Source organism: Deltaproteobacteria bacterium, from assembly GCA_016235345.1.
Lineage (GTDB): Bacteria > Desulfobacterota > Desulfobacteria > Desulfobacterales > Desulfatibacillaceae > JACRLG01.
Window position 1 is genome coordinate 1 of record JACRLG010000022.1, and the last position, 57,671, is coordinate 57,671.

Here is a 57,671-nt window from a genome sequence, read left to right on the forward strand (position 1 = left end):
CCTTTGAGTTTTAGCCTTGCGGCCGTACTTCCCAGGCGGATCACTTAATGCGTTAGCTGCGGCACAGCAGGGGTCAATACCCGCTACACCTAGTGATCAAAGTTTACTGCGTGGACTACCAGGGTATCTAATCCTGTTTGCTCCCCACGCCTTCGCGCCTCAGCGTCAGTATTGGTCCAGGTAGCCGCCTTCGCCACCGGTGTTCCTCCTGATATCTACGAATTTCACCTCTACGCCAGGAATTCCGCTACCCTCTCCCATACTCAAGCCTTACAGTATCCAATGCACTTCCGGAGTTAAGCTCCGGGCTTTCACATCAGACTTATAAAGCCGCCTACGCGCCCTTTACGCCCAATAATTCCGAATAACGCTTGCACCCTCCGTATTACCGCGGCTGCTGGCACGGAGTTAGCCGGTGCTTCCTTCAGTGGTACCGTCAATGCCCTGTGGTATTAACACAAGACAATTTCTTCCCACTTGACAGAGCTTTACGATCCGAAGACCTTCATCACTCACGCGGCGTTGCTGCGTCAGGGTTTCCCCCATTGCGCAAGATTCCTCACTGCTGCCTCCCGTAGGAGTCTGGACCGTGTGTCAGTTCCAGTGTGGCTGATCATCCTCTCAGACCAGCTAACCATCGCAGCCTTGGTGGGCCGTTACCCCACCAACAAGCTAATGGTACGCGAACTCATCCTCAAACAGTAGCTTACATGTAGAGGCCACCTTTGGTCATGAAGCCCGAGGACTCCATGACATTATCCGGTATTAGCATCCCTTTCGAAATGTTATCCCGGATTCGAGGCTAGATTATCCACGCGTTACGCACCCGTGCGCCACTTTACTCTCCCGGCAAGCCGGGATTTCTCGTGCGACTTGCATGTGTTAAGCACGCCGCCAGCGTTCATTCTGAGCCAGGATCAAACTCTCCAATTGAATCGTTCTCGCCCCTCGTGGGGGCGAATGATCTTGGGCCCGACTTTCGTCTTCCGTCGCTATTCAGTTTTCAAAGATCAGGTTCGTCAAGTTATTGATTTTTGACGATTTTTGTACTCGCCGTTTGTTTGACCACCCGGCGAATTTTTTTGTTGTAGCCCAACCCGCTTTTTCTGTCAACCCCTTTTTTTCCACTCGCCTCCACTTGGGATCAGCGAGCCTTTCGGCGTTGACTCTTATTTCAGGAGCGCTGCAACGAAGGCGACTTATAGCCGAAAGTTTTTCCGGCTGTCAAGTCTTTTTAAGCCGCCCCGCTATTTCATTTGGCTGCCGGTTTGTTTCCCAAAGGAAACTTGGTTCGGCTGGCCGTTGTGCAACGAGGGCGATTTGTAGCCGAACCAGGCCAAGCCTGTCAAGCATTTTTAATTCCGCCCCCCTATGTCTTTTCCCGCCCGTCCTGCTTTTCTCTGAAAGCGGTTCCGTTCAGGAAGGCCGACTTCTATGCCAAGGCCCGGAACAAGTCAAGCACCTTTTCGCGTCAAGCACAAAAAAGCCCATAATTAAATATAAGGCCTTTTAATTGGGGCGCAAGGCTCAGCCCGCCTTTACGATCCTGTGGTACTTCTTTTTCCCGGTGCGGACCAGAAGGCCGTTTCCAGAAAGGCTTCCCAGATCCACCCTGGTATCGGGGGAATCCACCCTTTCACCTACTATATAAAGGCCGCCCTGGGCGATCTTGCGCCGGGCCTCGCCCTTGGAAGGAAAGATTCCCGCCGCGACAGCCAAGTCCACCACCGAGACCGAGTCATCCCCAAAGGCTTTGCAGTCCACGAAGGTGGCCGGAACGTCGGAGCCGTCTGAGACTGCCTCACCCCTTGGTATGCCCGAAGAAGGCAGAAGCCCATCGCTTACCACCCTTTTGCCGAACATGCGGCCAGCCGCCTCGAAGGCCGCGTTGGCTTCGGCCTTTCCGTGGGCAAGGGCCGTGGCTTCAAAGGCCAGGACCGCTTTGGCGGAATTCAAGTCCGCCCCGGAGAAATTCTTCACCTCGTTCACCTCCTCCATGGGAAGGAAGGTGAAAAGCGCAAGAAACCTCGCCACATCGTCGTCGTGGGTGTTGATCCAGAACTGGTAGTAGTCGTATGGGCTGGTGCGCGCGGGGTCCAGCCACACCGCGCCCTGGGCGGTCTTGCCCATCTTCGCGCCGCTACTTGTGGTGATGAGCGGAAAGGTAAGCCCGTAGGCCCGCCCCCCGCATTCCCGGCGGACCAGTTCCACGCCCGCCACGATGTTGCCCCACTGGTCGCTTCCCCCCATCTGCAATTTGCACTGATAGTCCGGGTGCTTGTACAGGTGGAGGAAGTCGTAGGCCTGGAGGCACATGTAGTTGAACTCGATGAAGGAAAGACCCTCCTCGGATTCCAGCCTCATGCGGTAGGATTCGGCCTTTATCATTCGGTTCACGGAAAAATGCCTGCCGTAGTCCCGCAGGAACTCTATATAATTCAAGTTGCAGAGCCAGTCGGCGTTGTTGGCCATTATCGCGCCGCCGGAAAAATCAATGAAATGCGCCAACTGGGCCTTGAGCCCCAGGGCGTTTTGCTCCACCGTTTCGCGGGTGAGGATTTTGCGCATCTCGGTCTTGCCGGAAGGGTCCCCCACAAGGCCGGTGCCGCCGCCCACCAGGGCTATGGGCCTGTGCCCCTCGCGCTCCATGTGGGCGAGCGCCATGATGGGAACCAGGCTTCCCACGTGGAAGGAAATGGCCGTGGGATCGAAACCGATGTAGCCGGTGACCTTCTCCTTTTCGAAAAGCTCCCTAAGCTCGTCCTCGTGTGTGGCGGCCTCGATGAAACCGCGCTGTTCAAGCACATCGTAAAGGCTCATCTTGCTTCCTTCATAAAAAAATACTCACCACGGGTAATTTCATAACTTCCCGAAATGGTGAATTCGACGTAGGCTGGAAAAAATATGGAACAAAATCAACCTGTTGGGCTTCGCTCCGGAGCCCTGCCTACGATAGGCTCACCGAGTGCCTTTAAGGAAATCACCCCGCACTTCCGGGCTTTTCAGGATCGTCGAGAGCAAGGAAGGCGAGAAGCGCGCGGGCGTAAGCGTACTCAATGTACGTGCGCACCGCGTGCTGCGTGGCCTGACACAGCTATCGTCGATCCTGGAAAGCCCGACCGGCCTATTTCGTGGCGTAACCTATGGCCCTTGTCTCCCGGATTATGGCCACCTTGATCTGGCCGGGGAAGGTGAGGTTTTCCTCGATCTTCCTGGTGACGTCACGGCAGAGCAACACCGCCTCTTCATCGGAAATCTTGTCGCTTTCCACCATCACCCGAAGCTCGCGCCCGGCCTGGATGGCGAATGATGAGGCCACGCCGGTAAAGGACGTGGCGATTTTTTCCAGGTCGTCCAGACGCCTGATATAGCTTTCGTACATCTCCCGCCGGGCTCCGGGACGCGCCCCCGAAAGGCCGTCGGCGGCCTGGACCAGATGGGCCAGCACCGAGTTGGGCGGAACGTCCTCGTGGTGGGCGGAAATGGCGTGCACGATCTTGGGATTTTCGCCGAATTTCTTGGCGAGCTTCGCGCCGATAAGGGCGTGGGGACCTTCGGTCTCGTGGTCCACGGCCTTGCCCAGATCGTGAAGGAGCCCGGCCCTGCGGGCTAGCTTCACGTTGAGGCCGAGTTCGGCGGCCATCATGCCGCACAGGAACCCGACTTCCAGGGAATGCTCCAGCATGTTCTGGGCGTAGGAGGTGCGGTATTTCAGGCGGCCCACGTTGCGCACGATTTCCGGGTGGATGCCGTGGATGCCCAGATCGAAGGTGGCCTGCTCGCCCGCCTCCTTTATGGTCTGCTCAACCTCGCCCTCCACCTTCTTGACGATCTCCTCGATGCGCGCCGGGTGGATCCGCCCGTCGGCTATGAGGCGAAGGAGGGACAGCCGTGCGACTTCGCGGCGCACCGGGTCGAAGCCGGAGAGGATGACCGCCTCCGGCGTATCATCCACAATAAGGTCGATTCCCGTTGCTGCTTCCAAAGCCCGGATGTTGCGGCCCTCGCGCCCGATGATGCGGCCCTTCATTTCCTCGCTGGGAAGCTGGACCACCGAGACCGTGCGTTCGGCCACGAAATCGCCCGCGTAGCGCTGGATGGCGGTGGAGAGGATTTTTTTCGCCTGCTTGTCCGCCTGCTCCCTGGCCTCGGTTTCGATGCGTTTCACGAGCTTCGCGCCCTCGTGCCGGGCCTCGGACTCCATTTCCCTCACCAGGGTTTCCCTGGCCTCCTCGGCGGAAAGGCTCGCTATGCGCTCCAGGGCCTCCCGGCGCTGAGTCACCAGGGCTTCTGCGTCCTCCTCGTCCTTGGCGATTTTCTGCTCGCGCTTTGTCAGGTTCTTTTCGCGGTTGGAAAGCTCCTGGTCGCGCCTCTCCAGCTGGTCCAGCTTGCGGTCCAGGTTTTCCTCCCGCTGAAGAAGGCGGGTTTCGATCTTCTTCTGTTCCGCGTGCCTTTCCTTACTTTCGGTCTCGAAATCGGCCTTCAACTTGAAGACGATGTCCTTGGCCTCGACCTGTGCGCTTTTTATGATGTTTTCGGAGCTGCGACGGGCCTCTTCCTGGATTTTGAGGATTTTTTCCTCGGCTTCCCGGCTCTTCCGGCCCATGACCATTTCGCGGTAAAAATGGGCGGCAAGGGCTCCAAGGCCCGCGCCCGCCACAAAAAATATTAAATGCCAGAACATTAAGCGACCTCCGCATGAGGGGGCCAACTGCATCCCCTGTATAAATGTCAGACCCGTTCGCGCTAACCCATGAAGGAACACGTAAACATGATACGTAAACCCTTATGAAACCGCGCATTGGTGCTAGTTTTAAGCCGGTTTAAACCGGCTTTGGAACACAAAGCCAGGCCGGTTGAAAAACCGGAAATGCAAAACAAGGGAAACATGAGGCAGGACACAGGGGGGAGCACATTGTCCGGGACCGCCGTTTTTGCGAATGTCCCGGTTGCGGGACATTCGAGACTGGCGAAAAACCGGTGTTTCGCGCAGGCCTTGTCAAACGGGCCGCGTAAACGCCGACTTTCCGAATGTCGACGGGGACGGTGATTGGGGTTTATCGAAGGGCGTTACGTAATTTGTGAAGGAAGGCCCCCGCAAGATGCCGTGTGGACAGGTAGCCTTGAACCTGTTTTACAGGTGGGCATCAGATTGCTTTCATCGGGCCTTTTAAAAGGCTCGCCAGAAAGCATGGGCGATTCCCGCTTTTTGGGTGTTGGATCAGGCTTATCAGGCCCATCACGAACACCGCAGGGGCATTCCATTCGATCCGGAGACTTCCTCCGGGCCGTCCTTCAAAAATTCCGCCCTAAAACCCAGGCTCACAGTTCCGACTTGGAGGATAGGCCATCACCCTCAAACAGGGTTTCGGACTTTTCCACCAGCTTTTCCAGGCGGATTTTCATTTCCTCGCGAAGGGCCTCGTGGGAGCCCAAAAGCTCCAGGTAATCCCCGGCAAGGCTTAAGGCGGCCATGAGGACCACCAGTATTTCCTTGCCGGCCCTGTCCCCCCCCATGCGGGACAGAATTTTGGCGACCTCGCCCTCGACGAGATTTTTGGCCTTGGTGGCCTCAGCCTCTTGGGCCGGAGTTTCGAAAACGAAGGTCCGGCCAAAAAGCTCTATGCCTATGCGCTGTGCCAATGCCTTTGAAATCCGCCCCCACTAGTTTGTCCCTGCCACAGCTTTATAAATGTAACCTTGCTGATGACTCTCCCGAAAAGCCCGGCCAGCGACGCCGGATCGGGACTTTACATATTTTACTGTTATTGGCGGAGATGTCGCGCTTCCGCCGTGCATAGGCCCCTCACCTACCGGAGGGAGTCCGGCGGGCCATCCGAAAACCGGCTGAAAACGAGACGGATCAACCCCCGTGAAGCCGGGTCAGTCACCCAGTCTCGACAACAGAAAGTCGATTTTCTCGCGGACCTTCGTTCTTTCTTCAGTCAGGCGCTGGTTTTCTGCAGTCTTTTCCGCCAGAAGGGCGGACAGTTCCCCGTTACGCGCCGCAAGGGAGGCCTTTTCCGCCTCCACCTGCTTCAAGGAGGCGGAAAGCCTGTCAAGCGCCTGCTCCAACCTGTCAAAACCCTGTAATACGCCTTCTTCCAACAAAGTGCCTCCTTTTTAGCCCTTTACAAATTTTTATACAAATCCATTCAGCACAAAGTCAAGATAATTCCCGCTATCAGCCTCAACCCATACAAACAGCAAGGGGCGAACCCTGTAGAGGTCCGCCCCTTGCTGTTTGTTCGACGGGCATTTAAACTGGCCTTTTGGCCCGAAGCGCCAATCGCCGAAATTCCCGAACCGGCTTTGGCGCAGGCCCTGCGCGCCTTCATTAAATGGAGGCGGACAGGCATTTCGCCATGCCGGAAAAATGACAGTGGAAACCGCAGGGACTTGAAAGGCCCTACTGCATCATCCTGGATCTTCTGGATTCCGCCATGCTCATCCTGGTCTGGGCCCTTAACAGGGCCGACTTGGCCCGCTCGAAATCCAGGTCGGGTTCGCCTGTTTCCAGCCTTTTCAACGCCCTGGCCAGTGCCTCTTTGGCCCGGTCTATATCGATATCGCAACGACGCTCGGCGCTTTCCGCGAGAACGGTCACCTTGGTGGGCGTGGCCTCGGCAAAGCCGCCGCTGATGAAAACGATCCGCTCCCGGTTATTTTCATCCCGGTAGCGCAAGGCTCCTATCTTCAACGCGGCAAGAAACGTGGTATGTCCGGGCAGAACGCCGAACTCGCCCTCTGCGCCGGGTGCGTTGACGATAAGAGCGGGCTCGCTCACAACGATCTTTTCCGGCGTCACCACTTCCAAATGGATGGTGTGTGCCATTTACGTCCTTCCTTGACAAACTTTCGGGACCACTGCAAACCGTTTACCGTTCCGTGCGCCGTAGCTCCGCCCGGCCATTTTGAAACAGGCGGAAGAACGCAGACGAAAAACGAATTTCGCCATGTCCTGCCAAATGCTGAAGAATTCTGCGCCAATTCCCGGTCCTTTTTCCGAACAGCTTTTAAACCGGGCGGTTTCGCCCGGTTTAAAAGGGCCGGGATGGTTTTCCAAAGCCTTTTCAAACCTTGGATCAGGCCTTGCCTTCAGCCATTTCCTTGGCTTTTTCCAGGGCTTCCTCTATGCCGCCCACCATGTAGAAGGCGCGTTCGGGCACGTCGTCATGCTTGCCTTCCACGATTTCCTTGAAACCGCGAATGGTGTCTTCCAGTTTGACGAACTTGCCGGCCTTGCCCGTGAAATTCTCGGCAACGTGGAAGGGCTGGGAAAGAAAACGCTGCATCTTGCGCGCGCGGGACACCGTGAGCTTGTCGTCTTCGGAAAGCTCCTCGATGCCCAGGATGGCGATGATGTCCTGGAGTTCCTTGTACTTCTGAAGGATCTGCTGGACCTTCCTGGCCACCAGGTAATGCTCCTCGCCCAGGTAACCGGGGTCGAGGATTCGGGAGGATGAATCCAGCGGATCGACCGCAGGATAAATGCCCAATTCCACGATGCGGCGGGAGAGAACCACGGTGCCGTCGAGATGCGCGAAGGTGGTCGCCGGGGCCGGGTCGGTCAAGTCGTCGGCGGGCACGTACACGCACTGGACAGCCGTGATGGATCCCTTGTCGGTCGAGGTGATGCGCTCCTGGAGTTCGCCAAGGTCGACGGCCAGTGTGGGCTGATAACCGACTGCGGAGGGCATGCGGCCAAGAAGAGCCGAAACCTCGGAGCCTGCCTGGGTGAAACGGAAAATGTTGTCGACGAAAAGAAGAACGTCCTGGCCTTCAATGTCGCGGAAATATTCTGCGGCGGTGAGGGCCGAGAGCGCCACGCGGGCGCGGGCTCCTGGCGGCTCGGTCATCTGGCCGTAAACCAGGGCGCACTTGTGGAGAACGCCGGAATCCTTCATTTCGTGATAAAGGTCGTTGCCTTCACGGGTGCGCTCGCCGACGCCCGCGAAAACCGAGATGCCGCCGTGCTGCATGGCGATGTTGTGGACCATCTCCATCATGATGACGGTCTTGCCAACGCCTGCGCCGCCGAACATGCCCATCTTGCCGCCGCGCGGGAAGGGAACCAGAAGGTCGATGACCTTGACGCCGGTTTCCAGAACGCGGACGGTGGTGTCCTGCTCGGTGAAAAGCGGAGCGGGACGGTGGATGGGAAGCATCTTTTCCTGGCTCACTGGGCCAAGGCCGTCCACGGGCCTGCCCACAACGTTGAGCACGCGGCCAAGAGCGCCTTCACCCACGGGCATCATGATGGGGCTTCCGGTGTCCCGTACCGACATGCCGCGCACCAGGCCGTCGGTGACGTCCATTGCTATGGTGCGAACCACGTTGTCGCCGAGATGCTGAGCCACTTCCACCACCAGGTTGTCGGCCTCGTCGTTGATGGCCGGGTTGGTGATGGTCAGGGCCGTGTAAATGGTGGGGAGCTTGCCCTGCTCAAACTCAACGTCCACCACCGGCCCGGTGACCTGCTTGATTTTGCCGATATTCTCTCCAGCCTCAGTATGACCGCCCATCAAAATCCTCCTCATTGACGGCTGCGAAGAAGCTTCTTCCGCCTGACCGGGGGTCTGGGCCGAAGAACGGTCCTTTTTAGCCGCTCCCCCATCCTTTTTGGTATCCCGCGTGCCCTGCTTTTTGGTTGCCATCGTTCGCCGTCGTCCCCACTTGGGTTAAAAGTTATCGTAAACCTTTTTGGTTTAAATCCGTTTATCCCCTCAAGGCCTCTGCCCCGCCCACGATGTCCATGAGTTCCTTCGTGATGGCGCCCTGGCGTGCCTTGTTATAGGAAAGAGTGAGCGCGTCCAGCATGTCGTTGCACGCCTTGGTGGCGTTGTCCATCGCCATCATGCGGGCAGCCTGCTCACTTGTGGAGGTTTCCAGAAGGGCCCTGTAAATCTGGATTGAAACGTTCCGGGTAAGAAGCACCGAAAGCAGAGCCTCGGCTGAAGGCTCGCAGATGTGTTCGGGCAGATACCCCTCTTCGCCGATAACCCCCGCTGCCTCGTCGGCCTCAAGGGGCGGAATGGGAAGAATCTGCTGCACAACGGCCTTCTGGCGGGCCATGGTCACGAATTCGGCGAATACCACGTGGACCTCGTCGTAACGGTCGGACAGGAACCCGTGAATGAGGCTCTGTGCGCACTTGGCCGCAACGGTGAACCCGAAACGGCCGCCGATCACACCAAGGTGCTCGGAAACCCGCTCCAGCTTGTTCTTGCGGGCCCAGTCGCGGCCTTTTTTGCCGAAATTGGTGAAACTGACCGTGACTTCATCCCCGGCCCTGGCTGCAACGAATTTCTCGGCTGCGGCGATGAGGTTGGCGTTGAAACCGCCGCAGAGCCCGCGATCCGAGGTGCACAGAACCAGGTGGATGTTCTTTATCTCCTTCTTTGAAACAAGAAGGGGGCTGATGTCTTCCCCTGCGCGGCCCGCGAGGCTTCCCAGAACCTCACCGAACTTTTTCGCATAGGGCCGGAACGCCTCCATCTTTAGCTGCGCCCCGCGCAGCCTGGAAGCGGCCACCATGTTCATGGCCTTGGTGATCTGGCGGGTCTTTTGAACACCGCCGATCTTGGCCTTGACGTCCTTCAAACTTGGCATATATTGACACCCCTCTCAAAAACGGCATAGCCGGAAAGTAAGCACCGGATTACCGGATGGTGTCCGCAAATTCCTCGCCGTATTCGGAAAGGGCCTTCTGGAGTTTGGCGTCAGTCTCGTCGCTGATCTTGCGTTCGGCTGCGATGCTGTCCAGGATGTCCTGGTACTTGGCTTCCAGGAACTTGTAGAGGCCGGCCTCGTACTTGCCGAGAACTTCGATGGGCAGCTTGTCCAGGTATCCGCGCGTTCCCGCGAACAGGATTGCGACCTGCTTTTCCAGGGTGAGCGGCTGGTACTGGGGCTGCTTCAAGATTTCAACCATGCGCTGGCCGCGTGTGAGCTGGGCCTGGGTGGATGCGTCGAGATCGGAGCCGAAGGCCGCGAAGGCTTCCAGTTCGCGGAACTGGGCCAGATCGAGGCGAAGGGTTCCGGCCACCTGCTTCATGGCCTTTTCCTGGGCCGCTCCGCCGACGCGGGAGACCGAAAGGCCGACGTTGATGGCGGGCCGGACGCCTGCGAAGAAGAGGTTGGGCTCAAGATAAATCTGACCGTCGGTGATTGAAATAACGTTGGTGGGAATGTAGGCCGAAACGTCGCCCGCCTGGGTCTCGATGATGGGGAGCGCCGTAAGGGAGCCCGCGCCCAAAGCATCGTTCATCTTGGCGGAGCGTTCGAGAAGCCTTGAGTGGTTGTAGAAAATGTCGCCGGGGAAGGCCTCGCGTCCGGGCGGACGGCGCAGAAGAAGGGAAATCTGCCTGTAGGCCACCGCCTGCTTGGAAAGATCGTCGAAAATGATGAGTGCGTGCTCGCCCTTGTCCCTGTAGTATTCGCCCATGGCGCAACCGGCGAAGGCGGCCACGTACTGAAGCGTTGCGGGGTCGGAGGCGCAGGCCGCGACGACCGTGGTGTAATCCATGGCGCCGTGTTTTTCGAGAATGGCAACAACCTGGGCAACCGAGGACTTCTTCTGTCCGCAGGCCACGTAGATGCACTTGATGCCCGAATATTTCTGGGCCAGGATTGCGTCGATGGCGACTGCGGTTTTGCCGATCTGGCGGTCGCCGATGATGAGTTCGCGCTGTCCGCGTCCCACCGGGGTCATGGCGTCGATGGCCTTCAAGCCCGTGTACATGGGCTCATGCACGGACTTACGGGCGATGACGCCGGGGGCCACCATTTCCACGCGGCGGAACTCCTTGGTCTCGATGGGGCCCTTGCCGTCAATGGGAATGCCAAGGCCGTCCACGACGCGGCCAAGAACGGCCTCGCCAACGGGAACCTGGGCGATGCGCCCGGTGCGCTTGACCAGATCGCCTTCCTTGATGTGGATGTCTTCGCCCATGATGGCGACGCCCACGTTGTCCTCTTCCAGGTTCAGGGCCAAGCCCAGGATGTTTCCCGGAAATTCCACCAGTTCGAGGGCCATGACCTTTTCCAGGCCGTACACGCGGGCAATGCCGTCGCCCACGGAGATGACCGTGCCGGTTTCCGACAGGTCGACCTTCTTGTCGTAGTCCTTGATCTGTTCCTTGATGATCCGGCTTATTTCTTCGGCTCTAATTTCCATCAGACCGCCTCACTCCTTTTATGGGTGTTTTCGTTCGCTTTGAAGCGCTCGCTTAAATTTCCGAAAGAGACGCGCGCATGTTGGAAAGCTGTGTCCTGACCGAACCGTCCAGGACCAGATCGCCTATGCGGGCCACGATGCCGCCGATGAGGTCGGGATCTTTTTCCATTGTCAGAAGGACCGACTTCCCCGTAAGGCGGGAAAGCCCGGCCCGGATGGCGTCCACGGTTTCATCGGAAAGGTCTCCGGCCGTTTGCAGGCTGGCGCGGGCCACGTTGTTGTCCTCGTCCGCAAGAACCTGGAAAACCTCGGCTATGGCCCTTATGAGGCCTATGCGGCCCTTGTCGAAAAGAAGCGTCAGAAAGGCCGAAAGAGCCGTGGCCACTCCCAGGAGGGAGGCGACCTCGAAAAGAACCTTCCTTCTACCCGCCGCATCGTAAACCGGATTGGTAATGGCGGCCTCAAGGCCCGGATTTGCGTCCAGAACCGCGATGAAGGAATCGATCTCGCGCCGGAAAACCTCCGTGGCGCCCTCTTCCCTGCCGATGATCAACAAAGCCTTGGCGTAGCGCCGTGCCACCTTCACGTTCTTCACTGGACCACCACCTTTTCCAGGAATTCGGCAACAAGCCTGTCCTGATCATCGGAATTGATGTTAGTGCGGATGATCTTTTCGGAAGCCTCCATGGCCTTGTCCACGATTTCTGCGGTCAGGGTCGCGCGAGCGTCCTTGATCTCGTGCTCCATGTGGCGGCGGGCCTGATCCTGGAGACGGTCGGCGGCAAGGGCCGCCTCTGAAAGAATCTTGTCCCGGACCCTCTCGCCCTGCTTTATGTAGTCGGCCACTATGCGTTCCGACTCCTGGGCGAGCCCCGAAAGACGGGCCTCGTACTCGGCGAGCTCCTTTTTGGCCGCTTCCTTTTTGGCCGCAAGATCGTCAAGCTCCTTCTGGATGGCTGTGATCCGGCTGGCAAGGGCCGGGCGTCCCATCTTCCAGAACACCCAGAACAAAAACGCGCCGAGTACCGAAAAGTTCATCACCTTGTAGGTGTCGGTCTTGGCCCATCCGCCGTGAGCGCCTTCTCCGTGTCCTCCGCCTTCGCCCTCTTGGACGGCAGCCTCCCCGTGCCCGGTTGCCGCCTCCCCGCCGTGACCCTCTTCAGCCGTGGCTGTTGCCCAAGCCCCGGAAGCGGCCACAAGCGCCATCAGAAGGACGAAGAGAACCCACAAAAGGGCCTTTTTCCTGTTACCAAACATCAAACGCCTCCTTATTGCAGGGTTCTTCCCAATATCTTTTCGCCGATAGCCGACGCAAAAATGTTGATTTCAGCTTCCAGGCCCTTTTTGGCCTCCCTGGCCTCGTTTTCGATTTTCGCTTTTAAAACGGCAAGTTCGGATGCAGCCTTGGCGGAAATCTGAGCCAGAAGCTCCTTTTCCTTCTCGGCTGCTTCGGCTGCCAGGACCTCCTTGGCCGCTGCGCCCTTCGAGCGGGCCGCCGCGATTCCGGCTTCCAGGGCCTTTCCCCTGTCCGCCGCGCCCGTGAGCGCGCCTTCGATGTCGCCGGAAAGGCCGTCAACCACGCCTTTCCGCTCGTTCATCATCTTGCGGATGGGCTTGTACACGATCATGTTCATCAAAAAAATGAGTACCAGAAAATTGGCGATCTGAAAAACGATGGTGATATCCGGACTGATCTTCATACAAGCACCCTTCACCTGAATTGAAGTCTTTATTGAAGCCTGAAAGGCCGCGCAGAAAAACGCACTTTTCCCGAAGTCTTCCGGCACTTATCCCAAAGACGCGGATGTATAACACCCGCACAAAAGCCTTGTCAAAAGTTTTTTTGCCGTTTTGCCGTCAAAAGGCTTGCCAAAAGGCTTTGGGCGGTGAAATTGCGACCCGGCCTCGGCGTCGTGTATTTTATGATTTACGGTTCGCATCCGGCAAAACTTCCGGCCAGCAAATTTCCCGCCAAGAGATCGGGGCCGCCCATATAATAATGGTATCGGTTTTTCTCGCCCGCGTTGACTGCGAACATTTTTTCGGGGTATTCTGCGGAAAAATTCCGCATGGCAGTGCCGAACATTGCCCGAACCCGCGCGGCGGACTGAAATTTCACGCATGGCGGCGAGCTTCGCCTCCCCGGTCTTCATGGAGAAAGGCGGCAAAAGTGATCTTCGAATACCAGTCAAACCTCGATGCCCCGGTTTCCGAAGCCTTTCAATGGCATTGCCGCAAGGGGGCCTTCGAGAGGCTCAACCCGCCCTGGGAAAGGGTAAGGGTCGTTGGCGGAAACGGAACCGTGGAGGGCGGGGGGACGGTCTGTTTCAAGATCAAGACCGGCCCGGCCTGGAGCGACTGGAAGGCCAACCACGTGGCCTGCATAAAAAACGAGTTCTTCGCCGACGTTCAGGTGGAGGGTCCCTTCGCATCCTGGCGGCACGAGCACCGCTTTATCCCGGACGAGGCGGGCCGGTGCGTGCTGACCGACCACATCGAATACGGGCTTCCCCTGGAGCCCCTGGGCCGCTGGGTTGCGGGCGGCATGGTGCGCAGGAAAATGACGCGTATGTTCGGCTACAGGCACAGGGTGACGAAAAACGACCTGGCCCTGCACGCCCGCTACGGGATGGCGCCCCAATCAATAGTCATTTCGGGAGCTTCCGGGGTGTTAGGCTCGGTCCTGGCCCCCTTTTTCACCACCGGCGGGCACAGGGTCTCAAAACTGGTAAGGCGGGAGCCCAGGCCGGGCTTTGACGAAATCTTCTGGGACCCGGTCTCCGGGCGAATGGACGGCAAGGCCCTGGAGGGCGTGGACGCGCTCATCCATCTTGCGGGCGAAAACATCGGAGAGGGAAGGTTCACCGAGGAGAAGAAGCGCCGGGCGGTTGAATCCAGGGTAAAGGGAACCGGGCTTCTGGCGAAAACCCTGGCGGGCCTCAAAAATCCGCCCAAGGTCTTCATCTGCGCCTCTGCGGTTGGCTTTTACGGCAACCGGGGGGATGATTTTCTGGACGAGGACTCAGGAGCAGGCAAGGGCTATGTGGCGGACCTTTGCAGAAAATGGGAGGAGGCCGCAGCCCCTGCTGTGAGCGCCGGAATCCGCACGGTTTTCATGCGCATAGGGGTTGTTCTGACCCCGGCGGGCGGGGCGCTGAAAAAACTGATGGTCCCGTCCATGCTGGGCCTTGGCGGGCACATGGGAAACGGGCGGCAGTATATTTCGTGGATAAGCCCGGACGACGTGGCGGGCGCGGTCCTGCACGCAATGGCCACGCCCGGCCTTCGCGGGCCGGTGAACCTCGTGGCCCCTAAGGCCGCCACCAGCCATGAGCTTGCGGTGGCCGTGGCCGGGGCCTTCAAAAAGCCCGCCCTGTTCAACGCGCCGGAATTCGCCCTAAGGGCGGTTTTCGGGGAGCTGGCCGACGAGGTGATCCTGGCTTCGGCCAGGGTGGTTCCTGCAAGGCTCGCGTCAAGCGGCTTTCGCCACTCCTATCCCGATCTCAACCAGGCCCTGGCTCATGTTTTGGGAGTAGAAGCCTAAGTTTTCGCAAGCTGCACGATGAAAAAACCTCCATTGAAGCCCGGAATCAGGCTGGCTGAGGGCGATGATATGCAAGGCGCGCGAGCGAGTGGCGATGGAGCGTACGCCTTTGTACGTGACCGAGCCGCGAGGCGATGCGCGAACACTGCCAGATCGCGCCCTCATCCAGCCTGATCAAACACGAAAAGCGCCGGAAGCATAGCTTCCCGGCGCTTTTTGCGTCCAAAGAATTCGATGCGGCAGCCGACCGCTACTTGCTCTTCCTGCGCTGATGGCGAGTTTTGGCCAAGAGCTTGCGGTGCTTGTGCTTGCGCATTTTCTTTCTGCGTTTCTTGATGACGCTTCCCAAAGGATCACCTCCTTAACCAGATGTGCGGCGGCTGTGTAAGCCCCTTTCAAGGATTGAAAACTGTACAAGGAATCGTCCTTAATCCTTTTCCAGGCCCATGTCAACAAACTTGGACGATCTTTTCGGTCCGCCCTTTTTTTATCGGGGGCCGCAGGGGCGGAAAAACCCTTCAAACGCCGCCGAAAACGAGGACAGGGAAAGCGCCGCGCCCGGAATCAGGCTTGGGCCTTTTCCGCCTCCTCCCGAATCCGCCTTTTAAGGAAGGTCCAGCCGGGCAGGATGTCCTCGTGAAGATGTCCCACCAGGGGGCTTTTCACCGGGTAGCCAAGGTTGAACTCTTCGCCCGACCGAAAAAGATTGGCCGCCGCGCTCAGAAGGGCCCCCGGCGTCATGCCCACGGCCACCTCGTCCGCTCCTGTCCCCGAAAAGGCCCGGTCCCCGGCCCCCGGAATCACCACGTGGCTTTTGCCGGACAGATACGGCAGAAGCGCGCCCTTGATGCAGGACTCGCAATAGCCGTTGAAGGGCGACCTTAGGAGGTTCTTCCCGTCGTAGGAAAGGGCCTGTATGATGTGGGTGATCTGGGCCGGGTTGCCGTAAACCAGAACGGAATCCGGTTCAAAGGGCATGGTGGCGACGGGGGCCGTTATGAAGCCGATGTGCTCCGCAAGCCTTGCCTGGTTTTCCGGGCTCATGACCTCGACGTACAGGGACTGCGCGGCAAGCTCGGCCTCCATGTCACGGCGCCACTTGTTGAGGCGCTGGCTTTCCAGGAGGTCCTCCACCGGCAGAGGCATCCAGCCGTGGGCCACCGTGCTTGCAAGGCAGAAGTTGTCCTTTGCGGTCATGGCCGCGTGGCCCCTGTGCACCCTTGCGAAGGTGAAGGCCTGGCAGAGGCTCCACTTCTGGCCAAGGGCCGAGGGCGATATAAACCCTTCGGGAACGGCCTCCCCGGTCTTCTGATACTTCACCCCTATGGGCAGGCTCCCCAGGCGGAGCCCGTCGTACAAAACTTGCGCGGCCTTTCTGTATGCCTCCATTTTCGCCCTCCCCTGTTTTGAAAAATTAAATATGAAAACAGTATGTTTCATGAAGCGGTTAGTCCTGTTTCCTTATCCCTGGCGCTCCGTTTCTCACGGCCTTTTTCAAACGGCGGGAGTAGAGCAGGCCCCTTATCCCGCTTTTCGGCTCAAGGCCGAAAAAGCGACGGTGGAAGATCAGGCCGGTGGCGGCACCGTCTGCAGCCCCCTTCAGCAGGGAAACCTTCGGCAGGTGTTTTTCCCTGAGTGCCACAGCCTCTTCGTAAGTCCTCACCACCACCGGCTCACCGGAAGGTCCTGGCGCCACTATGCCGCTTTGGGTGAGCAGCCTGAACCTTCGCGCGGTCTCTATCTTGTCTGGCCCGCAGACAAGGGCGCAATTGCCGCAGGTGAGAACTAGATCGGTGCGGAAGTCATCCGGCCGGGCCGCACCCAGATTCCTGGCGAAGTCCCTCAGAAGGGCCACGCGCTCCGAATGCGGCCTCTTTGCCGGCTCCAGGGCGAGGTAGGAATCGATGACCTCCCTGGGATGGGCCTCGCGGCCTATACTGCGTATGAGGTCGAACCGGGCCGTGGAGTCCCCCGCCCTGGCTCCCGCCAGCATCATGTACTTCCGGGCCTGAAAGGCCGAAAGCTCTCCTGGCGGAGAGTTGAGCCAGTCCTCGATCCAGTTCAATCCCCACGTGCTCCACAACCTGTCCTGGGAAAGGGAATGCAGGCCGAAACAGGCGATTTCGCACAAATCGATGCTCGCGCGTTTTCCCCGGGGATGGAGGGCGCCGTTTACCAGCACGTATTCCTCGCCCCTGGGCGAAAACATCTGGGCCACGCAGGTTTTGGCGCACTTGCGGCAGGAATTGCAGTAGGTATCGATGAAATGGCGGGGCGAAAAACGCAGAGGGTCGCTTTTGAGCACGGCGTCAGTAACCACGGTTCCCAGGTAAACGGACGCGCCGTATTCCTCCGTCTTCACGTTGCCCGACCAGCCCATGCCCGCCACCCCCGATGCGATGGCCCCCAGGCGGTGGGAAAAGGCCGGGTGCATGGCCCAGGGGTCGGGACTCCTCCTGTAGTCGGAGTTGGACGGCAGGGCACTTGCCCGGTGGCCCTTTTTCCTTATGAGGGCGGCTATGCTCTCCCCTATCCTTCTGAGTTCCTGGTTCCAGCGGGTCTGGTCCAGGTTGTGGGCCGAAGACGACCGCTTGGACAGGAAATCCCGCACCGCCTCCGCGTCCATGGGCGCAACCAGCGAGACTATGCTCCTTGCGCCGGGCATGGAGTAGGACGGGTCAAGGGACGGCGGGCCGTCAAGACGGCCTGGCCCCGCGATCCCCGTCACAGTGATTCCCATCTCCCTTGCATGGTCCTTGATGAGGCTTTCCAGTTCTCCCATGAAAATCCCCCCGGCCCAAAAGGCCTTTTGAGTCAAGTTGCGGAAGGCGGATTGACTTTCACACAATCGTGTAATTATAATGACTCAGTTGTTTTCCACTGTCAAGCACTAATTTACACGATCGTATAACTACCCGGCCAGGAACAAAAATGCCAAAAACAAAGCCGACTGAAAGAGCGCCCGGAGAAAAGGCCGCGCCCACGCGGGACATAATTCTTGAGGCGGCCACAAAGGTCTTTTCCGGCCACCCCTACCACGCAGCCAGCATCCGGATGATAGCCGCCGAGGGGGGCTTTTACCACGGGCTCATCCGCTACCACTTTCCCAGCAAGGCGGGCATCTTCGGGACGGTGGTGGAAAGCGCCTGCCGGAAGCTGAAGGAAGCCAACAGGCTTTGGCTTTCCGAGGTCGCCGCGCTTGGCCCACGCGATGGGCTCGCGCTCTACCTGGACCGGTTTTTGGAGCATTACCGGGCGCATCCCGAAATATTCCGCATCGTTATACAGAATCTTTCCCAGAAGGACCAGGAAGGCGTGCCGGGCTACCATCATCTTCTGGACCTGCTTTCCGGAAGCCAGGCGGATTTCCGGGAAATTTTCACGGGCCTCTTTGACGGGGATTCCGCCGCAAGGGTCCTGGAAAGCTTCAACGCCCTCATCATCCACTATCTGGGTGCGGCGGATGCGGAGGCATGGCTTCTGGGGATGGAGCCGGAAAGCCCCGGTTACCTGGAATGGGTGAAGGAGACCATGCTTTTCGTGTTTCTTCCGGTATTGGAAAAGACCCTGGCCTTGAAATAGAACGCCCAAGGCTTGACTTCATGGCCGCCAGGATGAATAATTGACCATGTTGATAAAATACTGGCCGCGTAAATCCGGCCCGGCGTCCACCCGACGGTTGCGGCACCATCAGGAGGTCAGGAGAAAACCGAATGAAATCGATCAGATCAATCACCCTTGCAATTATCGGCATAGCCCTTCTGCTGTCGGGCTGCGGTGGCGCGGTGGCCCTTAAGGACGTCATGCCCGTTCCGGGCGACCGGCCACTGTATGGCTACACCGAAAGCGGGGTCTTTTTCATCCACGAGTCGGTTATCGCCAACGCCGGAGCCAGGTCCGTAATCTTCGTTTCCGAGGTCACCAGGGCCGAAGGCAGGAAGATGATCCTGGCCAACGGTTATTACACCTATGACGTGAATCGGGTGGGGGCGGACAGGGTCGATTTCGACCGCCAGATCGGGCGGGGGGTCTCGGTGCGCTACTTTTTCATCATCGGCACCAACGTACAGATACCGCGCGATATAATGGACAAGACCGGCTGGATCGCCAAGGCCGATGTCACGACGGACAAGGGAATCCCGGTCCTTTCCACCAAGCCGGTCAAAAACCCCCATATTCAGGGCGCACCTGCCAAATGAAGCCCCAATGAAAACAGACCCCGTTAGGAGTCGTTACATGAAAAAATCCCTGCCGCTTCTTTTGGCGCTTGTTCTGGCCTTTTTCGCCGGGGCCTGCAAAAAAGAGGAACTCAAAATCATCGTTCCCCAAAACGTGCCTCACTACGGCTACACAAAGGAGGGCGTCTTCTTCGTCCACGACACCCTTATCCAGAATGCCGGTTTCGGCCCGGTGTCCCTAAGGAGCCTGGTCTCCGAGTACAAGCCTAGGCCAATGGAGAAAAAGGGCGACTACTGGTTTTACGATGCCCGCGCGGACGCCACCGACATGGAGCGATTCAGGATTTACAAGGATTTCCCCATTTCCTACTATTTCGAGCTTCCGGACAAGGCTCAGGTCCCAGGCTCCCTGGTGAAATATCCGGGCCTTTTCGACCGGGAATTCATTCGGGCCATAGCCGGTATCGGCTTTGTCTTCTACACCGAACCCGTCCCCTCTCCGGCGGACTGACCGCATCGCCTTGCAGACGCCTTATTCAAAACGCATCGCCCATCTGCGCGGACGCCTTTTAACGGTGATGATCCGGGACGCCCTGGCCCTGGAAAAGGACCTGTCGCGCCTTTCCACTTTGGGCCTCGACCCCGAAGAGACCGCCCGCCGCCTGGACCGCATGGAAGCCAGAATCCAGGCGTCCGCGAGGCTCCGCCGCAAGAGGGACGCCACGGCCCCAAGCCCGGGCTATCCCGAAAACCTTCCCATCTCATCCAAAAAAGACGTAATTGTCGCGGCCATAAGGGAACACCCCGTTGTGGTCATCACCGGCGAGACCGGTTCCGGCAAGACCACCCAGCTTCCCAAGATGTGCCTGGAGGCGGGTCGCGGACGGGCCGGGATCATCGGCTGCACCCAGCCCAGGCGCATCGCGGCGGTCACGGTGGCCCAGCGCATAGCCTTCGAGATGGACGAGGAGCCCGGAAAAAGCGTGGGCTACCGGGTGCGCTTCGCAAAAAAGGAGGCCGCCCTTCCTTATATAAGGGTGATGACCGACGGCATCCTTCTGGCCGAGGTCCAGGCCGACCCGGCGCTTTCCGCCTACGACACCATAATAGTGGACGAGGCCCACGAGCGGAGCCTGAACATCGATTTCGTGCTGGGAATTTTAAAAAGGCTCCTTGAAAAGCGGCCCGATCTGAGGGTCATCATCACCTCGGCAACGCTGGACACGGAAAAATTTTCAGCGGCCTTCGGAAACGCGCCAATAATAGAGGTCTCCGGCAGGGCCTTTCCCGTGGAGGTAGTCTGGAAGCCGCTGGAAGAAACCGAGGACGCCGGGGAAGGCGATTACACGGCGGGCGCGGCGGCGGCCATTGACGAGCTTTTCGCCAAAAAGCGCCTGGACGGAGACGTTCTGGTTTTCATGCCCACCGAAAGCGACGTCCTGGAAACCTGCGAGCTTCTTTCGGCGCGAAGCTTTCCCGGCTGCGCCGTGATCCCGCTTTTCGCGCGCCTTTCCGCAGGCGAGCAGGCAAGGGCCTTTGCCCCCAACACCGGCCCCAAGATCGTGGTGGCCACCAACGTGGCGGAAACCTCGGTCACCATTCCCAACATAAAATACGTGGTGGACACCGGCCTTGCCCGGATTCCCTGGTACTCGCCCAAGACCCGAACCCTAAGCCTTCCGGTGCGCCGAATAAGCCGGGCTTCCGCCGACCAGCGAAAGGGCCGGTGCGGGCGAGTGAGAAACGGCGTGTGCATAAGGCTTTTTTCCCAGGAGGACTACGAGGCCCGCCCCAGGTTCACCCCGCCGGAAATCCAGCGGGCCAACCTTGCCGACGTGATCCTTCGCATGGTGAGCGCCCGGCTTGGCGACCCGCTTTCCTTCCCCTTCGTTGACCCGCCCCCCGAAAAGGCCGTGAAGGACGGTTTCGCGGTTCTGACCGAGCTGTGCGCCATAGGGGTGAACCCGGAAAAGGGCGGGGACGGGGTCACTTACTCAGGACCGGTTCTGACGGAAACGGGCCGGGTCATGGCGAGGCTCCCACTCGATCCCCGCATAAGCCGGATACTCGTCGAGGCAAGGCGCGAGGGCTGTCTTTTTCAGGCAACGGTGATCGCGGCGGCCCTTTCGGTCCCCGACCCCAGGCGAAGGCCCCTGGACCGCGAGGCCGAGGCCGCCGCCCTCCACGCCTCCTTCGCCGACCCCACATCCGATTTTTCCACCATCATAAACCTCTGGAACCGCATCTCCGCCCAGGAGGGCCAGGGCCGATCCAACAGCAGGACCCGGAAATACTGCAAGGACAACTTCCTCTCCTTCCGCCACGTAAAGGAATGGCGGGAGGTCTGGGAGCAGATATGGGGAATCCTCCACGAGGAGGGCCTAAGCCCTTCCGAGCGCCCGGAAAAGGGCTCGGTGGAGCCCCTGGCCGGACCGGCCTTCGCGGCCCTTCACCGCTCGGTGCTTTCCGGGTATCTTTCCCACATCGCCCTGTTGCGCGAAAAAAACCGCTACCTTGCGGCCAGGGGAAAGGAGGTCATGCTCTTTCCGGGCTCGGCCCTCTTCAACCGGGGCGGAAAGTGGATAATGGCCGCCGAGATGGTGGAAACCTCGCGCCTCTACGCAAGAACCACAGCCAACATAGAACCGGGCTGGATAGAGCCTCTGGCCTCGCATCTCATCAAGTACCGCTACTCCGCGCCCCGTTTCGAAGCGTCCCGTGGCCAGGTGGTGGCCGACGAGGAGGCCTCCCTTTACGGGCTTCCCGTGGTCCCAAAGCGCATGAAGCCCTACGCCAGAATAAATCCCGCCGAGGCCAGCGAAATTTTCATCAGAAGCGCGCTTGTTGAAGGGGAGATGAGGGAGCTTCCACACTTTCTGGACCACAACAAAAAGGTGGTGAAAAAAGTCCTGGACATGGAGGAGCGCCTGCGCCGCCGGGACATCTACGCGGGCGACGAGGCGGTGTTCCGCTTCTATGCCGATCGCCTTCCCCTGGTGTGCGACACGGCCACCCTGAAGCGCCGGATAAGGGAAAGGGGCGGCGACGCCTTCCTGCGCCTGTCATTGGAGGACGTTACGGCCAAGGCCCCGGACTCACGCGAACTCGCGCTTTTTCCGGGTAAAATGAGCCTTTCCGGGGCAGAATTTCCGGTGCGATACCGCTTCGAGCCCGGAAAGCCCGAAGACGGCGTAACGGTGAAGGTTCCGGCCCAGCTGGTGGACGCGGTGGACCCCAAAAGCCTGGAATGGCTGGTTCCGGGCCTTCTCACCGAAAAGATCACCGCCCTCATCAAGGCCCTTCCCAAGCAGTACCGCAAGCGCCTGGTTCCGGCCAGGGACACCGCCGCGAAGCTCTCAACCGATCTCACGGCGGAAGACAGAAAGGGCTCCCTCACCTCCGCCCTGTGCCGGGCCGCCAAGGCCCGTTACGGCGTGGATATTCCGCTCGCCGCCTTCAAGGACGCGGAAATCGCCGATCATCTGAAAACCCGCGTGGCCGCCACGGATTCAGCCGGGCGTCTCATAAAGGCGGGCCGGGACGTGAACGCGCTTTCGGCGGAGCTTTCCAGCCGCACGGAAAAGACCGGGGCGCTCCTTCTGGCCGAGGCCCGGAAAAAGTGGGAAAAGGAAAACATTACAACCTGGGATTTCGGCGATCTTCCCGAAATGACTGAGCTTTCGGCCAGCGGTTCCGAGCGCTTCTTCGCCTTTCCCGCCCTTGCGGCAGAGCCGACAGGCGTGGCCTTGAGGCTTTTTGCCGACATGAGGGAGGCCCGGAGCCGCCACGCCGATGGCCTTTCCGCGCTATATTCCATAGCCCTCAAAAAGGAGCTGGACCTTGCCCGGAAAAGCCTCGCCATCCCGCCCGCCTTAAAGCCTGCCACCGTCTTTTTCGGCGGGGCGGCAAACCTTTCCCAGGCCCTTTACCAGAGCCTTCTGGCCGACCTCTTCAACCGGCCCGTGCGCACCAGGGAGGAATTTTTCGCGCACCTCAAAAAGGCCGAACGGGAGATTTTCCCGGCGGCCAAAAGGAAGATGGAAACCGTCGGCGCGGTCCTCACGGCCCTGTCCGGGTTTTCGTCCCAGCTTTCCGCCCTTCGCAAAAAAAACGCCAAAAACAGGGGCGCTGCCAGTTTTCTTGACCAGATGGAAAAATCGGCCCAAAAACTGGTCCCTGCCGATTTCGCCACACGCCACGCCCCGGAACGGCTCGATCAGATACCCAGACACGTAAAGGCCCTTGCCATACGCACCGAACGCGGCCTTCTGGACCTTTTGAAGGACGAGGCCAAGACCATTCAGGTGACGCCTTTCATAAAAAACCTCGAAGAGGTCGAATCAAAGCTTTCCGGCCATGAATCCGCCGAAAAAATGAAGGCCCTGGAGGAATTTTTCTGGATGGTGAAGGAGTTTGAAATCTCCCTTTTCGCCCCGGAGATAAAGACCCTCTTTCCGGTGTCCCCAAAGCGCCTGGCCGCCGCCTGGGAGGCGCTGACCACCCTGGAATGAGCGCAATGGACCGAAAAATCGCCTTCACCTTTTGCTTGACTGCCAAATTCAAGTCATGTAAGAAGGCTCGTTGTGCCACAGGGCGATGTAGCTCAGTCGGTCAGAGCATGCGGCTCATATCCGCAGTGTCCGGGGTTCAAATCCCTGCATCGCCACCATAAATGCTCACCGGCCCTCCGGCTTATGGCCGGAGGGTTTTTTTATAGAAGGCTGTATAAAAACGCGAATTGCTTCGTTGTGCTTCGCCTCGTGGCTCAGTCACGTACAACAGCGTACGCTTCCTCGCCACTCGCTCGCACGCCTTGCACTTCATCGTTTTTATCCAGCCTTCCTGGCCGGGCTTCATGTATTGGCTCTACGGGTCTTTGAACGGGGAGGACGCATTCCCGTGTTCGAGTATCTTTCATTGGTGGAACAGCGAATTAGGGACGCACAGTCGAAGGGCGCTTTCGACGGGCTTTCGGGAGCCGGGAAGCCTCTGGTCTTCGATGACGCCAACGTGCCCGAAGACTTGAGGATGGCCTACAAAATCCTCAAGAACGCCGACTTTCTTCCCCCGGAACTGGAACTTCGCAAGCAAATCCAATCGACACGGGAACTTTTGAGCGGCATGGGGGAAACCGAGGAAAAGTACAAGGCCATGAAAAAGCTGAACCTCCTTATTTCCAGGCTCAACATGTGCCGACAGTCCAACATGGCTTTTGAAATGCCCGAACACTACGAGGAAAAGCTCGTGGCCCGCTTCGGGAAAAAATGACCGGCGGCTTTCGCCCGCCATTGCGTTGGCTGCTTTTTTCAGTGGGGTTTCAAGGGAAGACATCATGTTTTCCAGCAAGAACAGGGACCAGGACGCCAGGGAAGAAAAGAACAAGGACACCATGATGAAGGGCCTTTTCGCGGCCCAGCTCATCCTCTTGGGCCACGTGGTCCTTGTGTGCGCCATCTTCTTCGTGATGGTGTTCTTCCAGGGCGTGGTGCGCTACATGCCCTGGATATTCCTCACGGTCGGATCCATCATAGCCCTTGTCATCTGGCGGATTTACGCCAAGATGAAAAGGGAGCACAAGAACCTTGGCGATATTCTGCGTGACCCCATGTTCGAGGGCCGCTCCATAGAGATCAGCTTCATGGGAGGGGCCATGCAGTTGAAGCTCGGCCAGCCCGCAGCCCCCCTTCTCATAGAGGACGCCAACCCCGGAGTGCGCCAGAACGAGACCAGGCCCGCGCTCCAGATACGCGAACTCACGGCCCTGGCCGTCCTTTTCGAGCGCAAGCTCATAACCGAGGACGAGTACAACAAGGCCAAGGGCGACCTCCTGTCATCCGAGCAGAACCCGTCTCAAAGATAGTTACCAGACTGTCTAAAAACGCGAATTGCTGTGTCGTGCTTCAAAGCCAATTCCGTCACGTACGAACATCTTGATTTAGCCCAAGAACTCTGCGCTTTCTTGGGCGGGTACGCTTGACTCATTGGCTTTTCCCGCGCCTTGCACTTCATCGCCAATATTCAGACTGGTATTCAGGCTTCGTGTCGAGACTTCTTAAAGGGGCTGTTTCAAAACGGCCAAAGCCGGTTGCTTTTCCATCCTGCTTAAATATCGGGCGGAATTCATGAAAAAACTGCGCATCGCCCTTCTTTCGGGCGGCATTTCAACCGAGCGCGAGGTGTCCCTTAAAAGCGGCGACGCCGTGCTTGAGGCCCTCGACCACCAAAAATACGACGTCACCCGCTACGACCCCAAGTTCGACATCCCGCGCCTTGTGACGGACGCGGACAAAATCGACGCGGCCCTGATAATCCTGCACGGCCCATACGGTGAGGACGGGCGCATCCAGGGGCTTTTAGACATCCTGGGCATCCCCTACCAGGGCTCAGGGGTCCTGGGAAGCTCGGTGGCCATGGACAAGGAGGCGGCCAAGCTCCTCTACCAGGCCCACGGCATCCCCACCCCGGCCTTTGCCTGCCTCGGCCCCGAAGATGCCGACAAGCTCTCCGAAGCCGGAAGCCGCCTGGGCTTTCCCCTGGTGGTGAAGCCGGTGGCCGGGGGCTCCAGCGTGGGAACCGCCCTTGTCGACAACCAGGACGATCTCAAGAGGGCTGCGGACGCCGCCTTTGAAAGCGACAGCAGGATTCTTCTGGAGGAATACATTAAGGGAGTTGAGATAACCTGCCCGGTGGTGGGCAACCAAAGCCTGGAAACCCTTCCCCTGGTGGAGATCGTGCCCGCCGATGACTGCCGCTTCTTCGACTACAAAGCGAAATACGAGGACAAGCGCACCCAGGAAATCTGCCCGGCGAGGCTTTCGGACGAAATCGCCCAAAGGGCCTGCGAGCTGGGAGTCATGGCCCACAGGGCGCTTTACTGCAAGGGCTACAGCAGGACCGACATGATAATTAACGAACGGGGAATCTTCGTGCTGGAAACCAACACCATTCCCGGAATGACCCCCCAGAGCCTTCTTCCCAAGGCAGCAAAGGCGGCGGGCCTGAGTTTTTCCGCCCTCCTTGACCGCCTCATCGCCCTTTCCCTGGAAGACGCCGAAAACGGCCAGAGGCAGGCAGTAAACAGGTGAGACCCGAATTCATTCGGTAAAATTTTATCACGAAAAAATGCGAAGCGCCGGGAGGACATCATCCCCCGGCGCTTCGCATTTTTATGAAGGTGAAGAAAAGGATTGAATCAACTCCGCCTCTTGCATCCCTGGCTATAGCCGTGAAATGCGGGGCCGGATTTCACTTCTTTTTTCCCGCCCGGTACTGGGCCAGATGGCCCTTCAACTCATCCAGAAGGTCTTTCGGATAGAGCTTCCCGGCCAGTTCGTCCCAAAGCGGCATGGACTTTTCCTTTATGGCCTTTATTTCCTCGGGGCTGGAGCGCACCTTTCTCACCCCGTAGGCCACCATGGCGTTCAGGCTCTTTTCTGCGTCCACCCTGGTCTTTACGCAAAAATCCTTCGCCCATTTTTCGCGCCCGTCGAAAACGCCTTTCTGATACTGCTGGGGAAGGGCGTCCCAGGCCCTTGACGTGCATACGCAAAAGGCGGGAACGTAGCGAAGCCTTGTGGTGTTCACGAACCGGAAGGTGGAGTAAAGCTGGGTTCCCACAACCCATATGGAAGGCGCTATCAGGCTCTCGGCCACCCCTGCCCGAAGCGATGACGGTATCTCGGTTATGCCCATTGGCACCGGGCTTGTGCCCATGCGCTCGAAAAATTTGCCTTCCAGGGGCCCGAACCAGGTTATGAAGCGGGTCTTCGGGAAATCCGACACCTTGGTCACGGGCAGTTTCGACGAATATATCTGGTCGAAATCCTGGTCCAGCCAGACCAAAAGCCGCAAGCCCTCCTTGGCCACTATGCCGTCGAAGCGGGCCATCATCTGGTGCTTTATGGCGTCCACCTCGTCGTAGTCGTTGAAGAGGAAGGGCAGGCCCAGAATCGCAAGGGATTTGGACATCATGAATGTGCCCTGGCCCGAAAGCCCGGCGGCCTGGAGCTGGTCCACCTTCATTTTTTTCAGGTGCTGCTCGTCGTCGCCCATGACCCCGCCCCAGTAGACCTTGAGCACCACTTCGCCGTTGGTCACCTTTTCCACCGCCGGCATGAGCACCGACTGGACCTGCTTGGCGTAGCCGATGTCCTTGGGAGCCAGGGTTCCGGTCTTCCATGTCCACTTGACTGCGGCCTCAGCCGCAAGCGGCGAGACTGCGGCAAAAACGGCGGCAGCGGCAACGGCCAGAAACGCCTTGCGAAAAAAAGTCATGATCCCCCCCTTGATGAATTTTTCGGAACGTTTGTTTCAAACGAAAAAACTGCGGGAAAACGGGTGGCATCCTGAAAAGCCCGCGAGTACAGGGCGGGTTTTCGCTAAACGGGAAACGGGCCGGGCGGGTCAGTCCCCGCCCGGCCACGCTGGTTTGAGGCGCAACACATACGCTTTGGCGAAAAAAACGCACCGTGAAAAGGCTATCCCTTTTTACGGGCAGCCGCTATATGGGCCAGAAGCTCGTCCAAGAGGCTTTTCGGGTAGAGCTTGCCTACCATTTCCTGGCCCACCGGAGCCAGGACCTTTCTGATTTCCTCAAGTTCCTTGGGCGAGGGCGTGGCCTTTCTCATGCCGTATTTCAGCATGGCGTCAAGGCTTCTGTCGTTGTCCTTCCTCGTATCCGTCACAAAGTCGCGGGTGAGCTTTTCCCGCTCGGATTCAAGGCCCTTGCGCATGAATTCGGGAATCTCGGCCCAGGCCTTGTTGGTCACCACGATAAGGGCCGGGGCATAGCGGATGTTCATGGGATTGACGTACTTGGCGACGCTGTGCATCTGGCTTCCCACCATCCAGATTGCCGGGGCTATGGTTGCGTCTGCTATGCCGCTGCGGAGCGAGGCCGATATTTCGGGCACGGCGATGGGAATGGGGCTTGCGCCAAGCCGGGTGAGGACTTCCTTTTCCAGGGGGCCGTACCAGGTGACGATTCGGCCTCCCCTGAACTCGGCCAGCGAGGCCAGGGGCTTTTTGATGGAGTAGAGCTTGTCGAAATCCTGGTCGATCCACACCAGAAGCTTGAAGCCTTCCTTGGCCATCATTGCTTCAAAGGTTTTGAACATTTTCGGGCGGACGTAATCCACTTCGGCATAGCTGTTGAAAAGGAAGGGGATTTCCACCACGGCCCATTCCTTGCTGATGAGAATGGCGCCCATGGCCGTAAGGCCGCCCGCCTGGAGCTGGCCGATGCGCATTTTTTTGATGTAATCGGAGTCATCGCCCATGACCCCGCCCCAGAACACCTTTATTCCAAGCTGCTTGTTGGTCTTCTGGGCTATGTAGGGCAAAAGTATGTGTTCCACCTGCTTGGCCCATCCAACGCCCTTGGGCGCAAGGGTCCCCACCTTCCACAGGTGTTGCGGCTCGGCGAAACACGGGGCTGCAAAAACAAGGAGCATCAGGATTGAAATAAGTACGACAACCGGTTTTCTGCTGGCAAGCATGGCACAATCCCCCTACCGGCTTCTTCCGAAGCCTTCTTACTTATGATGATTTACATCCATCGGCCCGACGCCGATCCCCTTTTCAGATACCAACCCACCCCGAATGCATATTCCGCCGGGATGGGGTAAAAACACCTTCCCGCTTTTCAGCAGGCGAACTTCGCGTGTACGTTTTCTTCGAACTTGTCCGCAGTACCGTTGAATTCCCGGACGATGAGCGGCTTTACCAGGGCCTTTGCAAGGCTTGGAATGAAGGAAAAGGAAAGGTCGAGCTTAGTGGAAAAATCAACGATGACGCCGCCTGCGGTCTTTACGATGCGGGCCTGTCCCTGGTTTCTGGCGTTGCCCGCGCCCTCCACCGGGGTCCAGGTTATTATGCCCTTTTCCTTGTCGTTGGCGTATGAGCAGGCGTAAACCACCTGGATGGTATACTTGGCCACGCCCACCTTCTGCATTTCCCACTGGTATTTTCCGCCTCCCAGGTCCACGAGCCTGTCAACCTTGGGGAAAATGGCCGCCGTGGCCGGCACGTCGGTGAAAAAGGCGAAGGCGGTGTCGTAGTCTATGGCAAGATCAAGTTTTTTCGTAAATTCTATCGACATTTCAAGCGCCATGGCGTCTCTCCTCTAAGTATTTGATTGAAGGCGGGAAAAACCGCCAGGGAAGGCTGATGCTTTTTTTGCGACCGGAAAAAAACCGCACGGACGCTGATGGAGCCCTGAAAAAAGCCTTCGCAAAAGCTAATCGTAAAACCTGTGCATGTAACTGGATTGTTGCATCAAAGGAAGTGTTGCAGGATAATCGGCCTGCCTTTGAAAAATAATCATGAACCGACCCCGAAGTCAACCGGATTATGAGCCAAAATGCTTAAAGATTTCTCAAACTTCCGATCCATGGGGCTATGAATTCATACCCATACGAAAGAACGACCCGGAAAAAATATGCGCTCGGCCCTGCCTAAATTACATGTTTTCGGATAGTTATAACCAGGCCAGGGGAATTGACTTTTTCACGCGGGCTGATAACGTCATTTCCGGCAGGCCGGAAAGAACGTTCAAACAGGAGTGGGAGGAAAAATGCCGACGGTTTTTTCAAGAACCGCCCCTTTCATCGCCGCCCTTGTCTTGTGCCTCACGGGCTGCGGCCCCAGGGCAGGCATAAGGGGGGTGTTGGAGGACGCATCGGGCAGGCCGGTAAGCGGCGTAACGGTGCTTGCCGTTAAGGCCGGAGAGGAGGGGAGCAAAAAGTTCCTTTCCGCAAAGGTGGGCGGGGACGCCACTTTCAGCTTTGAAAAACTCTTGCCCCAGAGCCGCTACGTTTTGCGGGTCGCCTCAAAAGACTGGGTTTCGGGCGCGGCTTTTCCCGTGGGCACGGGGCAGGCGGGCTCGATAATTCCCCTCCCGAAGCCCCTTGTCCTAAGGTTCACCATGACGCCGGACGGAGTGATAAAGGACTCGGCCACGGGCCTGGAATGGCTGCCCCTTTCCGGCCCCGGCCTGGATGCTTACAAGGCCGCAGGATGGGCGCGGAAGCAGAAGGCTGCGGGCGGCGGCTGGCATCTTCCCGACATAAGCGAATTGAAGCGCCTTGTTTCCGTCAACCAGGAAAGCGCCTGCCAGCTCGATCCCCTCTTCAATCCGGGCAGGCTGTGCTTTGTCTGGAGCAACCCGGCGGGCGACCCGCGAAAAACCCCCGCCTTTGATTTCAGGTGCGGAAGAGCCATGCCCTTGTCCTCGCTCGACCCGAACGTGCGCACCTTTGCGGTGAGGGTGGCCAGATGACGGGAGGGAGCCTCGCTGACGGCGGCGGCCAGGGGCAACCAGCCCGCCTTTCCCTGTGGTGGACGCCCACCGGGAATTACTGCGCAAATTCGGATACCGGCGTTCTGACCATAGAGGAGAAGGCCAAATGCGCCCGCTACAGGCGGGAAAAGGACAGGACTGCCTGCCTTGCAAGCCGCCTTCTCGTAAGAAGGGTTCTTTCCGGGCTCTGCGGCAAGGCCCCCGAAGAGCTTGTTTTCGGCCAGGGCTCGCACGGCAAGCCCATGCTCCTTGCGGACGACGGCAATCCCTGCCCGGTGCGCTTCAACCTCTCCCACAGCGCTGATTTGGTGATGCTTGCGGCTTCCACCGAAACCGGGGTTGGGGTTGACGTGGAAAAAATTGCGGAACGGGCCGACATCGCCATGATAGCCCGGCGCTTCTTTTCCCCGGACGAGGCCCTGGAGCTTTCCGCCCTTTCAGGCGGCGAGCGCCTCGAAAGGTTCCTCGCCCTGTGGACCCTCAAGGAGGCCGCCATGAAGGCCCTGGGGGGCGACATTTTTCTGGGGCTTGCCGGAATCCGCTTTTCCTTTCTTTCGGGCGGCCTGATGGGCTTTTCATTGGCCGGGGGTTTTCCGAAAGAGGCGAAAAACCTCAATTTCGCACTTTTCGAGCCATGCGAGGGCTACGTGGCTGCGGTGGCGGCCTTCGGGGAATTTTCCCTGGAGGTTTTCCGGGCAGGCTCCGAGGGACGGGCGGAAAAATCCCCGCCGGTTTTGATCGCCAGGACGCCCGGCTTTCACCCGGAGCCATAGCGGTTTCATTTCCGATAAGAGAAGCTTTGAACAATTTCCAGATTGCAGGGGCAATCGAGGAAGAATTTTTTTCCTGGGAGCGCGGGCATCTTGCCCGCATTAAACAGCAAAAGCGGGCGGGACGCCCGCGCTCCCAGGAAAGCCACGCCTTGCTGTAAATAGTCCAGAGCCATGTATAAAAAAAAGGGCGGCCTTCCGGATTTCGGAAGACCGCCCTTTTCTTGCATGCGCCGCAAAAAGGCCGTAAAGCCTCAGTCGGCGAGCCCGTTTTTCCGCTTTTCCCAGATGTTGTAGCCAAGCCAGCCGAAGACAGGGATCAGGATAAGGAAAATGAACCAGTAGGTCTCGAAGAAACCGGGTTTTTTCTCCTCCTGGAGACCGGCGTAAACCCCCTCCAGTTTCTGAATCTGCGCGCCTATGGCGTTGGACTGGCCCTGGAGCGCGGCGGCTGTCTTGTCTATGGCCTGTTTCTGGGCCTTTAAGGCGTCAAGCCCCTCCTGGTACTGGGCCATGAGCGCCTGTTTCGCGTCCTTGTCTTCGGCTGAACCGCAACCGGCCGCCACGAGGCACAGAAGGACGGCAAGAAGCAGGATGATGGTCTTTTTCATGGGGTTTTCCACTTCCTTTCATGGTATGTTCGACCCGCTAACAGCCTGTCTAAAAACGCGAATTGACAGTGCCCGTGCATCAAAGCCAATTCCGTCACGTACGAACATCTTGATTTAGCCCAAGAACTCTGCGATTTCTTGGGCGGGTACGCTTGACTCATTGGCTTTTCGCACTCCTTGCACTTCATCGCCAATATTCAGAATGGTATCCCGGCTTCGCGCACAGCCTTTTTAACGACCCGTTAGGAGCGATTGAATTTCTTCGCTTGCGAGACTCTGCGCCCGATTCATAACAAGGCTTTGATGCGATTGCAAGTCCTCTTGACCGGGGTTTAAGCCATGCGTTCGATCGATATAGGAAAATCGGGAGTGGCCGTCTCCGCCGTCATAATGGGAGGCTGGCAGGCGGGCCTCAAGGACTGGGCCGGAATCACCGACTCCATGTCCGAAAGGGCGGTAAAAGCCTCGCTGGACGCCGGAATCACGGCCTTCGACACTGCGGAATCCTATGGCGACGGGCACTCCGAGCGGGTTCTGGGTCGGGCGCTTAGGGGCGTCAGAAGCCGGGCCGCCATACTGGGCAAGGTCTTCGCCAACCATCTCCACGAAGACGCCGTGATAGCCGCCTGCGAGCGGTCCCTGAAAAACCTCGGAACGGATTACATAGACCTTTACCAAATCCACTGGCCCTCCGGCTCCTTCGGCATGAAGCCCGTGCCTCCCGAAGAAACCATGGCGGCCTTTTGCCGCCTGAAAAAAGAGGGAAAAATCCGGGCTGCGGGCCTTTGCAACGCAAGCGTTGAAGCCGGCGAAAAATACGCTCGACACGGCGGGATAGACGCAGTGCAGTCGCCCTATTCCCTCTTTTTCAGGCAGGCGGAAAAAAGCCTCATCCCCTGGGCCGCCGGGCGGGGCGTTGCCTTTCTGGCCTATTCGCCCCTTGCCCAGGGCTTTCTGACGGGAAAATTCAAGGTCGGCCACGAATTTGAACCCGGAGACCACCGTACGCGCAACAGGCTCTTTTCGCCGGACGTCTTTCCCCGCGTCATCGACTGCGTGGAGCGCATCCGGGCTGTCTGCAGGCCGCTTGAAACAAGTCCCGCCGCCGCCGCCCTCGCCTGGGTGCTTTCCGAAAAAGGGGTCGCCGCAATCGCCGGGGCCAGGAACGGGGAGCAGGCGCGCATGAACGCGGAAGCCTCAAAAATCGCGCTTTCCGAAAAGGACCGGGCTGCCCTTTCCGAAGCCGCCCTTCCTGTGGCGTCGATTTTCATGGAGGAAACCCTCATGTGGTATCCGCCCGAACGAAAGGGCCGGTCAAACCCGTGACCGGGCCGCCCGGTTTTTCCTTGCAAAGGCCGGTCAAATCCTTTACTAGCCCGAAAATCGGTGCATCGTTTTCCAAATCCAGTCAATTTGTCCATCCAAAAGGAAATCCCCATGAAAGGCAGGGCCTTCTTCGCAATCATCGTGCTTACGGGGCTTTTTCTGGCCGCAGGGACATTGCTGGCCGGGGAGCCGGTGAAGATCACCGGCAGGGTTCTGGGCCACGTGCTGGCGGGCGACGACGACCGGCTCTACGAAATGGTGCCGTCCCCCAAGTCCGAGGCGCTCATGGACCTTGCGGGCCGCCGGGTCACCATCAGCGGGATTCTCTTGAACGACTGCGACTGGACCTGCATCATCGAGATAACCGATTTTTCTGACCTTTCGGACCAGACCCCGCCGCCTCAGGCGGTCTTTGTCCCGGCCAGGCCCAAAAAGGAGGAACCGGCCCGGATCGAACCGGAAAAGACGCCCGAGCCAGCCCCCGCGCCCGTCGTTGCAGAACCCGCGCCCCCCGCGCAGGTCATTGAGTCTCCGGCCCCCCCCGCGCCGACGGTTGCGGAGCCCCCGCTGCCCGCAGGCGATCCTTCAACGTTCAGGGCCCGCTGAACCGGCCTTTTTCCGAATTTCGTTTAATTTTCCGGACAAAAATGTATTAATTGCAGGGAGCACATGGCGGCATCCCCAAGGAGGCCGACCCATGCCCTCGCAAAACCGACATGCGCGCCCTAATCATTCGAGGAAGACCATGAAGCGCTCAAGAGCCTTGAAATTCGCGGTGTTCGCGATTTTCGTTTCAGCCTTCCTATCTTTCGCGGCCCCTCCCGCCGGAGCCGAAGAGCCGGTCGAAAACATCTCGGTTCTGCGCCAGGGCGGCGGAGCCAAGCTGCGGACCCTGGGAAACATCGTCTCCAACATGAAAGACTTGAAGGCCCAGGAGGAGTCCCTCACAAGGCTTCTAAACAATACAAAGGTTCAGGACGAGAGGGACGCCGTTTCCGAGGAGCTGAAAACCGTTTCCGGCAGGATTTCCCAGTTAGAATCGGATTTCACCAGGATAGCTGCCGGGGTAAATCCTTCCGATCTTTCAACGGACATGAAGGACGCCACGTCCTATGACTGGAAAAGCGAAATCCAGGATTTTCTGACTCCTCTTTTCATGGAAATGAAGGACTTCACGGCGCGTCCCAGGAGCATTGCAAAGCTGCGGCAGGAGATGGCCTTTTACAGCAAGCGCAGGGACATCATGACCGAGGCCGTGAGCAATCTCTCGCTTCTGGCGGAACAGACCGCGGACGCCGACCTGAAGACCCACCTCGAAAAAGCCGTCAGGGACTGGCAAGCCCGCAAGGAGGCCGAAGAAAACCGGGTGTCCTATCTCGAACACCAGATAGAAAGCCTGGAATCGGAAAAGACCTCGATTTTCGATTCCGGCAGGTCGATAATCAAATCCTTCTTCAAAAGCCGGGGCAGGAACCTGGTCCTGGCGGCGCTGGCCTTTTTCGTTTTTTTCATGCTGATGCGGGCCGGGCACCGCAGGATAAGCCGCCACAGCCCGTGGCACAGGCAGCCCGAAAGGGGCCCGTTCGTCAGGATGGGCGACCTGGCCTACCACGCCGTGACCCTGATCGGCTCGGTGGGCGCCATGCTGGTGGTGCTCTACGTTTCAGAGGACTGGGTTCTTCTAAGCCTTGCCGTCATCTTCATTTTGGGCCTCGCGTGGACGGCCAAGCAGGGGCTCAGCCAGTTTTTCGAGCAGTTCAAGATACTTTTGAACCTGGGGCCAGTGCGGGAAAACGAGAAGGTGATATATAACGGCATCCCATGGCTGGTTTCATCCATCAACCTTTATTCCGCCCTCAGAAATCCTACCCTTTCGGGCGCGGACATCAGGCTGCCCATTTCCGCCATGCGGGGCATGGTGTCCAGGCCCTTCAGCCCGGAGGAGCCCTGGTTTCCCAGCAACACCGGCGACTGGCTGATGCTTTCGGACGGCGTTTTCGGGCGAGTGGCGCTGCAGAGCCCGGAAAGCGTGGTCATGGCGCTTTTGGGCGGGGCCTTTAAAACCTACCCCACCCAGGATTTTCTGAGCCTGGCCCCGCTGAACCTTTCAAAGGGCTTCAGGCTCGTGGAGGTTTTCGGCGTCGATTACCGCCACCAGGAAATCGTCACCCGAAAAATTCCGCAAATCATGAAAAGCCGGGTGGAACAGGCGATAAACGACGAAGGCTGGGGGAAATTCATCGTAAATATAGGCGTGGTGTTCAAGACCGCGGGAGCCTACAGCCTGGATTTCGAGGTGATCTGCGACTTTTCGGGCGACGGCGCTCCCTATTACCGGGGCTTTCAAAGGGTGCTCAACACCTGTTTCGTCGAGACCGCAACGGAAATGGGCTGGAACATACCCTTCAACACGCTTACCCTGAAGACCTGAGATATCCGGCTGCTCCCATGCAGATGGCCAGGGCCGCCGCCTCCACCACAAGGCGCGGGTCCTGGCCGGTGCTTTTGAGCCTTCGGTCGGCGTCCAGAAGAAGAAGAAGCGCCTCAGCCAGTTCCTCCTCGGAAAATTTCTGCGCGGTTTCAAAGCTCTTGAACACCACATAGGGATGGGCTCCCTTTTTGGCCACAAAAAGGTCGGTTTCAGCGGCTGATTTTTTAGGGCCCGCCGCCTTTTTCCGCCCCTTGGGAGCCGGGGTTTCGTCCCGCTCCACGCCCGCCTGCTCCTCTTCCCCGCCTGAAAATCTCATGGAGGCGCAAAGCCCGGCCACGTGCTCGTCAAAGGCGGGGATATGGGGCAATACGTCCCTCTCGAAGGCTTTTGAATCCATTCCCCTCCGCCAGGCCCTTCCGTGGGGGCTTTTGATGAAAGCCTTAACCGAAAGAAATTTCCTGGTCTGGTTCGCCAGGGCTCCCACTGCTCCTATCGCCGAAAAATCCCCTTCCAGAATTTTTCCCAGAATCCTCAAGGCCCGGCCAGGATCACGGGCGAAAACAGCGTTGGTGAACTCGTAAATTGGGTCGGTGCGGGTCTGGGAGACCTGATCCCTCACGTCATTCACGGTTATTTTCCGGCGGTCCCCGGCGTGGGCGGCAAGCTTTTCAAGGGCCGAGGTCAGGGCTGCGACATCCAATCCCACGCGTTCCAAAAGCGTGTCAAAGGCGGCCCGGTCCAGGCTCTTTTCAAGAGGCCCCAGAACCCGCAAGGCCCTGTCCCACAGGATTTCCTTCTGGGCGTTCTGGTCCGCCGAGCGGCTGCCCTGGGGGATGGTGCAGTCCACAGCAAGGCCCTTTTCGGCCATGACCTTGTAGAGCCTCTTGCGCTTGTCAACGACAGGGGCCGTCACGCACAGGTGGTGACCGGCGGGGAGCCCCTTTTCCAGGGCGTCGGCCAGAAGGTCGGAATCATCGGTGAAAGGCGAAACCTGAAGCCCCTGGGTGCGGCAATAATCCAGAAGTTCCGAAATCCAGGCTCCGCGCTTTTCGGCGGGAAAGGCCGACAGGGGGTCATCCGAATAGATATCGGATAACGACATGCCGGAAATGGCCATGTATTCAAGTAGATATGACGCTGCCTTTTTGGCCTCGCCGCCCGCGTGGGCCTCCCTGGCCTTGTCCAGAAAGGCCCCTGTCTCCTTTTTGGACGCAAGGATGCGGGTCTCGCGCCAGACCACCAGCTTGGGAGCGGGAAAAAGCGGCAGGGTGAAAAGGCTTTCGATTACCCGGCCCGTGGAATCGGAAACGCCGTCTAAGGTATCCTGGTTGAGGGATTTCTGATGCGCCGGAACCAACAGGTCGGCGGTCATCAGAAGGGCTTCGCGGCAGAGCAGGTCGTCGCCGTAAAAAAGGTAGACAGGGACTTTCGCCCTTTCGGGGTCTTTCAGAAAATCCGGAAGCCGTGAATTGGCTATTTCCATGTCACGGGTTTGCCTTGGCGCGTTTTCTTAAGATGAAAAAAAGAACCACGGCGGCAATGACCGCGCCCGCCGCAACGGTCTGGGAGGGCGAAAGGACGCCCAAAAAATACGAGCCCCGTTCGTCGCCCCGTAAGAACTCTATGAAAAACCGCATGGTGGCGTACAGAAAAAGGTAGGAGGAAAAAAGCATCCCGTCGAACCTTGTCCTCTTGCGCAGGAAAAAATAAAGGAAAGCGAAAAGAATGAGCAGTCCCGCCGCCTCATAAAGCTGGGTGGGATGAAGGGGGTTTCCGTAAGGGGCGAGCCCGCCGTTATTGGGAAAGGTGACGGCCCAGGGAAGGTCGCACACCTTGCCGTAACAGCACCCGGCGGAAAAGCAGCCCAGCCGCCCGAAAAAATGCCCAAGGGGAACCCCCAGCGCGAAGAGGTCCGCAGTCTTCCACACGGGCATCCGGTGACGCCGCACAAACCAGAAGTAAACCAGGGCCGCGCCCAGGAATCCCCCGTAAAAGACCAGGCCGCCGCGCCACACCCGGAAAATTTCAACAAGGTCGCCCGAAAAAAATTCCCAGTTGAAGGCCACGAAAAAAAGCCTGGCCGAGATTATCCCGGCGATCAGGCAGTAAAAGCACAGGTCCAGAACCTTTTCCGGGTCCAGGCCCTTTCTTGCTGCCTCCTTGAACGCCACGGCCATTCCCGCAAGGCAGCCCACTGCCAGGAGAAATCCGTAGGTGTGCAGGGTAAGGGGGCCTATCTTCAAAAGCACCGGGTACACTAGAAGGGCTCCTTCTTGAAAAGGACGTGGATGACCAGGATGGTCACCCCCACGGTGACGCAGGAATCAGCCACGTTGAACGACGGAAACTGCCAGCGTCCATGATAGAACAGCAAAAAGTCGTCCACGTAGCCGAACCGGAAGCGGTCGATGAGGTTTCCCACGGCCCCGGAAAAAATGAGGATGAGGGCCCCCGCAAAAAACCGGCTTTCAAGGGGGGTCTTGTAATACATGTAAAGCACCATGCCCGCAGCAACCAGGGTCAGCACCATAAAGAGGGCTATCCGCACCGTGGGGCCGTGGCTGGCGAAGACCCCGAAGGCCCCGCCCGGATTGTGGGCGTGGGTGAGGCTGAAAAAACCCGGAATCACCGGGATTTCCTCATAAAGGGGTATGGCCTTCTGAACCCACCACTTGGTGAGCTGGTCCAAGGCCGCCATGGGAATGCTGACTGCCAAAAGCCTTGCGAATTTCTTCCTGGTGTCGGATGTCATCAGATGCGCCCGATCACCGCTTTTTGGCACCTTTCGCAAAGGCCGTCGCTGTCAAGGACCGGCTCGCGCACCCAGCACCTTGCGCATTTTTCGCCTGATGCTGCGGCAACCTTGAGGGAAAGGCCCTCCATGCCCGTGGAGACAGCGCCTTCCGGGGCCTGGCCCTCGATCAGTTCGACCTTGGAGATGATGAAGACCCCGCGAAGCTCATCCGTAAATTCCGCAAGCCCCTTGTAAACGTCGCCTTCGGCGTAGAGCACAACCGCCGCGTCCAGGCTGTGGCCCACCTCCTTGGCGTTTCTGGCGTCCTCTATAACCTTGGTTACCTCAGCCCTGACCTTGCGCACGAACTCCCACTTTTTGGCCAGATCCTCGTTCACGAAGCCTTCCTCTATTTCGGGGAAAAGAGCCGCGTGGACGGTGCCCGGAGTGCCCTTGGCCTTGGGCATGGCCTTCCAGACTTCTTCGGTGGTGAAGGCCAGCACCGGGGCCAGAAGACGGGCCGTTGCGGACAAAATCGTGTAAAGGGCCGTCTGGGCGCTGCGGCGCTCCAGCGAATCGGGCGGCGACACGTAGAGCCGGTCCTTTAAGATGTCGAGATAGAACGCGGACATGTCAACGCCGCAGAAGTTGTGCATGGCGTGATAGACCATGTGGAACTCGTATGACTCGTAGGCGGCCCTGGCCTTTCTGATCTGGCCCGAAAGAAGGTGAAGGGCGTAGCGGTCCATGGAGAGCATATTTTCCACCGGCACCGCGTCTTTTTCGGGGTCGAAATCAAAGAGGTTCCCAAGAAGGAAGCGCCAGGTGTTCCTTATCCTCCGGTAGGCGTCCACAAGCTGTTTTAAGATGTTGTCGGATATCCTGATGTCGTCGCGGTAGTCGGTGGCCGAGACCCAGAGCCGAAGGATTTCAGCGCCGTATTTGTCGATCACCTGCTTGGGCGCTATGACGTTCCCCAGGGACTTGCTCATCTTGCGGCCCTTCTCGTCCACCACGAAGCCGTGGGTGAGGACCGCGTCGTAGGGGGCCTTGCCCCTGGTGCCCACCGCCGTCAGAAGGCTTGAGTGGAACCATCCCCGGTGCTGGTCGCTTCCCTCAAGGTACAGGTCGGCGGGCCATTTCAGATAGGGACGCTGCTCCAGCACAGCCGCGTGGCTCACGCCGGAGTCGAACCAGACATCCAGGATGTCCTTTTCCTTGTTGAAGGATTCGCTCCCGCACTTTTGGCACTTGGTTCCGGGGGGTGTGAAGCGCGTGGCGTCGCCTTCAAACCAGACATCCGCCCCTTCTTTTTCCACGATGGCCGCCACAAACTCGGAAAGCTCGCGGCTTGCCAGAAGCTCGCCGCAGTCCGCGCAATAAAGGGCCACTATGGGCACGCCCCAGTAACGCTGGCGGGAAACGCACCAGTCGGGCCGGTTTTCTATCATGCCGTAGATGCGCTCGCGGCCCCAGTGGGGTATCCAGCGAACCCGGTCGATTTCGGAAAGCGCCGTCTTCCGGAGGCCGGTCTTCTCCATGCTGATGAACCACTGGGGCGTGGCCCGGAAGATGACGGGCTTTTTGCAGCGCCAGCAGTGCGGATATGAATGGGCGAAGGAGGAGCCCTTGATGAGCATTCCGGCTTCTTCGAGTTTCGCCACGATCTCCGGGTTGGCCTCGAAAACGCCCTTGCCCGCGAAGAACTCCACCTCGTCCGTGAACCTGCCCCTGCTGTCAACCGGGGAATAGGTGTCTATTCCGTAAACCGAGCCTACCACGTAGTCCTCCTGGCCGTGGCCGGGGGCGGTGTGGACGCAGCCGGTTCCGGCTTCCAGGGTGACGTGGCGGCCAAGGATCAGAAGGGAGTCCCGGTCGTAGAGCGGGTGCCGGGCGCGCTTTTTTTCCAGCACCTTTGCCGAAAAATCAGCAAGAACCGTATAACCCTCGCGGCCCCAGTCCTTCATGCAGGTTTCAACCAGTTCCTTGGCAAGTATCAGCACCTCGCCGTCGGTTTCAACCGCCGAATAGACGAAATCCGGGTGAAAGGAGATGGCGAGGTTGGCGGGGATGGTCCAGGGGGTGGTGGTCCAGATGGCCACGGAAACCTTTTTTCCCGCAAGGGCCGGGATGTCGCCCGAAACGTCGTCAACAAGCGGAAAGCGCACGTAGATGGAGGGGCTTTTTTCGTCCTCGTACTCTATTTCGGCCTCGGCAAGGGCGGTCTGGCAGGAGTTGCACCAGTGGATGGGTTTCTTGCCCCGGAAAAGCCCGCCGTTTTCCGCGAACTTGCCGCATTCCCTTATGATTACGGCCTGATACGGGTAGGCCATTGTGAGGTACGGGTCGTCCCAGTTGCCGCAGACCCCCAGACGCCTGAACTCGGCCTTCTGGATTTCTATGAAGCCTTCCGCGTACTTGCGGCACTGCCGCCTTATGTCCACGATGGACATGTCGCGCTTTTTGGCTCCTAGCTCCTTGTCCACGTTGTGTTCGATTGGGAGCCCGTGGCAGTCCCAGCCCGGCACGTAAACGGCGTCGAAGCCCGCCATCTGGCGGCTGCGCACGATCATGTCCTTTAAAATCTTGTTGAGGGCGGTTCCGATGTGGATGTGGCCGTTGGCGTAGGGAGGGCCGTCGTGCAGCACGAACAGGGGCCGACCCTTTGAACTGCTGCGCAGAGTGCCGTAAAGGTCCGTCTTTTCCCAGTCTTCCAGGAATCCGGGTTCCTTTTTGGCCAGGTCCGCCTTCATGGCAAAGGCCGTATCGGGAAGGTTCAAGGTCTTTTTGAAATCCATCAGCCGCCTCCAGGGTATTTGATGACCGGTCCGCACAGGGGCCGGTAATAATCGGGTGAACGCCATTATAATGGTTCGGAAAGCTCCGCAGGGCCGCTTGAGATGCCTCAAGTCCGCGTAAACTCTCTTTTTATGCCACCTGCCGGACACATGTCAAGCACGACGAAAGAGCCTGCCCGGCGAGGGCGTCGGGAACAAGGCCGCCGCGTTCGGCGGGGGGGGGGCCACCGGCTGATCCTTGTCCTCCATCCCTTCCCGATGAAGTTCTTTCGTTGACAATCGGAATACTTTCATATATTCGATGAAATACCTGTCCATTACAACCGCGTCTTCACCACGGAGGCATGGGGCTTCCGGGCCGGGGACGCTGCGGTAAGTCATTTCCGAGGGTTTTGTATGACGCTGGAACGAAGACGCCATTGCCGGGTGGACGCCATAAATCTTCTCAATTTCTCCTGCTTCGATGCGGCTGACCGCATGGTGGAGCAGGGAATGGGACGGACCTTGAACGTCTCCGAGTCCGGCATCCTTTTGGAGACCGCCGTGCCCATGGACCTTGATGCCGTGGTCTACGTCACCGTGGCCTTTGACGACGAGCTTGTGGACGTGAAGGGCCGGGTGGTCCGGTGCAAGGAGAGCGCCGATAAAGCCTATGAAATGGGCATAACCTTCATAGACATAGATGAAAAGCGCCTGCATTTCATCAAGGAATACATAAAAATGTTCCTGGCGACCTGCGATACTCCCGACTGACGCCAAGCCCTATAGATATGTTTCACAAGGCCGACCCCCGCATGGATGGGGGGTCGGCCTTGTTTTTTATGGTGCAGTGCTTATGATTTCTGACGGGCCTTGTTTAACAGCCTGTCTAAAAACGCGAACTGAGGCGTTGTGCTTCAAAGCCAATTCCGTCACGTACATTAAGTACGCTTACTCATTGGCTTTTCGCACGCCTTGCATTTCATCGTTTTTATCCAGGCTTTAAATCCAGCCTTTTTCAGCAGGCTCATAAAGGTCATCCGAACCGGGCGAAAACCGCCTGTTCGGCCAATTTCAGCAAAGCAAGGAACGACAATGGACCAGCATGAAAACATGCCCCGGCCCGAGGAAGTGGAAAAGGAAATTTCCGAGTACCTTTCCAAAAGGTTCGGGGACAAGGTGAAAATCGTGGCCGCAACCGCCCTGGCCGAGGAAGACGGCGAACGCCGGGACAAGGTCGGCCCCTCCAAAAAAAAGCCCTTCAATTTCAGCATCAAGCCCGAAGAACTCACCGGCTACCTCAACCGCTACATAGTGCGCCAGGACAGGGCCAAGGCCGTACTGTCCACAAAGATCTGCACCCACTACAACCGTGTGGCCCGCGCCTCCGAAGGCTCTTTCGCCAACTCACCCGCCGTGGGCGGCGTCAAGAACAACGTGCTCCTTTTGGGTCCCACCGGTGTCGGCAAGACCTACATGATAAGGCTCATCGCCAAAAAACTGGGGGTTCCCTTCGTGAAGGGCGACGCCACCAAGTTTTCGGAAACCGGCTACGTGGGCGGCGACGTGGAAGATCTGGTGCGCGACCTGGTGCGCGAGTCGGACGACGACCTTGACCGCGCCCAGTACGGCATCATCTACATCGACGAGATTGATAAGATCGCTTCGCCCGGAAACGTGATAGGGCTTGACGTTTCCCGCACCGGGGTCCAGCGGGCGCTTTTGAAGCCGATGGAAGAGACCGAGGTTGAGCTCAAAGTCCCCCACGACCCCATCTCCATGATGCGGGAAATGGAGCGCATGAGGCGCGAGGGCGACAAGGCCCCCCGCACAGTAAGCACCCGGAACATCCTTTTCATCATGAGCGGCGCTTTCACCGAGCTTTCCCAGATCATCAAAAAGCGCGTGGAAACCCAAGGCATAGGCTTTTCAGCCGCCATGCGCAAAAACGGCGACGATTCGGGCTATCTGGCCCAGGTGCGGAGCCAGGACCTTGTGGCCTACGGGTTCGAGAGCGAGTTCATAGGCAGGATTCCCATAGTGGCCACCCTGTCGGCCCTGTCGGCGGATGATCTCTTCGACATCCTCAAAAACCCCAACAACCCCATAATACTAAGCAAAAAGCTCGACTTCGCAGCCTACGGAATAAGCCTCAAGTTCACCGACTGCGCCCTTAAGCGCATCGCCGAAAACGCCGCAACGGAAAACACGGGCGCGCGCGGCCTCGTGAGCGCGGTGGAAAAGGCCCTCCTGGTCTTCGAGCACAGGCTTCCGTCAACTGAAATCAAGTCCTTCGTGGTGACCGGCGAGGTGGTGGACGACCCGGACGGGGCGCTTTCAAGGCTTCTGGCCGACCCGTCCGATCCCTGTTTTCAGGCGGCCTTTGACCGGGCCGCCCAAACCGAGCGCGAGTGGCTGGCCTCCCGGTTCCGCTCGCTTCAGGCGGACCTTGGGGAAAAGTACGCGGTGAAACTCACCCCGGAGCGGGCGCTGATCGCCGCCGACCTCTACGCCAAATCCCCGGGCGACCTGGAAAGCATCGCCGCCGACCTCAAAAGGCGTCTGGACCGGGTCAAAACGCTCGAAATCCGCTTTCTGAAGGATCACGACCTGGATATCGCCTTTGATGACGACGCCGCAAACATCCTGGTTCCGGGCCTCGATACCGAAAACGACCTGGACGCCTGCTACAGGCACTTGACGGCAGGCCTGGAATATGGCCTAAAACTGGTGAAGGAAAAAACCGGGGCCGGAAAGTTCCTCATCACCCCAAAGGCCCTGAACGAACCGGAAGGCTTTATCAAAGACCTTCTGGCCAGTAAGACGCCCGTCTAAAAACGCGAACTGCTGTGTCAGGCTTCACGGCGCGGTCCGCCACGTACGAAAAGTACGCTTGCTCCCGCGCCGTTCGCCTTCCTTGCATTTCATCGTTTTTATCCAGGCTTGATTTTAATAAATAGAACCCATTTCAAACATATTTTTGAGATGGATTCTAATAAACCGGATTGGCGGCTTAATCCAACACGCGGAATCGACGGAAACCAATGATAGGAATATCCAAACTCTACTGCGGCGGCGTGGAGCCCTCGGACGCCCTTCGCTACGGCAGGCATTCGGGCAGGCTTCCCTCGCACCTTCTCCAGTTCTCCGAAGACAAGAAACCCGTGGTGGTGTGGAACATGAGTCGGCGGTGCAATCTTAAATGCGTGCACTGCTACGCCCACGCAACCGCCCAGGCCGGGCCGGAGGAGCTTACCACGGCGGAGGGCAAGGCCCTCATCGACGACCTTGCCGCCTACGGAAGCCCGGTCATGCTCTTTTCCGGCGGTGAGCCGGTGATGCGGGAAGACCTGGTGGAGCTTGCCGACCACGCCGTAAAGCGCGGCATGAGGGCCGTAATCTCCACCAACGGGACCTTGATCGACAAGGCGAAGGCCAAGGCCTTAAAGGACGTGGGCCTTTCCTACGTGGGCGTGAGCCTGGACGGCATGCGCGAGGTCCACGACAGGTTCCGGGGCGTAAAGGGCGCTTTCGACGAGGCTTTAACCGGCATCGACAACTGCCGAGAGGCGGGCATCAAGGTGGGGCTAAGGTTCACCGTCAACAAGCGCAACGCCTCGGAAGTCCCGGCTGTCTTCGATCTATTAGAGGAGCGCGACATACCGCGCATCTGCTTCTATCACCTGGTCTACGCGGGCCGGGGCACCAAACTCATGGAAGAGGACCTCGACCACGCCGAAACCCGCGCGGTTGTGGACCTCATCATGGACCGGGCGCGCGATCTCTCCGACCGGGGCAGGCCCAAGGAGGTCCTAACCGTCGATAATCACGCGGACGGGCCCTACGTCTACCTGCGGCTTCTGAAGGAGGACCCGGACCGGGCGGCCCAGGTGCTGGAGCTGTTAAAAATGAACGAGGGAAACAGCACAGGCCGGGGCATCGGCTGCGTTAGCTGGGACGGAAGCGTCCACGCCGACCAGTTCTTCCGCCATGTCACATTCGGAAACGTGCGCCAGCGCCCATTTTCCGTCATCTGGGAGGACCTCTCCCACCCCATTCTCGCCAAGTTGAAGGACAAGCGCCCCCACGTCAAGGGCCGTTGCGCCGCCTGCCGCTGGTTGGACATCTGCGGCGGCAACTTCCGCGTCCGCGCCGAGGCCGCCACCGGCGACCTCTGGGCCCCCGACCCGGCGTGCTATTTAACGGATGATGAGATCAGACCTGCATAAAAGCACAATGGCCGCGTGAAAACGCGGCCATGATTTAAACTATCCCGAAACATATTAATATTCATATATAATTACTTCCGTCATCATATAATAATTCTAAATTCATCAACGCCTTAAACGGAATCTCATGATGATCAATTTGCCAATCATAAAGATACTTTTCATAAGCTTTATCAAGCCTCTGAATTATTTCCTTTTTTGAAGTTATATTTAATAACTTTTTTAATCTATTAAAATGGTGCCTATTTGTTGCTCTTATAAAAATCTCAAAAGGCTTTCTATCATAAAATTCTTTATACACCAGCGTTTTTGGAAACCAATAATACCCAGTGCTATTATTCAATATCCATCTAAGGCATAAAATGAAATCTGCCTGCATTATGCTTTCAAAAGGCAATGGTTTTATATCAGCCCTATTATGAATTAAATCAGCTGTTAACGAAATTCTATTCAGGTTCAATCGCTTATTTCTATTCTCTAAGCCCTCAATATAATTGTTAAATGAACTAAATGACTGCAATTTTCCACCATTTTTCATCAAGTAGTAATCTTCACTTAAAAATAAATCTAATAGTTCATATTTATTATAACGAATAAGCGTAGCCGCTAAATAGATAAATAGCTCCATATTGAAAAATTTATAATGATCAAACCATCTTTTATTATATCTTTGCATGTCTTGTGCCGGATAATTAAATTCTAACGCTTTTTCTAAAAATGCATGAATAATGTTAAAGGACTCGCCAGCTACCTGAGAGTTAACAACTAACAATAAATACTCAACAAATTGGTCGCGATACGGCTTTAATCTTGCGATGCCATCAACTATTTGCTCATCAATATCTTCACTTTCACCCTGAAATCTGATGTCTTCCATCCCTTCCAAAACCCGATCAAGGAAAATATTTCCAAGTATGCCTGCACTTGGCTTGCCTGCTAACATCGCCTCCTTGAAAGCTGCAAAAGCATGTTGGCTGGTTCCGGCCCTTGGGGATTCCTCCAATAAATAAGCCGGGGGCTTACCGCGTTTGGGCTTTGTTAGCAATGGCCTTTCATATATATTTCTTATAAGTTTTTCATATTCAGCATAGTAATTTTCTGTTTTGGCTAAGTTAATGTACATTCGTGTTCCTAAAAAGGTCGGCAACCATGGATTTCCATCTTCTTTAAACTCTACAACAACAGGTATAAATTTTTCCTGTTTCACCTTGGAATATACTTCTATCGAAATAATTTGTGATTCTGTCCCTACTCCTCCTTCTCTTGCATCAGCTTTTTCCGCATATTTTTGGTCAGAAATGATGATTACTTTTGATATCAGAGGGTCAGTCACCATCTGTTCCATAAATGCATATTTGTCATGCCCTTCCCTCAATTCCCACTTATCAAGCACTACATTGACACCGTCGCTCATAAGGTTTTCCGAGAGCTTAATTATGAAATCTTCATGTTGAGGCGAGCTCCAGCTATATGAAATGAATACTCTAGGGGTTTCTAAAGTCGTGGGCATAGTGCATTATCTCCTTTCCTTCCAGTCTATATTATGATTCATGTATTACATTGTCAAGCGCGGCATATCCCATCTACACTTTTTAGAGAAAACTTGCCCAACAAGAGCATGTTATAATTCTTTTCCAACCCACACCACCCTTCCTATGATGACCACCGAGGCGAGGTCGGTTATGGTGTAGTCGCGGTGGCCTTCGGCAATGTTGTCCGAGCGCACCAGAAGGCTTCCGGGCTCAAGGAAGAGGCGTTTCACCTTCAAAAGCGCCTCCCCTCCCACCACGTCGTCCATGAAGGCGTAAATTTTCCCCGAAAGCACGTCGGTCAACCGGTTCTTGGAGGTGTCCACCAGGACCAGGTCGCGGTTTCCTATGGTGGGGCTCATGGAGTCGCCCTCCACCTCAAGGGCCACCAGCCGGTTCACCGGGGCAATTTTGGAGAGCCAGTCCCGCCGGAAAGCCACCTGGAAATCCACCTCCCCCGCGTCGGAAAAGGCCCAGGAGCCGCCCCCGCCCGAAAGCCTGGCCCTGTGCTTGGGAATCTGCGCAAACTCGCCCTCCCGGTCATCCTCCCTCATCCGGCCCTCGCCGGTTACGAGCCAGTGGAAATTGACCCCCCGGTCCACGGCCAGCCTGTAGAGGCGCTCCCACGGGAGCGAATCCCGGCTTTTCCAGTTGGCGAAGGTCTGGGGCTTGACGTCCAGCGCAAGGGCCGTCTGGCGGTCGGATTTCGTGTTCAGAATCACGGCCACGCGATCCAGGATGCTTTCCGCATTCAAAATGAAGTTCTCGCCCGGCATGGTGTCCTCCTGACAAAAAAGCAAACAGAAGCAGAGGTGTCTTGCTTTCAAAAAATTGGAACTTCCGGCCTGACCCGCTTCAAAAGCCTGATTATTCTCCAATTTTTCGTCCAGATACGATATTTGTGAGATAAAATCAATAAAAATTCACTCAAATTGGGATATTTTTGTCAAAAATATGAATTTTAGGCTTCCTGCCCATTTTTCGTGAAATTTCAGCCAATTGCCCCAAAACGGCCTCCTGCGACGGATTTTCCCCTTTGCCTGCGCCCTCCCGCAGTCCCCTTCTTTTGATGGAAAAGAGGCCCTGCCGCCGTTTTTTTTCCTGAATGTTTATGCTATAAGGCAGGCTCTCATCAAATCCGAAAAACCTAAAACATGGCGAAACCAGCGCCGCAAAAGGAAAAAGGGGCCTTTCACGTGGGAAAACTTCTCTGGCAGCCAGATGAGCTTCGCATAAAAAATTCACGCATGTTCCGCCTGATGGAAAGAATAAACCGGGACTTTGACAAAAATATTACAGATTACCACGGCCTTCACCGGTTCAGCGTGGAGAACACGAAGGATTTCTGGGCGATTGTCTGGGACGAGCTTGGGGTGATCGCGTCAAAGCCCTATGCCAAAGTGGTGGACGACCCGAAAAAAATGCCCGGAGCCCAGTGGTTTTCAGGGGCCGAGCTCAATTTCGCGGAAAACCTCCTTCGATTCAGGGACGACAGGCCCGCCCTGGTTTTTCTGGGCGAGGACGGCCAGCGCTTAAGCCTCACCCACAACGAGCTTTACGACACCGTGGCGAGGCTCGCCAAAAGCCTGAAGGCGCTGGGCGTCGGCCCCGGCGACCGGGTAGCCGGGTTCGTTCCCAACCGGCCCGAAACCGTGTGCGCCATGCTTGCGGCCACGAGCCTTGGTGCGGCCTGGTCGTCTTGCAGCCCGGACTTCGGCCCCAAGGGGGTCCTGGACCGCTTCGGACAGATAAGGCCCAAGGTGCTTTTCGCGGGTGACGGCTACTTTTTCAAGGGCAGGCGCTTCGATTCTCTGGAAAGGGTGCGCGAGGTGGCCCAAAGCCTTCCCACCCTGGAAAAAATCGTGGTTTTCGCCACCTCCGATGCCGCGCCTGATCTCTCCTCGGTGCCCCGCGCCGTTGCCTGGGACGATTTCCTTGCAGGCGGCCCGATCCCCGAAATGACCTTCGCCCAGACGCCCTTCATGCATCCCCTCTACATAATGTATTCCTCCGGCACCACCGGTTTGCCCAAGTGCATGGTCCAGGGCGCGGGCGGAATCCTGCTCCACCACGGCAAGGAGCACGCCTTCCACACGGACATCGGCCCGGACGACGTGGTCTTCTACTTCACCACCTGCGGATGGATGATGTGGAACTGGCTGGTTTCCGTGCTGGCTACGGGGGCCACGGTTGTGCTTTTCGACGGCAACCCCTTTCACCCGGACCCAGGGGTCCTGTGGCGCATGGCGGAAAGCGAGAAGGTCACGGTCTTCGGCACCAGCGCGGGTTACCTCACGGCCCTGGCCGCCACCGGCTATGTCCCGAAAAAGGCCTGCGACCTCTCGTCCATCAAGACCCTGCTCTCCACGGGCTCGCCCCTGTCCGACGAGATGTTCGACTGGGTTTACGAAAACGTTAAGGCCGATCTCCAGCTTGCGTCCATTTCGGGAGGAACGGATTTAAACGGCTGCTTCGCCCTGGGATGCCCCATAAAGCCCGTTTACGCGGGCGAACTGCAATGCCTTGGGCTTGGCATGGACGTGGAAGCCTGGGACGAAAACGGCAAACCCGTTATCGGAACCCAGGGCGAGCTTGTGTGCAAGACAGCCTTTCCCTCCATGCCCCTTTATTTCTGGAACGACCCGGACGGCCAGAAATACAACGCCGCCTATTTCGACGTTTATCCCGGAGTGTGGCGGCACGGGGATTTCGTAACGGTAACAGTTAACGGCGGGGTGGTGATGTACGGAAGGAGCGACGCCACCTTGAATCCGGGCGGGGTGCGCATAGGCACGGCGGAAATCTACCGGGTGGTTGACGGCTTTTCCGAGGTGGCCGACTCGGTGGTGGTGGGCCAGGACCACCAAAACGACGTCCGGGTGATCCTGTTCGTGAAAATGGCCGAGGGCCTTACCCTCACCGACGACCTGAAAAAAAGGTTAGCGGCGGCCATAAGGACCAACGCCTCCCCACGGCACGTGCCCGCGAAGATCATAGAGGTTCCCGACGTGCCCTATACCTTGAACATGAAAAAGGTGGAGCTTGCGGTAAAAAATATCATCGAGAACAAGCCGGTGAAGAACCGCGACGCTCTGGCCAACCCGGACGCTCTCGAGTTTTACAAAAATCTTCCGGAGTTGGCCGACTGACAGGCCGTCCACAAGCAAATAGGGCGGAATACCGCCTTGAGCCCTTACTACGGGGAGCATGGTTTCTATTTTAGAGGGGGTAAGCCTCCGTCACCCCGGCGTAGGCCGGGGTCCAGAAGTACATTGCGCAAGCAAAAAACTGGATTCCGGCTTTCGCCGGAATGACGGAATCGGGCAACTAACCCCCACAAAAAAATGGAACTAAATAAAGCTCCTGTTAATATCACCACAAAGGAGTCAATCAAATGGAAAACAACGGCGCGCTGAAGGGCATAAAGGTTGTGGACCTGACCCGGCTTCTGCCCGGCCCCTACTGCTCCATGATCCTGGCCGACCACGGGGCGAGGGTCATAGCCATAGAGGACAAGCGCTTCATGGCCGACGGCCTTTACCTCGACACCGTGAACCGCAACAAGGAGCACATCAGCCTTGATCTCAAAACCTCCGAGGGCAAGGAAATCTTCTATAAGCTCGCCAAGCACGCGGATGTGGTGATGGAGGGCTTCCGGCCCGGAGTGGTGGAAAAGCTGGGGGTGGACTACGCAACCATATCCAAATTGAACCCACGGGCGGTCTACTGCTCCATCACGGGCTACGGCCAGACAGGGCCAATGCGGGACGTTGCCGGCCACGACGTGAACTACCTCTCCTACGCGGGCGTCCTGAACCTCATCGGCGCTGCGGACAGGCCGCCCTCCATTCCGGGGGTGCAGCTTGCAGACATCGCGGGCGGCGGCATGTACGGGGCCATAGGCATCCTCATGGCCCTTCTGGCCCGCGAGCGCACCGGGCGCGGCCAGTACGTGGACATCTCCATGACCGACGGCATGGTGAGCCTTCTGCCGGTCTCCCTCATGTTTTACCAGCTTTTCAAGCAGATACCCCAGCGCTCGGAGACCATGCTCTCCCACCGCTACGCCTGCTACTCAACCTATGAAACCAAGGACGGCAGGCATCTTTCGATAGGGGCGGTGGAAAACCGTTTCTGGCGCAGGCTCTGCGAGCTTCTGGACGCGCCTGCCGATTACGTGATGCTCCAGTACGACGAGGCCAGACGCCTCGAAATCCACGATTTTCTCATCAATAAGTTCAAGACCAAGACCCTTGCCGAGTGGGAGGCCCTGCTGGCCAGGGAGGACGTGTGCATGGGGCCGGTCCTGAACCTTGCCGACGTTCTGAACGACCCCCTTTTCATTGAGCGGGAAATGTCGGTCACGGTGAAGGGCAAGGACGGCAAGCCCATACAGGCCATAGGAACCCCGGTCAAGCTCTCCGACACAAAAGGCGGCGTGCGCACGCCGCCCGTGAAGTTCGGAGAAAGCACCGATTCGGTGCTGGCGGGCCTGGGCTATTCCGGCGCGGAAATCAAGGCCCTAAGGGAAAAGGGCGTGGTATAGCAGCCCCAGGTTTCATACCAAGTTGCGAACAAAGCGATAACAAAGAACAGAATATCCATATCCCCGTAGGGGCGACCGCCGGTCGCCCCTACGGGTTCGATTTCTTCATCTGATATATTGCCTGAATGCAAATTGGTTTTTGCCGACCTGCTCCGGGCCGCTTTTGCCGGAGCCGGTCGGATGCTCTCCCTTCCCCAAAAAAGCCCGACCGGTCATGGCGGGCTCAAAGCCAGGCATGGAAAAACCCCCATCCCCAGAAAAACCGGAATCCGGGCCTCAAATTCCAGATGGGGCGGCCTCCGGCAAAAAGGCCGGGAAGCGCCGGTTCCGCATCGCGCTGGCCCTGCTGTGCTCGCTTTTGGTCCTGGAGGGGGCGGCCCGTCTTTTCTTTCCGGCCCAGGTCTTCCGGAAGGCGCAGTTCAAGGCTTACGGCGGCGTTTACCGCATGTCGGAAAACCCGCTTCTGGTGTACGTTCCCACGCCTTATGCGGACGGGAACAATTCCTACGGACATCGCGGGCCGGAACACGCCTTTTTAAAAACCGGGAAAAAGAGGCTGGTTTTTTTGGGAAGCGGCGTGACCGAGGGCGCGGGGCTGCCCATTACGGCGCGCTTCTCGGAGCTTCTGGGCTCGCGCCTCAGCGACCGGTACGATTTCATCAATCTGGGGGTCGCGGGCTACAGCCTTTCCCAGCAGGCGGAATACCTGAAAACCCTGGGCGTCCGTTTTTCGCCGGACACGGTGATCTGGCTGGTGGGCCCCTCCGATCTCTCCCCGAAAAAAAGCATGTCTGCCGAATACGTGGAAAAAAGCCCGCACGGGGCCTTCTACCGGTCATATTACGGGGCGCAAACCGGGCGCTTCCTTTATCGGAGCGCCATTTTCAGGCTTCTGTCCTGGTTTTTTTCGGGAAGGGCCGACGGATTCAACCCTTCCGCAGAGGCCGACATGGCCGAGCCGGAATTTTTTTCCAGGCAGGTTAAGGATATCAAAAACCTTGCGGCCAGCCTTGATTTCAAGCCGGTCTTCATCCTGCTCCCCTCGCCCCTCACCGGCGAAGACCCGAACATTGACCTCTTGAGGCTTGTACTTTCGCGGGAGCAAATCCCCTTTCTCGATCTTTACTCCCTCGTAAAGGCCAGCCTGCGCAAGGGAGAGTTGGCCGCCTTTCTGCAGGCCGAAAATCCGAATCTCTATAACGCCACGGGCCATGAATATCTCGCCAAAGCCATCATGAGCCTTGCCGGTGAAATTTCCCCGCCCTGATTTCGTTCCGGGCCGACACTAAAACAATCGGGGCGGACAGGAGCCAAAAGGCCGCCGGTCCGCCCCGCTTGTTGTTTAAGGTGCCTATGCCCTCTGAAAAAAGGCTGAACGCAACGCCGGATAAAAACGATGAAGTACGACACCGCAATTCGCGTTTTTAGACAGGCGTTACATCCGGCCCTTGATCCAGGAGCTATATATCCCCATTCCAGCTATGGCCGCCAGTATGGCCAGAGACAGGAGCCAGCAGGCCCCGGACGAATTTTTGGCCACCGTCTCCACGAAGCAGGCCCCGCCCGATGCCACGCTCCCGGCCTCGCCTATGGCGTCCGGGCTTCCGGTGTTCGCGCCGCCGATGCCCGGAGGCGAGGGCGGGGTGCGGTTAAGGGTCGATGCAAAGGCCGTACCGACTCCCCTTGAAAGCAGCCTTGCCGCGCTTGCCAGGAAGGTGTCCTTTTCATTGGCCCCCACCAGCTCCCCGAAGGCCGGAACGGAAATCCTTATGATGACGTCCTGCTTCTGCGGGTTGAACACGAAGTAGCCGGTGTTGGCCTTCATGATATTGGTGACCACGTACCCGTTGTCGCCGTCCAGGGCGTTGGGCGGGTCATAGTCGTAGAGGGGCTCGCCCGAAAGTGGATCGGCTCCGTAGGCGTCGGTGGGAGCAACAAAGGTCTGGCCGTCCAGGGAACGCTCCACCGCGCTCCAGTTCATTTCCCTGGGGAAGGGGTTTCCGATCATGTTCCAGCCGGGTATGAGCCTTAAGTAGAACGGGTCGGGCGAAACGGCGAGGCCCGGCACCGATACGGTTTTCGTTGCGCGGCTTATGGCCCAGAAGGCCCGCCCGGCCTCAAGGGGGAAGCGCTCGCTGAAATCCGCTGCGTCGCCTTCCACGTAATACTCGTTGGGGTTGCCCCCGGCGAGAAGGGCGTTGTCCACGCCGAAGAGCCGCCACATGCGGTCGTCGTAGGTTCCAAGGTTGGCCGGGTCGGACAGAATCCCGGTCAGGTTTTCGGATGAAGCCGCGTGGGCCGGGAAGCACACCATGCGGTAGTCGGCCACCGTGCTTCCTGCGGCCAAGGTTTTTGTGAAGGTGCTTGGTTCCGCCACCGTGAAAAGCGAGAAATGCGGAGTGGAGAAGGTAAGGCGCTCGCTTCCGGGAGTGGAATCCCTGCCCGTTATGGGCAGGCCCACCCAGCGGCTCTTTACGGAATCATAGGTAAGAGCCACCAGATTGTTCAGAACCGCTCCCCCGCCCACCAGCCCGGACACGGGAACGCCCACCAGCACGTTTTGGGCAAAGGCCATGCCCGAAGGCTCCACAAGGGCCTTTAAGGTGGAGTTCTCGAAAAGATAGGGCCAGCCGAGAAGCACCCTGGCCGCCGTAATGTCGAAGGGGGCCGGGGCCGCGCCCGCAGGCACGAAAAAGCTCCATCCCAGAAGGTCGCCCGACCCGATGTTGAAGCTGTTGTCCACCGCCGGGTTTTCCACCGGCATGGTGTAGACGGGCGAGGTGTTCAAGAGCACCACCTCAAAAGGCCCTGACACCAAGCTGAAAGCCTCAGGAGCCGCCGGGGTCGAATCCGTGATCCTTATGAGGGCCGGATCCACGCCGTCGCCGGTGGGTCCGACGGGCACCAAGGTGAAGGCCCCGTTGGTCTTTCCGTCAACAAGTCCCGTGAGGTTAGCCACTGTCCCGGCCCCGCTGGCCAGGGCCACGCTGTAGGGCGGGGTTCCACCCGTGATGTTGAAATCAATCGGCTGGGGAGTCGCGCCGTACAGGAAGGCCGTGCCGCTCATGGGCGAAAGCGACAGGGCCGGGACCACGGTTATGGTGAAGGCCTGGCCTTCGGCGGTGGCGTTTCCGGCAACCACCTTGGGAACCAGGGAAGTGGATGTTCCGACAACGCCGCTGCCCGGCGTCCAGTTGACTATGGCCGGTGATGCGCCGAAAACCGGCTGGTTGAAGGTAAGTCCGTCGGGGACCGTTCCCAGGAGTGAAAAATCCAGCGGATCCACCGCCGTTTCCCAGGACGCGGTAAATTCCAGGCAGAAGGGCCGGCCCTCCATGGCGTAATAGAGGGGAGCCGCCACCTTGGGCACAGGAGCCGTGAGAGAGTCCCTGAGCTCATAGCAGCCTATGTCGAAACGCCCGCCCACCGGACGGTTCACTGCCCTTATGTCGATGCCCACGTAGAGAGGCTCGTCGGCGATGGGGGCCGGATCAAGGGCGTCCTTGGCCGGAGAGGTGGGGCCGGGCCGGTAGTCGCCGTTGTCGCGGTCAACGAACATCGGGTCGAACGCGATGTCGCCCGTTCCCATGGCTATGCCGAAATATTCGCCGTCGTCGTTGCCCCACACGATGTTGCGCCCAAGGGCCGGGGAGCCGTTAAGCCTGTTGACGCCGTAACGCCCGTTGACGGCCAGTATGTTGTAATAGACCTTGGCGCTGGAGTTGGCCAGGTTCACGCCGTCGTAGTTGTTGTCCGTTATGGTGTTGAAGGAAATAACCGGCTGGGGAAAACCGGCGTCCCCGGTGTTCTGGTCGTAGGCGTAGACGCCGGAAACCCCGTTCCAAAAAATGAGGTTGTTTTCCAGCACGTTGGCTTCGTTGGCGGTGATGAGCACGCCGTCGCCGATGTTTTCCGTTATGCGGCAGCCGGAAATGACGTTGCCTGTGGTTCCCTGGGAGTGGGCGGAAAGCTCGACGCCCGCCACCCCGCCGTTTATTATGGTGAAGCCCTTCAGGATGAAGTTGTCCGTGCCGAAAAGGGTGACAACGGCCAGGTTGGCGTTGCCCTCCAAAATCGTGGTTTCAGGGTTCTCGCCCACGAGCCTGATGCCGGAGTGCCTCTCGCCAAGCTCCAGGGTCTCATGATAGGTTCCCGGATGCACCAGGATGGTGTCGCCGCCCGTCGCGTCCAGAAGCGCCCCGGTTATGGTGGCGTATTGATTGGGCACCTCGAAGGTGGCGTTTTCCCTCACGGTGAAGTTTATGGTGTCGTCCCCGGCTATGGGGTTTGAAGCCCCGTCCATGCAGTAAATCCGCACAGAGTGGGCCGTGCCCACGGTCAGGGAGGGGGTGAAGGACACCGCGACGTTTTTGGGGTCTGTCGCGTCAATCGTCAGCGTTGCGCCCGGAACCGCCACGTTGTCCAGCCAGACCGCGATGGAGTCGGTCCTTATGTCGGAATCAGCGTCCGAAACCGTGAGCCGGACAAGGGGAAAGGTTCCCACGGCGCCGCTGCCGTCGGCAGGGTCGGAGGACGCCAGGAAGGGCGCGGTGGTGTCCTTCACGAAACGGCGGACTTCGGAAACCGCCCGTCCCCAGGGGTCCAGGGCGTCCAGGCCGCCCAGGGCCACCACCCGCCACCAACCGGCCATGCTTTCCCACGAAAGGCCTTCGGGAAGGGTAAGGCTGTAGCTTCCTCCCCTTCCGTCATCGGCCAGCGGGAAGGAGCCTATGAGGCGGCCTAAGTCGGACGAGGAGAAGACCTCAACTATATAGGCCGCCGCCCCCGGCACTCCGTTGAACGTGAGCTTGGGCGGCCAGCCCGTTATGCCGTCGTTTGCCGGGTCCAGAAGGGCCGGGACCTGGTCGAAGACCCTGACTCCCCTTTGGAAATAAGCCGCGTTGTTGGCCGAGTCGGTTATGGTGACGCCAAGGTTGTAGTCACCCGCCTCGATGGCTGCGGGGCTGTTTGCGGGGGTGCGGTAGGCGGCCAGAAAGTCGCCGGGGCCGAGATAGGCCGATTCGGTGGTGAGGTTAAAGGTAAAGGGGATTTCGGAAATATTGCCCGCCACCTCAAAGGTTTCGCCCGGCCATGCAAGATCGCGGTCCGTCGCCAGGGCGTCAAGGCCGATGAAGTAGCCGGAAGGCGTCTTGGTCAAATCCGGCCACGGCCCGCCGCCGGTGGTCAGCCGCTCGAACTGCGGCGTCTTGTTGGCGAAGCCCGCCGCCGTGGTGAACGAAAATTCCTCAGGCTGGGCTGCAGTGCCCGAAAGGTCCTTCACCTGGGGGGTGACGCTTATGGTGTAGGTTTCGCCTGGCTCAAGCCTTGCGAAGTTCATCTGCGGCTTCTTCACCAGCGAAAGGCCGTGGTCGGGCCTGCGATATTCGATGTCGAAAAAGCCCGTGACATCGACGCTGTCCGAATCCCTGATCTCGATGGAGCCCGGAACCATGCTTGCCGGGTCAATGTCGCGGGAGGGATAAAGGATTATGGCCGGGTTCGCCGGGTCGACGTCCGTGGCCCCGCTTATGGGAACCATGAAGGCCGGAGCGCCTGCATACGGGGCTCCGGTCTGGAATTCCCAGGTAAAGATCGAGGCCGGCGCGTTTCCGGACATGTCCCTGATGCTTCCAAGGGTCACCCTGTACCAGGAATTTCCGGCAAGGTCGGCTTCCGGCAGCACCGACACCCGGTGGCCGAAGCCCTCAGCCGCAAGAGGGATATTCTGGACGACAAGCCCCCCCGGCCCGTCCAAGAGCTCAAGTGTGACGTTTCCGGCAAGGCTCGAAGGCTTCATCGCCTCGCTGAACCAGGCCCCTATCCAGCGCCCGTCGCCCTTCCTGGCCCCGGTGACGGAAACCCCGGTGGCCCCGTTTCCCGGAAGGTGCGACACCACGAAGGGCTTCACGCTCTCCGCGCCCCTGGCCGTGGTGAAGGTCCACGCACGGTCGGCTGTCTCGCCCGCAGGCTCGTAACCGGCGGCATCCCGCCCGAACCAAGAGGCCCTGTAGGCCGTTCCGGGTTTGAATGCCACGTTGGGCGTGAATGTGAAGGTGTCGTCCGAAAGGACGTAGGAGCCCCACTCTATGGTTCCGCCTATGATGCCGCGCAGGGAGTCGTGCACCACGTTGCCCCACTGGTCTAAGAGGAGCAGGCCGACTGAGGCGGTATTCATGGACTTATTGAAGGTGATGGAGACGTTGCTTCCCACCGGCGCGTTTTCCATGCCGGCCATGGGGACCGTATCTATGGCCTGTGGCCGGGCCGCAGCCGGATCGCTCACGAAAATGGTCTGGACAAGCTCGTGAACCGTCTGGCTGTTTACCTCAGACGTTGCCCAGTCGATCCCGTTTTCGGGCGTTATGGCCATAACGCCGATGCCGGTGGGATCGGTGAGCGTTATCGTGTTGCCCGAAACATCGGCCTGGACCGCATCTCCGGGGCGAAGAGCGCGCACCCTGGTTTCGGGAACGTACTCCACCGCGCCGTTGGCGTTCTGGGGGCTTATGTCCAAAAGT

General features: G+C 58.3%; 44 protein-coding genes, 1 tRNA gene, 1 rRNA gene and 1 other RNA gene (1 of these 47 running past the window's edge). 20 read left to right on the forward strand and 27 right to left on the reverse strand.

Features of this window, described 5'->3' with window-relative positions:
* The 13 genes from HZB23_10265 to HZB23_10325 form a co-directional block, all read right to left on the reverse strand.
* Nucleotides 1-935 (reverse strand): 16S ribosomal RNA (locus HZB23_10265); the annotation flags it as partial.
* Between the two features lie 592 nt (nucleotides 936-1,527).
* A complete protein-coding gene (locus HZB23_10270) occupies nucleotides 1,528-2,820 on the reverse strand; it encodes a tyrosine--tRNA ligase (protein MBI5845040.1) in 1,293 nt (430 codons plus the stop codon).
* A 304-nt stretch (nucleotides 2,821-3,124) separates the two neighbouring features.
* A complete protein-coding gene (gene rny / locus HZB23_10275; GenBank protein ID MBI5845041.1) occupies nucleotides 3,125-4,684 on the reverse strand; it encodes a ribonuclease Y in 1,560 nt (519 codons plus the stop codon).
* 404 nt (nucleotides 4,685-5,088) lie between these two features.
* Nucleotides 5,089-5,260: non-coding RNA, 6S RNA (ssrS, locus tag HZB23_10280), on the reverse strand.
* 62 nt (nucleotides 5,261-5,322) lie between these two features.
* Nucleotides 5,323-5,643, reverse strand: coding sequence for a cell division protein ZapA (locus tag HZB23_10285; GenBank protein ID MBI5845042.1), 321 nt, complete (start codon nucleotides 5,641-5,643; stop codon nucleotides 5,323-5,325).
* Between the two features lie 240 nt (nucleotides 5,644-5,883).
* Nucleotides 5,884-6,108, reverse strand: coding sequence for a cell division protein ZapB (zapB, locus tag HZB23_10290; protein ID MBI5845043.1), 225 nt, complete (start codon nucleotides 6,106-6,108; stop codon nucleotides 5,884-5,886).
* Nucleotides 6,109-6,409: 301 nt separating this feature from the next.
* The gene (locus HZB23_10295; protein ID MBI5845044.1) at nucleotides 6,410-6,835 is read right to left on the reverse strand and encodes a F0F1 ATP synthase subunit epsilon; all 426 of its coding nucleotides are present in this window, start codon (nucleotides 6,833-6,835) and stop codon (nucleotides 6,410-6,412) included.
* 250 nt (nucleotides 6,836-7,085) lie between these two features.
* A complete protein-coding gene (atpD, locus tag HZB23_10300) occupies nucleotides 7,086-8,525 on the reverse strand; it encodes a F0F1 ATP synthase subunit beta (protein MBI5845045.1) in 1,440 nt (479 codons plus the stop codon).
* A gap of 193 nt (nucleotides 8,526-8,718) precedes the next feature.
* Nucleotides 8,719-9,612, reverse strand: a complete 894-nt coding sequence (gene atpG / locus HZB23_10305; protein MBI5845046.1) for an ATP synthase F1 subunit gamma — start codon at nucleotides 9,610-9,612, stop codon at nucleotides 8,719-8,721.
* Between the two features lie 49 nt (nucleotides 9,613-9,661).
* The gene (locus HZB23_10310; protein ID MBI5845047.1) at nucleotides 9,662-11,179 is read right to left on the reverse strand and encodes a F0F1 ATP synthase subunit alpha; all 1,518 of its coding nucleotides are present in this window, start codon (nucleotides 11,177-11,179) and stop codon (nucleotides 9,662-9,664) included.
* 52 nt (nucleotides 11,180-11,231) lie between these two features.
* Nucleotides 11,232-11,774: an ATP synthase F1 subunit delta gene (gene atpH, locus HZB23_10315; protein ID MBI5845048.1), complete on the reverse strand. Its 543-nt coding sequence runs from the start codon at nucleotides 11,772-11,774 to the stop codon at nucleotides 11,232-11,234.
* Nucleotides 11,771-12,436, reverse strand: coding sequence for an ATP synthase F0 subunit B (locus HZB23_10320; GenBank protein ID MBI5845049.1), 666 nt, complete (start codon nucleotides 12,434-12,436; stop codon nucleotides 11,771-11,773). Before HZB23_10320 ends, atpH begins: the two co-directional genes overlap by 4 nt.
* A gap of 11 nt (nucleotides 12,437-12,447) precedes the next feature.
* The gene (locus tag HZB23_10325) at nucleotides 12,448-12,879 is read right to left on the reverse strand and encodes an ATPase (protein ID MBI5845050.1); all 432 of its coding nucleotides are present in this window, start codon (nucleotides 12,877-12,879) and stop codon (nucleotides 12,448-12,450) included.
* Between the two features lie 470 nt (nucleotides 12,880-13,349).
* On the opposite strand from HZB23_10325, the gene HZB23_10330 reads away from it, so the two are divergent.
* On the forward strand, nucleotides 13,350-14,723 hold the full coding sequence (locus HZB23_10330; protein ID MBI5845051.1) for a TIGR01777 family protein: 1,374 nt from the start codon (nucleotides 13,350-13,352) through the stop codon (nucleotides 14,721-14,723).
* A 250-nt stretch (nucleotides 14,724-14,973) separates the two neighbouring features.
* Here HZB23_10330 and HZB23_10335 read toward each other — a convergent pair whose 3' ends face one another.
* The 3 genes from HZB23_10335 to HZB23_10345 form a co-directional block, all read right to left on the reverse strand.
* Nucleotides 14,974-15,072, reverse strand: a complete 99-nt coding sequence (locus HZB23_10335; GenBank protein ID MBI5845052.1) for an AURKAIP1/COX24 domain-containing protein — start codon at nucleotides 15,070-15,072, stop codon at nucleotides 14,974-14,976.
* A gap of 215 nt (nucleotides 15,073-15,287) precedes the next feature.
* On the reverse strand, nucleotides 15,288-16,112 hold the full coding sequence (locus tag HZB23_10340; GenBank protein MBI5845053.1) for a DUF169 domain-containing protein: 825 nt from the start codon (nucleotides 16,110-16,112) through the stop codon (nucleotides 15,288-15,290).
* A gap of 58 nt (nucleotides 16,113-16,170) precedes the next feature.
* Nucleotides 16,171-17,505, reverse strand: a complete 1,335-nt coding sequence (locus HZB23_10345; GenBank protein ID MBI5845054.1) for a hypothetical protein — start codon at nucleotides 17,503-17,505, stop codon at nucleotides 16,171-16,173.
* Nucleotides 17,506-17,654: 149 nt separating this feature from the next.
* Here HZB23_10345 and HZB23_10350 point away from each other — a divergent pair, with 149 nt between their 5' ends.
* The 8 genes from HZB23_10350 to HZB23_10385 all read left to right on the forward strand — a co-directional run bounded on the left by HZB23_10350 (nucleotide 17,655) and on the right by HZB23_10385 (nucleotide 25,986).
* Nucleotides 17,655-18,305, forward strand: a complete 651-nt coding sequence (locus HZB23_10350; protein MBI5845055.1) for a TetR/AcrR family transcriptional regulator — start codon at nucleotides 17,655-17,657, stop codon at nucleotides 18,303-18,305.
* A 131-nt stretch (nucleotides 18,306-18,436) separates the two neighbouring features.
* Nucleotides 18,437-18,922 carry a hypothetical protein gene (locus tag HZB23_10355; GenBank protein MBI5845056.1) on the forward strand — a complete coding sequence of 162 codons (486 nt, stop codon included), beginning with the start codon at nucleotides 18,437-18,439 and terminating at the stop codon, nucleotides 18,920-18,922.
* 37 nt (nucleotides 18,923-18,959) lie between these two features.
* Complete coding sequence (locus HZB23_10360; GenBank protein ID MBI5845057.1) at nucleotides 18,960-19,412, forward strand: hypothetical protein; 453 nt, start codon at nucleotides 18,960-18,962, stop codon at nucleotides 19,410-19,412.
* Between the two features lie 10 nt (nucleotides 19,413-19,422).
* Nucleotides 19,423-23,412: an ATP-dependent RNA helicase HrpA gene (gene hrpA / locus HZB23_10365; GenBank protein ID MBI5845058.1), complete on the forward strand. Its 3,990-nt coding sequence runs from the start codon at nucleotides 19,423-19,425 to the stop codon at nucleotides 23,410-23,412.
* A gap of 81 nt (nucleotides 23,413-23,493) precedes the next feature.
* Nucleotides 23,494-23,570, forward strand: a tRNA-Met gene (locus HZB23_10370).
* 230 nt (nucleotides 23,571-23,800) lie between these two features.
* Nucleotides 23,801-24,169: a DUF1992 domain-containing protein gene (locus HZB23_10375; protein MBI5845059.1), complete on the forward strand. Its 369-nt coding sequence runs from the start codon at nucleotides 23,801-23,803 to the stop codon at nucleotides 24,167-24,169.
* Nucleotides 24,170-24,233: 64 nt separating this feature from the next.
* Nucleotides 24,234-24,761 (forward strand): hypothetical protein, encoded by a 528-nt coding sequence (locus tag HZB23_10380; GenBank protein MBI5845060.1) that lies wholly within the window; start codon nucleotides 24,234-24,236, stop codon nucleotides 24,759-24,761.
* Between the two features lie 262 nt (nucleotides 24,762-25,023).
* Nucleotides 25,024-25,986 (forward strand): D-alanine--D-alanine ligase, encoded by a 963-nt coding sequence (locus HZB23_10385; GenBank protein MBI5845061.1) that lies wholly within the window; start codon nucleotides 25,024-25,026, stop codon nucleotides 25,984-25,986.
* A 160-nt stretch (nucleotides 25,987-26,146) separates the two neighbouring features.
* On the opposite strand, the gene dctP (HZB23_10390) is transcribed toward HZB23_10385, so the two are convergent.
* From dctP (HZB23_10390) to HZB23_10400, 3 genes are all read right to left on the reverse strand, one after another.
* A complete protein-coding gene (dctP, locus tag HZB23_10390; protein ID MBI5845062.1) occupies nucleotides 26,147-27,175 on the reverse strand; it encodes a TRAP transporter substrate-binding protein DctP in 1,029 nt (342 codons plus the stop codon).
* Between the two features lie 203 nt (nucleotides 27,176-27,378).
* Nucleotides 27,379-28,398 carry a TRAP transporter substrate-binding protein DctP gene (gene dctP, locus HZB23_10395; GenBank protein ID MBI5845063.1) on the reverse strand — a complete coding sequence of 340 codons (1,020 nt, stop codon included), beginning with the start codon at nucleotides 28,396-28,398 and terminating at the stop codon, nucleotides 27,379-27,381.
* 146 nt (nucleotides 28,399-28,544) lie between these two features.
* Nucleotides 28,545-29,012: a hypothetical protein gene (locus tag HZB23_10400; protein MBI5845064.1), complete on the reverse strand. Its 468-nt coding sequence runs from the start codon at nucleotides 29,010-29,012 to the stop codon at nucleotides 28,545-28,547.
* A 462-nt stretch (nucleotides 29,013-29,474) separates the two neighbouring features.
* Here HZB23_10400 and HZB23_10405 point away from each other — a divergent pair, with 462 nt between their 5' ends.
* A complete protein-coding gene (locus tag HZB23_10405) occupies nucleotides 29,475-30,179 on the forward strand; it encodes a hypothetical protein (GenBank protein MBI5845065.1) in 705 nt (234 codons plus the stop codon).
* Entirely contained in the window at nucleotides 30,176-30,973 is a 798-nt protein-coding gene (locus HZB23_10410) for a 4'-phosphopantetheinyl transferase superfamily protein (GenBank protein MBI5845066.1), read from the forward strand. Before HZB23_10405 ends, HZB23_10410 begins: the two co-directional genes overlap by 4 nt.
* Nucleotides 30,974-31,224: 251 nt before the next feature.
* On the opposite strand, the gene HZB23_10415 is transcribed toward HZB23_10410, so the two are convergent.
* A complete protein-coding gene (locus tag HZB23_10415; protein MBI5845067.1) occupies nucleotides 31,225-31,581 on the reverse strand; it encodes a hypothetical protein in 357 nt (118 codons plus the stop codon).
* Nucleotides 31,582-31,920: 339 nt separating this feature from the next.
* Here HZB23_10415 and HZB23_10420 point away from each other — a divergent pair, with 339 nt between their 5' ends.
* The 3 genes from HZB23_10420 to HZB23_10430 all read left to right on the forward strand — a co-directional run bounded on the left by HZB23_10420 (nucleotide 31,921) and on the right by HZB23_10430 (nucleotide 35,338).
* A complete protein-coding gene (locus tag HZB23_10420) occupies nucleotides 31,921-32,907 on the forward strand; it encodes an aldo/keto reductase (GenBank protein ID MBI5845068.1) in 987 nt (328 codons plus the stop codon).
* A gap of 111 nt (nucleotides 32,908-33,018) precedes the next feature.
* The gene (locus tag HZB23_10425; protein ID MBI5845069.1) at nucleotides 33,019-33,513 is read left to right on the forward strand and encodes a hypothetical protein; all 495 of its coding nucleotides are present in this window, start codon (nucleotides 33,019-33,021) and stop codon (nucleotides 33,511-33,513) included.
* Nucleotides 33,514-33,652: 139 nt separating this feature from the next.
* Nucleotides 33,653-35,338, forward strand: coding sequence for a hypothetical protein (locus HZB23_10430; protein MBI5845070.1), 1,686 nt, complete (start codon nucleotides 33,653-33,655; stop codon nucleotides 35,336-35,338).
* Here HZB23_10430 and HZB23_10435 read toward each other — a convergent pair.
* The 4 genes from HZB23_10435 to ileS are packed head-to-tail and all read right to left on the reverse strand — an operon-like array spanning nucleotide 35,322 to nucleotide 40,870.
* Nucleotides 35,322-36,821, reverse strand: coding sequence for a hypothetical protein (locus tag HZB23_10435; protein MBI5845071.1), 1,500 nt, complete (start codon nucleotides 36,819-36,821; stop codon nucleotides 35,322-35,324). The genes HZB23_10430 and HZB23_10435 overlap by 17 nt on opposite strands.
* A 1-nt stretch (nucleotide 36,822) precedes the next feature.
* Nucleotides 36,823-37,596 (reverse strand): prolipoprotein diacylglyceryl transferase, encoded by a 774-nt coding sequence (gene lgt, locus HZB23_10440; GenBank protein ID MBI5845072.1) that lies wholly within the window; start codon nucleotides 37,594-37,596, stop codon nucleotides 36,823-36,825.
* The gene (gene lspA, locus HZB23_10445; protein ID MBI5845073.1) at nucleotides 37,596-38,090 is read right to left on the reverse strand and encodes a signal peptidase II; all 495 of its coding nucleotides are present in this window, start codon (nucleotides 38,088-38,090) and stop codon (nucleotides 37,596-37,598) included. The genes lgt and lspA overlap by 1 nt, the downstream gene beginning before the upstream one ends.
* Nucleotides 38,090-40,870 (reverse strand): isoleucine--tRNA ligase, encoded by a 2,781-nt coding sequence (gene ileS, locus HZB23_10450; protein MBI5845074.1) that lies wholly within the window; start codon nucleotides 40,868-40,870, stop codon nucleotides 38,090-38,092. Before ileS ends, lspA begins: the two co-directional genes overlap by 1 nt.
* Before the next feature lie 396 nt (nucleotides 40,871-41,266).
* Here ileS and HZB23_10455 point away from each other — a divergent pair, with 396 nt between their 5' ends.
* The 3 genes from HZB23_10455 to ahbC all read left to right on the forward strand — a co-directional run bounded on the left by HZB23_10455 (nucleotide 41,267) and on the right by ahbC (nucleotide 45,078).
* Entirely contained in the window at nucleotides 41,267-41,623 is a 357-nt protein-coding gene (locus HZB23_10455; GenBank protein ID MBI5845075.1) for a PilZ domain-containing protein, read from the forward strand.
* Between the two features lie 321 nt (nucleotides 41,624-41,944).
* Nucleotides 41,945-43,684, forward strand: coding sequence for an AAA family ATPase (locus tag HZB23_10460; GenBank protein ID MBI5845076.1), 1,740 nt, complete (start codon nucleotides 41,945-41,947; stop codon nucleotides 43,682-43,684).
* Nucleotides 43,685-43,893: 209 nt separating this feature from the next.
* On the forward strand, nucleotides 43,894-45,078 hold the full coding sequence (gene ahbC / locus HZB23_10465; protein MBI5845077.1) for a 12,18-didecarboxysiroheme deacetylase: 1,185 nt from the start codon (nucleotides 43,894-43,896) through the stop codon (nucleotides 45,076-45,078).
* Nucleotides 45,079-45,139: 61 nt separating this feature from the next.
* Here the strand turns inward: ahbC and HZB23_10470 are convergent, their stop codons facing one another.
* Entirely contained in the window at nucleotides 45,140-46,588 is a 1,449-nt protein-coding gene (locus HZB23_10470; GenBank protein MBI5845078.1) for a TIR domain-containing protein, read from the reverse strand.
* Between the two features lie 111 nt (nucleotides 46,589-46,699).
* On the reverse strand, nucleotides 46,700-47,383 hold the full coding sequence (locus tag HZB23_10475) for a helix-turn-helix domain-containing protein (protein ID MBI5845079.1): 684 nt from the start codon (nucleotides 47,381-47,383) through the stop codon (nucleotides 46,700-46,702).
* A 420-nt stretch (nucleotides 47,384-47,803) separates the two neighbouring features.
* Here HZB23_10475 and HZB23_10480 point away from each other — a divergent pair, with 420 nt between their 5' ends.
* From HZB23_10480 to HZB23_10490, 3 genes are all read left to right on the forward strand, one after another.
* Nucleotides 47,804-49,756, forward strand: coding sequence for an acetoacetate--CoA ligase (locus HZB23_10480; GenBank protein MBI5845080.1), 1,953 nt, complete (start codon nucleotides 47,804-47,806; stop codon nucleotides 49,754-49,756).
* Between the two features lie 245 nt (nucleotides 49,757-50,001).
* Entirely contained in the window at nucleotides 50,002-51,153 is a 1,152-nt protein-coding gene (locus tag HZB23_10485; GenBank protein MBI5845081.1) for a CoA transferase, read from the forward strand.
* A 235-nt stretch (nucleotides 51,154-51,388) separates the two neighbouring features.
* Nucleotides 51,389-52,420, forward strand: coding sequence for a hypothetical protein (locus HZB23_10490; protein MBI5845082.1), 1,032 nt, complete (start codon nucleotides 51,389-51,391; stop codon nucleotides 52,418-52,420).
* Nucleotides 52,421-52,588: 168 nt separating this feature from the next.
* Here the strand turns inward: HZB23_10490 and HZB23_10495 are convergent, their stop codons facing one another.
* A protein-coding gene (locus HZB23_10495) for an Ig-like domain-containing protein (GenBank protein MBI5845083.1) crosses the window boundary here: on the reverse strand, nucleotides 52,589-57,671 show its 3' portion. Its footprint extends 3,065 nt past the window's final position; only the last 5,083 of its 8,148 coding nucleotides appear in the window; its start codon lies beyond the right edge, outside the window; the stop codon is at nucleotides 52,589-52,591.

Coding starts and splice junctions, on each gene's coding strand:
- HZB23_10270 (MBI5845040.1), bottom strand. CDS start 2,820: ATGAGCCTTTACGATGTGCTTGAACAGCGCGGTTTCATCGAGGCCGCC.
- rny (MBI5845041.1), bottom strand. CDS start 4,684: ATGTTCTGGCATTTAATATTTTTTGTGGCGGGCGCGGGCCTTGGAGCC.
- HZB23_10295 (MBI5845044.1), bottom strand. CDS start 6,835: ATGGCACACACCATCCATTTGGAAGTGGTGACGCCGGAAAAGATCGTT.
- atpD (MBI5845045.1), bottom strand. CDS start 8,525: ATGGGCGGTCATACTGAGGCTGGAGAGAATATCGGCAAAATCAAGCAG.
- atpG (MBI5845046.1), bottom strand. CDS start 9,612: ATGCCAAGTTTGAAGGACGTCAAGGCCAAGATCGGCGGTGTTCAAAAG.
- HZB23_10310 (MBI5845047.1), bottom strand. CDS start 11,179: ATGGAAATTAGAGCCGAAGAAATAAGCCGGATCATCAAGGAACAGATC.
- HZB23_10320 (MBI5845049.1), bottom strand. CDS start 12,436: ATGTTTGGTAACAGGAAAAAGGCCCTTTTGTGGGTTCTCTTCGTCCTT.
- HZB23_10325 (MBI5845050.1), bottom strand. CDS start 12,879: ATGAAGATCAGTCCGGATATCACCATCGTTTTTCAGATCGCCAATTTT.
- HZB23_10340 (MBI5845053.1), bottom strand. CDS start 16,112: ATGGAGGCATACAGAAAGGCCGCGCAAGTTTTGTACGACGGGCTCCGC.
- HZB23_10345 (MBI5845054.1), bottom strand. CDS start 17,505: ATGGGAGAACTGGAAAGCCTCATCAAGGACCATGCAAGGGAGATGGGA.
- HZB23_10350 (MBI5845055.1), top strand. CDS start 17,655: ATGCCAAAAACAAAGCCGACTGAAAGAGCGCCCGGAGAAAAGGCCGCG.
- HZB23_10355 (MBI5845056.1), top strand. CDS start 18,437: ATGAAATCGATCAGATCAATCACCCTTGCAATTATCGGCATAGCCCTT.
- HZB23_10360 (MBI5845057.1), top strand. CDS start 18,960: ATGAAAAAATCCCTGCCGCTTCTTTTGGCGCTTGTTCTGGCCTTTTTC.
- HZB23_10380 (MBI5845060.1), top strand. CDS start 24,234: ATGTTTTCCAGCAAGAACAGGGACCAGGACGCCAGGGAAGAAAAGAAC.
- HZB23_10385 (MBI5845061.1), top strand. CDS start 25,024: ATGAAAAAACTGCGCATCGCCCTTCTTTCGGGCGGCATTTCAACCGAG.
- dctP (MBI5845062.1), bottom strand. CDS start 27,175: ATGACTTTTTTTCGCAAGGCGTTTCTGGCCGTTGCCGCTGCCGCCGTT.
- dctP (MBI5845063.1), bottom strand. CDS start 28,398: ATGCTTGCCAGCAGAAAACCGGTTGTCGTACTTATTTCAATCCTGATG.
- HZB23_10400 (MBI5845064.1), bottom strand. CDS start 29,012: ATGGCGCTTGAAATGTCGATAGAATTTACGAAAAAACTTGATCTTGCC.
- HZB23_10405 (MBI5845065.1), top strand. CDS start 29,475: ATGCCGACGGTTTTTTCAAGAACCGCCCCTTTCATCGCCGCCCTTGTC.
- HZB23_10410 (MBI5845066.1), top strand. CDS start 30,176: ATGACGGGAGGGAGCCTCGCTGACGGCGGCGGCCAGGGGCAACCAGCC.
- HZB23_10415 (MBI5845067.1), bottom strand. CDS start 31,581: ATGAAAAAGACCATCATCCTGCTTCTTGCCGTCCTTCTGTGCCTCGTG.
- HZB23_10420 (MBI5845068.1), top strand. CDS start 31,921: ATGCGTTCGATCGATATAGGAAAATCGGGAGTGGCCGTCTCCGCCGTC.
- HZB23_10425 (MBI5845069.1), top strand. CDS start 33,019: ATGAAAGGCAGGGCCTTCTTCGCAATCATCGTGCTTACGGGGCTTTTT.
- HZB23_10430 (MBI5845070.1), top strand. CDS start 33,653: ATGAAGCGCTCAAGAGCCTTGAAATTCGCGGTGTTCGCGATTTTCGTT.
- HZB23_10435 (MBI5845071.1), bottom strand. CDS start 36,821: ATGGAAATAGCCAATTCACGGCTTCCGGATTTTCTGAAAGACCCCGAA.
- lspA (MBI5845073.1), bottom strand. CDS start 38,090: ATGACATCCGACACCAGGAAGAAATTCGCAAGGCTTTTGGCAGTCAGC.
- ileS (MBI5845074.1), bottom strand. CDS start 40,870: ATGGATTTCAAAAAGACCTTGAACCTTCCCGATACGGCCTTTGCCATG.
- HZB23_10455 (MBI5845075.1), top strand. CDS start 41,267: ATGACGCTGGAACGAAGACGCCATTGCCGGGTGGACGCCATAAATCTT.
- HZB23_10460 (MBI5845076.1), top strand. CDS start 41,945: ATGGACCAGCATGAAAACATGCCCCGGCCCGAGGAAGTGGAAAAGGAA.
- ahbC (MBI5845077.1), top strand. CDS start 43,894: ATGATAGGAATATCCAAACTCTACTGCGGCGGCGTGGAGCCCTCGGAC.
- HZB23_10470 (MBI5845078.1), bottom strand. CDS start 46,588: ATGCCCACGACTTTAGAAACCCCTAGAGTATTCATTTCATATAGCTGG.
- HZB23_10475 (MBI5845079.1), bottom strand. CDS start 47,383: ATGCCGGGCGAGAACTTCATTTTGAATGCGGAAAGCATCCTGGATCGC.
- HZB23_10485 (MBI5845081.1), top strand. CDS start 50,002: ATGGAAAACAACGGCGCGCTGAAGGGCATAAAGGTTGTGGACCTGACC.
- HZB23_10490 (MBI5845082.1), top strand. CDS start 51,389: ATGGAAAAACCCCCATCCCCAGAAAAACCGGAATCCGGGCCTCAAATT.